51 protein-coding genes and 1 pseudogene are annotated in these 56,100 nt (G+C 69.8%); 21 read left to right on the top strand and 31 right to left on the bottom strand.

All coding sequences use genetic code 11. The features are described from left to right. The first annotated feature begins 102 nt into the window (after positions 1 to 102). The gene (locus ACZ45E_RS26415; RefSeq protein WP_468224814.1) at positions 103 to 1,155 is read left to right on the top strand and encodes an Acg family FMN-binding oxidoreductase; all 1,053 of its coding nucleotides are present in this window, start codon (positions 103 to 105) and stop codon (positions 1,153 to 1,155) included. Here ACZ45E_RS26415 and ACZ45E_RS26410 read toward each other — a convergent pair. Next, positions 1,131 to 2,792, bottom strand: coding sequence for a sensor histidine kinase (locus tag ACZ45E_RS26410; RefSeq protein WP_468225107.1), 1,662 nt, complete (start codon positions 2,790 to 2,792; stop codon positions 1,131 to 1,133). The two genes, ACZ45E_RS26415 and ACZ45E_RS26410, sit on opposite strands and share 25 nt — an antisense overlap. A 586-nt stretch (positions 2,793 to 3,378) precedes the next feature. Here ACZ45E_RS26410 and ACZ45E_RS26405 point away from each other — a divergent pair. Next, positions 3,379 to 5,796: a glycoside hydrolase family 65 protein gene (locus tag ACZ45E_RS26405; RefSeq protein WP_468224813.1), complete on the top strand. Its 2,418-nt coding sequence runs from the start codon at positions 3,379 to 3,381 to the stop codon at positions 5,794 to 5,796. Between the two features lie 25 nt (positions 5,797 to 5,821). Here the strand turns inward: ACZ45E_RS26405 and ACZ45E_RS26400 are convergent, their stop codons facing one another. Next, positions 5,822 to 6,418: an NADPH-dependent F420 reductase gene (locus ACZ45E_RS26400; protein WP_468225105.1), complete on the bottom strand. Its 597-nt coding sequence runs from the start codon at positions 6,416 to 6,418 to the stop codon at positions 5,822 to 5,824. A 132-nt stretch (positions 6,419 to 6,550) separates the two neighbouring features. Next, positions 6,551 to 7,369 carry an inositol monophosphatase family protein gene (locus ACZ45E_RS26395; protein WP_468224812.1) on the bottom strand — a complete coding sequence of 273 codons (819 nt, stop codon included), beginning with the start codon at positions 7,367 to 7,369 and terminating at the stop codon, positions 6,551 to 6,553. A 147-nt stretch (positions 7,370 to 7,516) separates the two neighbouring features. Here ACZ45E_RS26395 and ACZ45E_RS26390 point away from each other — a divergent pair, with 147 nt between their 5' ends. Next, on the top strand, positions 7,517 to 8,416 hold the full coding sequence (locus ACZ45E_RS26390) for a LysR family transcriptional regulator (RefSeq protein WP_468224810.1): 900 nt from the start codon (positions 7,517 to 7,519) through the stop codon (positions 8,414 to 8,416). Positions 8,417 to 8,656: 240 nt separating this feature from the next. Here ACZ45E_RS26390 and ACZ45E_RS26385 read toward each other — a convergent pair whose 3' ends face one another. From ACZ45E_RS26385 to ACZ45E_RS26370, 4 genes are all read right to left on the bottom strand, one after another. Beyond that, entirely contained in the window at positions 8,657 to 8,947 is a 291-nt protein-coding gene (locus tag ACZ45E_RS26385; protein ID WP_468225102.1) for a DUF805 domain-containing protein, read from the bottom strand. Between the two features lie 413 nt (positions 8,948 to 9,360). Then, entirely contained in the window at positions 9,361 to 10,230 is an 870-nt protein-coding gene (locus ACZ45E_RS26380; protein ID WP_468224807.1) for a SigB/SigF/SigG family RNA polymerase sigma factor, read from the bottom strand. A gap of 121 nt (positions 10,231 to 10,351) precedes the next feature. Then, entirely contained in the window at positions 10,352 to 10,720 is a 369-nt protein-coding gene (locus ACZ45E_RS26375) for an ATP-binding protein (protein ID WP_468224804.1), read from the bottom strand. A gap of 436 nt (positions 10,721 to 11,156) precedes the next feature. Next, complete coding sequence (locus ACZ45E_RS26370; protein WP_468224802.1) at positions 11,157 to 11,297, bottom strand: hypothetical protein; 141 nt, start codon at positions 11,295 to 11,297, stop codon at positions 11,157 to 11,159. Positions 11,298 to 11,410: 113 nt separating this feature from the next. Here ACZ45E_RS26370 and ACZ45E_RS26365 point away from each other — a divergent pair, with 113 nt between their 5' ends. Continuing rightward, the gene (locus tag ACZ45E_RS26365; RefSeq protein WP_468224799.1) at positions 11,411 to 11,584 is read left to right on the top strand and encodes a CsbD family protein; all 174 of its coding nucleotides are present in this window, start codon (positions 11,411 to 11,413) and stop codon (positions 11,582 to 11,584) included. A gap of 310 nt (positions 11,585 to 11,894) precedes the next feature. Beyond that, the gene (locus ACZ45E_RS26360) at positions 11,895 to 12,581 is read left to right on the top strand and encodes a GAF and ANTAR domain-containing protein (RefSeq protein ID WP_468224796.1); all 687 of its coding nucleotides are present in this window, start codon (positions 11,895 to 11,897) and stop codon (positions 12,579 to 12,581) included. Between the two features lie 209 nt (positions 12,582 to 12,790). On the opposite strand, the gene ACZ45E_RS26355 is transcribed toward ACZ45E_RS26360, so the two are convergent. From ACZ45E_RS26355 to ACZ45E_RS26345, 3 genes are all read right to left on the bottom strand, one after another. Beyond that, complete coding sequence (locus tag ACZ45E_RS26355; protein WP_468224793.1) at positions 12,791 to 14,029, bottom strand: ricin-type beta-trefoil lectin domain protein; 1,239 nt, start codon at positions 14,027 to 14,029, stop codon at positions 12,791 to 12,793. A gap of 315 nt (positions 14,030 to 14,344) precedes the next feature. Then, the gene (locus ACZ45E_RS26350) at positions 14,345 to 14,893 is read right to left on the bottom strand and encodes a phosphatase PAP2 family protein (RefSeq protein ID WP_468224791.1); all 549 of its coding nucleotides are present in this window, start codon (positions 14,891 to 14,893) and stop codon (positions 14,345 to 14,347) included. Positions 14,894 to 15,031: 138 nt separating this feature from the next. After that, positions 15,032 to 16,147, bottom strand: coding sequence for a serine hydrolase domain-containing protein (locus tag ACZ45E_RS26345; protein WP_468224788.1), 1,116 nt, complete (start codon positions 16,145 to 16,147; stop codon positions 15,032 to 15,034). Between the two features lie 302 nt (positions 16,148 to 16,449). Between ACZ45E_RS26345 and ACZ45E_RS26340 the strand changes: the two genes are divergently transcribed. After that, a complete protein-coding gene (locus tag ACZ45E_RS26340; RefSeq protein WP_468224785.1) occupies positions 16,450 to 17,394 on the top strand; it encodes an AraC family transcriptional regulator in 945 nt (314 codons plus the stop codon). Positions 17,395 to 17,457: 63 nt separating this feature from the next. Then, entirely contained in the window at positions 17,458 to 19,533 is a 2,076-nt protein-coding gene (gene ligA / locus ACZ45E_RS26335) for an NAD-dependent DNA ligase LigA (RefSeq protein WP_468224783.1), read from the top strand. 47 nt (positions 19,534 to 19,580) lie between these two features. On the opposite strand, the gene ACZ45E_RS26330 is transcribed toward ligA, so the two are convergent. The 6 genes from ACZ45E_RS26330 to ACZ45E_RS26305 form a co-directional block, all read right to left on the bottom strand. Continuing rightward, the gene (locus tag ACZ45E_RS26330) at positions 19,581 to 20,612 is read right to left on the bottom strand and encodes a hypothetical protein (protein WP_468224781.1); all 1,032 of its coding nucleotides are present in this window, start codon (positions 20,610 to 20,612) and stop codon (positions 19,581 to 19,583) included. 11 nt (positions 20,613 to 20,623) lie between these two features. Next, the gene (locus ACZ45E_RS26325; RefSeq protein WP_468224778.1) at positions 20,624 to 21,490 is read right to left on the bottom strand and encodes a helix-turn-helix transcriptional regulator; all 867 of its coding nucleotides are present in this window, start codon (positions 21,488 to 21,490) and stop codon (positions 20,624 to 20,626) included. A 36-nt stretch (positions 21,491 to 21,526) separates the two neighbouring features. Further along, complete coding sequence (locus ACZ45E_RS26320) at positions 21,527 to 22,333, bottom strand: SDR family oxidoreductase (protein WP_468224776.1); 807 nt, start codon at positions 22,331 to 22,333, stop codon at positions 21,527 to 21,529. Positions 22,334 to 22,591: 258 nt separating this feature from the next. Continuing rightward, positions 22,592 to 24,142, bottom strand: a complete 1,551-nt coding sequence (locus ACZ45E_RS26315) for a COG1361 family protein (RefSeq protein WP_468224774.1) — start codon at positions 24,140 to 24,142, stop codon at positions 22,592 to 22,594. Positions 24,143 to 24,300: 158 nt separating this feature from the next. Then, positions 24,301 to 25,662, bottom strand: a complete 1,362-nt coding sequence (locus ACZ45E_RS26310) for a carbohydrate-binding protein (protein ID WP_468224771.1) — start codon at positions 25,660 to 25,662, stop codon at positions 24,301 to 24,303. 90 nt (positions 25,663 to 25,752) lie between these two features. Further along, positions 25,753 to 26,781, bottom strand: coding sequence for a LysR family transcriptional regulator (locus tag ACZ45E_RS26305; protein ID WP_468224769.1), 1,029 nt, complete (start codon positions 26,779 to 26,781; stop codon positions 25,753 to 25,755). A 107-nt stretch (positions 26,782 to 26,888) separates the two neighbouring features. Between ACZ45E_RS26305 and ACZ45E_RS26300 the strand changes: the two genes are divergently transcribed. Together ACZ45E_RS26300 and ACZ45E_RS26295 are read left to right on the top strand one after the other, a co-directional pair. Then, positions 26,889 to 27,827 (top strand): helix-turn-helix domain-containing protein, encoded by a 939-nt coding sequence (locus tag ACZ45E_RS26300; RefSeq protein ID WP_468224767.1) that lies wholly within the window; start codon positions 26,889 to 26,891, stop codon positions 27,825 to 27,827. 32 nt (positions 27,828 to 27,859) lie between these two features. After that, positions 27,860 to 28,723: a dioxygenase family protein gene (locus ACZ45E_RS26295; RefSeq protein ID WP_468224766.1), complete on the top strand. Its 864-nt coding sequence runs from the start codon at positions 27,860 to 27,862 to the stop codon at positions 28,721 to 28,723. A gap of 161 nt (positions 28,724 to 28,884) precedes the next feature. Here ACZ45E_RS26295 and ACZ45E_RS26290 read toward each other — a convergent pair whose 3' ends face one another. Together ACZ45E_RS26290 and ACZ45E_RS26285 are read right to left on the bottom strand one after the other, a co-directional pair. Then, positions 28,885 to 29,985 (bottom strand): adenylate/guanylate cyclase domain-containing protein, encoded by a 1,101-nt coding sequence (locus tag ACZ45E_RS26290; RefSeq protein ID WP_468224764.1) that lies wholly within the window; start codon positions 29,983 to 29,985, stop codon positions 28,885 to 28,887. Next, entirely contained in the window at positions 29,982 to 30,431 is a 450-nt protein-coding gene (locus ACZ45E_RS26285; protein WP_468225100.1) for a universal stress protein, read from the bottom strand. Before ACZ45E_RS26285 ends, ACZ45E_RS26290 begins: the two co-directional genes overlap by 4 nt. Positions 30,432 to 30,743: 312 nt before the next feature. Between ACZ45E_RS26285 and ACZ45E_RS26280 the strand changes: the two genes are divergently transcribed. Then, positions 30,744 to 31,859 carry an AI-2E family transporter gene (locus ACZ45E_RS26280; RefSeq protein ID WP_468224763.1) on the top strand — a complete coding sequence of 372 codons (1,116 nt, stop codon included), beginning with the start codon at positions 30,744 to 30,746 and terminating at the stop codon, positions 31,857 to 31,859. 111 nt (positions 31,860 to 31,970) lie between these two features. Continuing rightward, the gene (locus ACZ45E_RS26275) at positions 31,971 to 32,162 is read left to right on the top strand and encodes a hypothetical protein (RefSeq protein ID WP_468224761.1); all 192 of its coding nucleotides are present in this window, start codon (positions 31,971 to 31,973) and stop codon (positions 32,160 to 32,162) included. A gap of 352 nt (positions 32,163 to 32,514) precedes the next feature. Here ACZ45E_RS26275 and ACZ45E_RS26270 read toward each other — a convergent pair whose 3' ends face one another. Further along, positions 32,515 to 33,198 carry a formylglycine-generating enzyme family protein gene (locus tag ACZ45E_RS26270; RefSeq protein WP_468224759.1) on the bottom strand — a complete coding sequence of 228 codons (684 nt, stop codon included), beginning with the start codon at positions 33,196 to 33,198 and terminating at the stop codon, positions 32,515 to 32,517. A gap of 223 nt (positions 33,199 to 33,421) precedes the next feature. Further along, positions 33,422 to 34,303 carry a LysR family transcriptional regulator gene (locus ACZ45E_RS26265; RefSeq protein ID WP_468224756.1) on the bottom strand — a complete coding sequence of 294 codons (882 nt, stop codon included), beginning with the start codon at positions 34,301 to 34,303 and terminating at the stop codon, positions 33,422 to 33,424. 60 nt (positions 34,304 to 34,363) lie between these two features. On the opposite strand from ACZ45E_RS26265, the gene ACZ45E_RS26260 reads away from it, so the two are divergent. The 3 genes from ACZ45E_RS26260 (at position 34,364) to ACZ45E_RS26250 (ending at position 37,750) form a co-directional block, all read left to right on the top strand. Beyond that, positions 34,364 to 34,729 (top strand): DoxX family protein, encoded by a 366-nt coding sequence (locus ACZ45E_RS26260; RefSeq protein ID WP_468224753.1) that lies wholly within the window; start codon positions 34,364 to 34,366, stop codon positions 34,727 to 34,729. 197 nt (positions 34,730 to 34,926) lie between these two features. Then, complete coding sequence (locus ACZ45E_RS26255; protein ID WP_468224751.1) at positions 34,927 to 35,532, top strand: dihydrofolate reductase family protein; 606 nt, start codon at positions 34,927 to 34,929, stop codon at positions 35,530 to 35,532. Positions 35,533 to 35,935: 403 nt separating this feature from the next. Further along, entirely contained in the window at positions 35,936 to 37,750 is a 1,815-nt protein-coding gene (locus tag ACZ45E_RS26250) for a cellulase family glycosylhydrolase (protein ID WP_468224748.1), read from the top strand. Positions 37,751 to 38,002: 252 nt separating this feature from the next. Here the strand turns inward: ACZ45E_RS26250 and ACZ45E_RS26245 are convergent, their stop codons facing one another. Further along, the gene (locus tag ACZ45E_RS26245) at positions 38,003 to 38,731 is read right to left on the bottom strand and encodes an SDR family oxidoreductase (RefSeq protein WP_468224745.1); all 729 of its coding nucleotides are present in this window, start codon (positions 38,729 to 38,731) and stop codon (positions 38,003 to 38,005) included. A gap of 75 nt (positions 38,732 to 38,806) precedes the next feature. Between ACZ45E_RS26245 and ACZ45E_RS26240 the strand changes: the two genes are divergently transcribed. Further along, positions 38,807 to 39,184 (top strand): MerR family transcriptional regulator, encoded by a 378-nt coding sequence (locus ACZ45E_RS26240; protein WP_468224743.1) that lies wholly within the window; start codon positions 38,807 to 38,809, stop codon positions 39,182 to 39,184. Between the two features lie 374 nt (positions 39,185 to 39,558). Here ACZ45E_RS26240 and ACZ45E_RS26235 read toward each other — a convergent pair whose 3' ends face one another. Further along, on the bottom strand, positions 39,559 to 41,298 hold the full coding sequence (locus tag ACZ45E_RS26235; protein ID WP_468224741.1) for a pentapeptide repeat-containing protein: 1,740 nt from the start codon (positions 41,296 to 41,298) through the stop codon (positions 39,559 to 39,561). A 363-nt stretch (positions 41,299 to 41,661) separates the two neighbouring features. Between ACZ45E_RS26235 and ACZ45E_RS26230 the strand changes: the two genes are divergently transcribed. From ACZ45E_RS26230 to ACZ45E_RS26215, 4 genes are all read left to right on the top strand, one after another. Continuing rightward, entirely contained in the window at positions 41,662 to 41,907 is a 246-nt protein-coding gene (locus ACZ45E_RS26230; RefSeq protein ID WP_468224738.1) for a hypothetical protein, read from the top strand. Positions 41,908 to 42,316: 409 nt separating this feature from the next. Then, a complete protein-coding gene (locus tag ACZ45E_RS26225) occupies positions 42,317 to 43,582 on the top strand; it encodes an MFS transporter (RefSeq protein WP_468225098.1) in 1,266 nt (421 codons plus the stop codon). A gap of 897 nt (positions 43,583 to 44,479) precedes the next feature. Further along, complete coding sequence (locus tag ACZ45E_RS26220; RefSeq protein ID WP_468225096.1) at positions 44,480 to 45,397, top strand: DUF5829 family protein; 918 nt, start codon at positions 44,480 to 44,482, stop codon at positions 45,395 to 45,397. Positions 45,398 to 45,827: 430 nt separating this feature from the next. Further along, entirely contained in the window at positions 45,828 to 47,822 is a 1,995-nt protein-coding gene (locus ACZ45E_RS26215; RefSeq protein ID WP_468224736.1) for a serine/threonine-protein kinase, read from the top strand. 169 nt (positions 47,823 to 47,991) lie between these two features. On the opposite strand, the gene ACZ45E_RS26210 is transcribed toward ACZ45E_RS26215, so the two are convergent. The 3 genes from ACZ45E_RS26210 to ACZ45E_RS26200 all read right to left on the bottom strand — a co-directional run bounded on the left by ACZ45E_RS26210 (position 47,992) and on the right by ACZ45E_RS26200 (position 50,007). Next, positions 47,992 to 48,687: a maleylpyruvate isomerase N-terminal domain-containing protein gene (locus ACZ45E_RS26210; RefSeq protein ID WP_468224734.1), complete on the bottom strand. Its 696-nt coding sequence runs from the start codon at positions 48,685 to 48,687 to the stop codon at positions 47,992 to 47,994. A 229-nt stretch (positions 48,688 to 48,916) separates the two neighbouring features. Beyond that, the gene (locus ACZ45E_RS26205) at positions 48,917 to 49,039 is read right to left on the bottom strand and encodes a hypothetical protein (RefSeq protein ID WP_468224731.1); all 123 of its coding nucleotides are present in this window, start codon (positions 49,037 to 49,039) and stop codon (positions 48,917 to 48,919) included. 128 nt (positions 49,040 to 49,167) lie between these two features. Then, positions 49,168 to 50,007 (bottom strand): SDR family oxidoreductase, encoded by an 840-nt coding sequence (locus tag ACZ45E_RS26200; protein ID WP_468224730.1) that lies wholly within the window; start codon positions 50,005 to 50,007, stop codon positions 49,168 to 49,170. Between the two features lie 92 nt (positions 50,008 to 50,099). Here ACZ45E_RS26200 and ACZ45E_RS26195 point away from each other — a divergent pair, with 92 nt between their 5' ends. Both ACZ45E_RS26195 and ACZ45E_RS26190 read left to right on the top strand, forming a co-directional pair. Then, complete coding sequence (locus ACZ45E_RS26195) at positions 50,100 to 50,534, top strand: winged helix-turn-helix transcriptional regulator (RefSeq protein ID WP_468224727.1); 435 nt, start codon at positions 50,100 to 50,102, stop codon at positions 50,532 to 50,534. Positions 50,535 to 50,669: 135 nt separating this feature from the next. After that, the gene (locus ACZ45E_RS26190; protein ID WP_468224726.1) at positions 50,670 to 51,233 is read left to right on the top strand and encodes a dihydrofolate reductase family protein; all 564 of its coding nucleotides are present in this window, start codon (positions 50,670 to 50,672) and stop codon (positions 51,231 to 51,233) included. Between the two features lie 326 nt (positions 51,234 to 51,559). Here ACZ45E_RS26190 and ACZ45E_RS26185 read toward each other — a convergent pair whose 3' ends face one another. The 6 genes and pseudogenes from ACZ45E_RS26185 to ACZ45E_RS26160 form a co-directional block, all read right to left on the bottom strand. After that, positions 51,560 to 51,970, bottom strand: coding sequence for an FKBP-type peptidyl-prolyl cis-trans isomerase (locus tag ACZ45E_RS26185; RefSeq protein ID WP_468224724.1), 411 nt, complete (start codon positions 51,968 to 51,970; stop codon positions 51,560 to 51,562). Between the two features lie 227 nt (positions 51,971 to 52,197). Continuing rightward, positions 52,198 to 52,389, bottom strand: coding sequence for an SDR family oxidoreductase (locus tag ACZ45E_RS26180; protein ID WP_468225094.1), 192 nt, complete (start codon positions 52,387 to 52,389; stop codon positions 52,198 to 52,200). A 17-nt stretch (positions 52,390 to 52,406) separates the two neighbouring features. Next, positions 52,407 to 52,952, bottom strand: a pseudogene (locus ACZ45E_RS26175) (SDR family NAD(P)-dependent oxidoreductase); the annotation flags it as partial. Positions 52,953 to 52,999: 47 nt separating this feature from the next. Then, a complete protein-coding gene (locus tag ACZ45E_RS26170; RefSeq protein WP_468224722.1) occupies positions 53,000 to 54,250 on the bottom strand; it encodes an MFS transporter in 1,251 nt (416 codons plus the stop codon). A gap of 40 nt (positions 54,251 to 54,290) precedes the next feature. Next, positions 54,291 to 54,638 (bottom strand): cyclophilin-like fold protein, encoded by a 348-nt coding sequence (locus ACZ45E_RS26165; protein WP_468224720.1) that lies wholly within the window; start codon positions 54,636 to 54,638, stop codon positions 54,291 to 54,293. A 194-nt stretch (positions 54,639 to 54,832) separates the two neighbouring features. Continuing rightward, positions 54,833 to 55,516 (bottom strand): SDR family NAD(P)-dependent oxidoreductase, encoded by a 684-nt coding sequence (locus tag ACZ45E_RS26160; RefSeq protein ID WP_468224717.1) that lies wholly within the window; start codon positions 55,514 to 55,516, stop codon positions 54,833 to 54,835. Positions 55,517 to 56,100 lie beyond the last annotated feature (584 nt).

The raw sequence follows: 56,100 nt of genomic DNA, 5'->3' as shown, positions 1-56,100 counted from the left end.
CGCGATGCCCGCTCGGCCCCGAGCGCGGGCCCAACGGCCCCTGGGGGCAGGGCTCGCCGCGGCGCAGGCTGGACCTGTTCGATCCAGTCCAGGAAGGAGGCGATGGCGATGGTCTCCGCGCACATGGACGCGGCAGCACTGGAGAAGCTGCTCTCGGCCGCCGTTGCGGCGCCGTCGATGCACAACACCCAGCCCTGGCGGTTCCGCTTCGTGCCGAGCACGTTGTCGGTGGAGATCCATGCCGTCCCCGAGCGCGGCTTGCCCGAGGAGGACCCACAGGGGCGTGGTCTGCACCTCGCGGCGGGCGCGGCGCTGTTCAATTTGCGCCTCGCGGTGACCCACTTCGGTTGGACACCCGTACACCGAGTCCTTCCGGACCCGGAATCTCCGGGCCTTCTCGCCGCGGTACGGATCACAGCGGGCAGCCCTCGCCATGTCGGCGACAACCCCCGCTTGTACGACGCCATCTGGCGCAGGCACAGCAGCCGTTTCCCCTTCTCCGGGAAGCATCCGCCCGGCCCGGTGCTCCGCGAGCTCGCCGATGCCGCACACAGCGAAGGGGCCGCGCTCGACCTTCCCGCCCCCGACGCCACCGCCCGCCTCCTGCGCATCACCGCTGAAGCGGAGCGACGCGGCCACCTCGACGCCGCGCGTGCCACGGAGAGCCGCCGATGGGCCATCCTCCTCGGCGCGAACGACACCGGTCAGGGGATACCTCCCACGTCTCTCGGCCCCCAGGACTCCTTCGAGCGCCTGCCGATGAGGGAGTTCAGCGCCCGACGCCAGGAGGAATCACTCTCCACACAGCCGTTCGAGCGTACGCCCATGATTGCCGTGCTCCACTCGGGTCATGACCGTCGCGCCGACTGGATCCGTTCCGGCCAGGCCCTGCAGCACGTTCTCCTTGTCGCCACAGCACATGGGCTGCGCACCTCCGTACTGCATCAGGCCCTGGAATGGCCCGATCTCCGCGCCCTTCTGCACACAGCGAACCGTGATCTCGGCTATCCACACATGCTCATCCGCGTCGGGTACGGGCCCGACGGTGCCGTCACACCCCGACTACCGACGCGGGGGTTCCTTCACGTCGAGAACGAGCACGACTCCTCCGGGCCGGTAGCTCCAGGAACTCAGCGGTCCTCACGCCTCTCGTGATCGGTCACCGGTACCTGCCAGATCAGTCTCGTTCCGCCCATCGGCGGCTGCTCCACCACGAACCGTCCGTGCAGGCCGAGCGCTCTCTCCCGCAAGTTCGACAACCCGCTGTGGCGAGCCCCGTCGGGGATCCCCCGGCCGTTGTCGACCACCGTCAACGTCAACTGCCCCGCCTTGACAGCGATGTGGACGTCGACGGCCGTCGCTGCGGCGTGGCGGGTGACGTTGCTCAGCGCTTCGCCCAGGACGGCCATCGCGTGCGTACCCACGTCCGCGGGCACGTCCGTGTCCACCAGTCCCTCCAGCCGCAGCGCGGGCAGGAAACCGAGCGTCGACGCGGCCGACTCCACAGCGGCCGACGCCTTGGCCCGCAGCCCCGATCGGCCGAGTCCTTGCTCGTGGTCCCGCAGCCCGAAAATGGTCGTCCTGATGACCTTTATGGTGGTGTCGAGGTCGTCGACCGCGCGCGAGAGGCGTTCGGCGACCGCCGGCTCCTTGGCCAGACGTTCCGCGCTCTGCAACGTCATGCCGGTGGCGAACAAACGCTGTATGGCGAGGTCATGCAGGTCTCTGGCGATCCGGTCCCGGTCCTCGAGCAGGGCGATCTGTTCGGCGTCCTTGCGTCGGTCCGCAAGTTCCATCGCGAGAGCCGCCTGGTCGGCGAAGCCGATCAACGGCCCGACTTCGGTTTCGACGAACTCCGGCCCCCCGGAACGCCTCGCGAGCAGCAACACTCCGCGAACCGATCCCTGCTCTCCCACCGGCACGGCAACCGCAGGGCCGAGACCGGCCCACAGACGCCCCGCTTCGTCGCCTCGCGCCTCGTGCCCCAGCTCGCCGCAGACGCCGGTCCGCGCCTGCGTGTACGCGTCACCCACCAACCCGTTCTCGGACGACAGCCACCGCTCCTGATAGATCTCGGCCTCTTGTCCTGTTGCGAACGCCACGCGCAATCCGGGCTGCCCCTCTTCGGGCAGGGCCACCACCCCCAGATCTCCGGAGACGAGCCGCTGGGCCCGCTCCACGATCAGCCGGAGCACGTCGATATGGGGAAGCCCCTTCAACAGCCCGCTGGTCACTTCTCCGCTGGCGGACAGCCACTGCTCACGCATGCGCGTCTCCGCGTACAACCGAGCGTTCTCGATGGCCACGCCCGCCGCGACCGCCAGGGTCGACAGGACGGATTCGTCCTCGGCGTCGAACTCCTTCGCGCCTCGCTTCTCGGTGAGATACAGATTCCCGAACACCTCGTCGCGCACCCGTATGGGCACGCCGAGGAACGAGTGCATCGGCGGATGGTGCTCAGGAAAGCCGTAGGACGCGGGGTGGGAGGAGATCTCCCCGAGCCGGAGCGGTTCGGGGTGCTGGATCAGCTCCCCCAGAATCCCGTGGCCTTCGGGCAAATCGCCTATCCGCGCCCGCCGTTCGTCGTCTATCCCGACGGTGATGAATTCCGCCAGTCTCTGTTGAGCACCTATCACGCCGAGAGCACCGTACTCGGCGTCGACCAGGACGATCGCCGCCTCGACGATTCTTCTGAGGACCTGGGGCAGATCCAGTCCCCTGCCGACGGAGAGCACGACCTCCAGGAGGGTGTGCACCCGGTCCCGGGTGCCACGCATGCTGTTGACCCGCATCTGCAGCTCGTCCAGAAGCTCATCCAGACGCAGCTTCGGAACCGCCCCGCCTTGCGACACGCTCTCGCCCACGCCACTCCCCTCAGGTGCGGTCCGGCCACGATTTCGCGTCTGCTGTCCCTGTTCCCTACGGTAGAACCCGTCTCATCGTCCGAGCCACTCCCCGGCCGCATCCCGTCTCGGCCCCGACCCGGCCCGGGCCACAGCATGGCAGGACGGCACCGCCCTCCCCTGTTTCACCTTCACCGGACGCGACAGCCACACTGTCACCCCATGACCGGGCTCGGCCAGGGGGCGCAGGACAGAGTGCGGGTGGGCCGGAAGGTTCGCAGCTGGGTACGCACTCGCCGACGGTGACGTGATCGCGCGCGTCGACCTGCTGGGCGGCGCACCGCACTCCGCGCATCGAGCGGTCGCAATAGGGCTTCCCGGGTCTCGAAGAGGCCGTTCGGTCCCTCCTGCGACCGTGCGGGACGCGACACGCTGCACGGACTGCCGGACGCGAGCGCACCGGCGAACTCCCGTTCCACGGCGCCGATCTGATGGCGCCGGGCCCCCGCGAACTGCTCGTGAAAGGAGCCCTCCGGTGACGGACTGGACGTGGCCGTACGAGGGGTACGCACCCGCAGATGAACGGTTGCGGGAGTCTCTGTGCACCCTGGGCAACGGATACTTCGCGACGCGTGGCGCCTGGCCCGAGTGCGCTGCGGACGAACTCCACTATCCAGGTACGTACGTCGCCGGGTGTTACGACCGCCTCACCTCCACTGTGGTCGACCGCCGCATCGGGAACGAGGACCTGGTCAACCTTCCCAACTGGTTGCCGTTGCGCTTCCGTTACCGCGACGAGAACGGAGCCGGGCCCTGGTTGCACCCGGACACCGCCCGGGTCCTGGAGCATCATCAGACCCTCCTCGTCAACAGCGGTCTGCTGGAGCGCCGGACGACGTACGAGGACAACGTCGGTCGCCATGTGAGCCTGCGACAAGTGCGCCTCGTACACATGGCGGACCCCCACCTGGCGGCGTTGCGCACGGAGTTCAGCACCGACAACTGCACAGGTGAGCTGGAGGTGGAGGCCGCGCTGGACGGGGCGGTGCAGAACGCGGGCGTGCCCCGCTACCGTGACCTGGCCGGCCGACATCTCGTCCACGGCCACAGTGGTACGGCCGGGTCCGACCTCACATGGCTACGTTGCCGGACGCGCACCTCCGATGTCAGCGTGGCGCTCGCGGCCCACACCACGTCCGCAGACGCCACGCGCACCTACGGTCACCACGCCGGCGTACACGCGGCGCAGTTGCTGTACCTCCCGATGCGACCCGGCCGGACCACGACCGTGGACAAGATCGTCGCCCTTCATACCTCCCGCGACCCCGCGATCAGCGACCCACTGCAAGCTGCCGTCGACCGGGTACGACAGGCACCTTCCTTCGACGACCTGCTCGAATCCCACCTCACCGCGTGGGACCAGCTTCGGCGCCGGGCCGAACTGGATGTGCCGGGCGAGGCGGGCCGCATTCTGCGGCTGCACCTCTTCCACGTCCTGCAGACGCTCTCCCCGCACACCGCCGAGCTGGACGTGGGCGTGCCCGCACGCGGTCTGCACGGGGAGGCGTACCGAGGTCACGTCTTCTGGGACGAACTGTTCGTGCTGCCCTACCTGAACCTGCACTTTCCCGAGGTCTCGCGCGCGCTGCTCACGTACCGGCACCGCCGCCTGGAGCGCGCCTGCCGCTCCGCTCAGGACGCCGGCCACCTGGGCGCCATGTACCCGTGGCAGAGCGGCAGCGACGGCCGGGAGGAGACCCAGCGTCTGCACCTCAACCCGAACTCAGGGCGCTGGCTGCCCGACCACACCCATCTCCAGCACCATGTCGGCTCGGCGGTCGCCTACAACGTCTGGCGTTACTGGGAGGCCACCGGCGACGCCGACTTCCTGCACACCAAGGGCGCCGAGATGCTGCTGCAGATCGCCCGGTTCTGGGCGGACAGGGCCGCGTACGACGAGGAGCTCGGCCGCTACCGGATCCGTGGCGTGGTAGGCCCGGACGAGTACCACGACGCGTACCCGGACTCGGACCGGCCGGGCATCGACGACAACGCGTACACCAACGTCACCGCCGCCTGGGTACTTACCCGCGCACTCGACCTGCTCGACCTTCTCCCCGAACCCCGTCGACGAGAGCTCACGGAACGGATCGGATTCGACAGCGGGGAGGCGGAGCTGTGGCGGGACGTGTCGCACTCGCTCCACGTCCCGTTCCACTCCGGGGTGATCAGCCAGTTCGCCGGCTACGAGCACCTCGCCGAGCTGGACTGGGAGGCGTACACGCGCAAGTACGAGGACATCCGCCGCCTGGACCGGCTCCTGGAGGCCGAGGGCGACAGCGTCAACCGTTACCAGGCATCCAAGCAGGCCGACGTCCTGATGCTGGGCTACCTCTTCCCCCCTGCCGAACTCAGCGCGCTTTTCCGCCAGTTGGGGTACCACCTGGACGAAACGGTATGGCAGCGTACGGTCGACCATTACCTGCGCCGCACCAGTCACGGCTCCACCTTGAGCGGGCTCGTGCACGGCTGGGTGCTCGCACGGGCCCGCCGCGCCGACGCCTGGAGATACGCCCACGAGGCACTGGTCGGAGACGTCGCGGATATTCAGGGGGGCACCACCGCGGAGGGCATTCACCTCGGAGCCATGGCCGGGACCGTGGATCTGGTCCAGCGCGGGCTGACCGGACTGCAGACGCGGGGCGAGGCCCTGTGGCTGGACCCGGCTCCGCTTCCGGAACTGACCGGATCCACCTTCGGATTCACGCTCCGGTACCAAGGCCACTGGGGCGTACGGCTGCGGATGCTTCCGGACCGTGTGCACATCAGCGTCCCCGCCTCGGACCGCTCCCCTCTCACCATCGAACTGCCGGACCGCACCGTCACCGTCCGGCCCGGGGAGACCCGTGACTTGCTCCTCCCCGTTGCCGCGCCCGCGGCACCGAGGGACTGATGGGCAGACTCAGGGGCTGCCCCCGTCAGACGGCGACCGAGATCGCGAAGGGCAAGAAGCCCCTGGACCGGATCACGTGCGGAACGAACAGGACCGCTGCCTCGGTGGCACGCGCGGTCCGGATCCCGCCGAGATCGATGATCCACTCCGTGCGCCAGCTGAGGTCCACGAGCAGTTCACGGACGGCCTGCTTGGCTCCCGTGTCCTCGCCGGAGAGAAAGACACTGGGAGGCTGCGTGAGGTTGGCGGGCGCGGTCATCACGGGAAAGAGCATGGTGTTGAGCGTCTTCACCACACGCGTTTCGGGCAGTGCTTCCTGGAGTTTCTCGGCGAGGCTGGAACCGGGGTAAAGCAGGTCGGCGGGCAGACCGTCCGGTCCGTCGGTGGTGGCGTTGGCGACATCGACGAGGATTTTTTCCCGCAGTTCGTCGCGCAGGGCGGCGAGCCTCTCCAGGGAGTTCTCGCCCGGGGTGGCGTTGATGATGATCTGCGCGGACCGGGCAGCAGCGGCGGCGACCCCGTGTGCGCGGCCCACCGCCGTCACCTCGTGCCCTGCCCGGGTGAGGGCATCGGCGAGGTTGCCGCCGACACGGCCGTTTCCGAGGACTGCGATCGTGGTCATGGTGGTGTGGCCCTTCCAGTGCTTTGCAGGTCTGCAGGTCGTGATGCTGCTCGTATAGGTCGTGAAGCTGCTCGCACGGGTCATGCAGCTGTTCGTACGGGTCGTGACGCTGCGGTAGGTCGTGCTACCTGGTCAGCGGGACAGGGTGGTGACGGCTTCGCTGTGGACGCCGGGTGCGGCGGCCAGGAAGCTTTCGCTCGCGGGGCTCCAGGGGCGGCCTTCGGCGTCGGAGATCCGCCCGCCGGCCTCGGTGACGAGCAGCGCCCCGGGCAGCAGATCCGCGCGGGCACCGGCGAACTGCCAGAAGGCGTCCATGCGGCCGGCGGCCACGTGCAGCAGGTGCAGGGTCGCGGGCACGGCGGTGCGGACGACGAGCGCGTCGAAGAGCATCGCGGTGATCGAGGAGCCGACGCGGCGGACGACCTGCTCGTCCTCGTCGGGCCGGGCCTGGCTGGTGGCCACGAGGCTCAGGGACAGGCTGTCGGTACCGGAGACGTGCAGGGGCCGGTCGTCGAGGTGGGCTCCGCCGCCTGCGAGCGCGGTGTAGGTCTCGCCGGTCAGCGGCAGGTGGACCGCGGTGAGGACCGCCTGGTTGTCGCGCACGAGGGTGGCGGTCACCGCCCATTCCGGCAGCGCGTGCAGGTGGTTGATGTTGCCCTCGGCCGGGTCCACCACCCACCACTCGCCGGCCGGCAGAGCGCCCCCGTCGAGTTCCTCCTCCACCCAGCGGGCCTGCGGACGCAGGTCGGTCAGGCGGGGGCGCAGGATGCCGAGGGCCGTGTCGTCGTTGACGGCGAGCGCGTGCATGAGCTCTTCGCGGGTCCGGTGGCGGACCACGTCTCCGAAGAGTTCGCGCAGCGCCGAACCGGCCGCACGGACAGCGAGCACGGTCTGAGCGAGCAGGGCGGCGTCGGAAGCGGGAAGGTCAGCGGTCTGAGGCGTTTCGGACATGGGAGTGCTCCGGTGTGGAGGAGGAGGGATGAGGCCGGTCGGGCCGAGCTGTGCGGGTGCGGTGCCGTCGTGCGCTCTCTTGCCTCGACGATAGAGAGCCCAGGCATTAACTTCAAATGCATGCAAAGCAAGGCTAGATTGACTGTCATGCAACTGGATTTGAATCTGCTCGCCGCGCTCGACGCGCTGCTGGAAGAAGGAAGCGTGACCGGGGCGGCCGCACGCCTGAACGTCACGGCCCCCGCGATGAGCCGGAGTCTGGGCCGGATCCGGCGCACGACCGGGGACCAGATCCTGGTGCGCACCGGCCGCACGATGACGCCGACCCCCTACGCGATCGCCGTCCGGCAACAGGTGCACGAGCTGCTGCGCCAAGTCCAGGGAGTGCTGGCCCCGAGCCGTGAACTCGATCTGGCGACACTGGAGCGCACCTTCTCACTCCGCTGGCACGACTCCCTACTTGCTCTGAGCGGACCCGCGCTGCTCGCGGCCGTACGCGGACAGGCGCCGGGCGTGCGGTTGCGCTTCCTCGCGGAATCGAGCACCGACACACCCGAGTTGCGGCGCGGCGAGGTCGACCTGGAAGCCAACGCGAACCTCCCCAGCGCACCGGATGTCCGTTCCGAAAAGGTGGGCGAGACCCGCCACGTGATCGTCGCCGCGCAGGGGCACCCCCTCGCCCGCTCCAGGTCCTGTACCGCCGAGCAGTACGCCGCCGCCGAGCACATCACCGTCTCGCGCCGCGGAAGCCTCAGCAACACCCTCGACGACGCTCTCACGCGGCTCGGCCTCACCCGTCACGTAGTGGCGACCGCACCCACCGAGGCCGCCGCGTTCGAGTTCGCCCGCGGCTCCGATCTCCTGGTCACCGTCCCCGACGTCACCACACGCTCCGCCGTCGCGGACCTCGGCCTGGTGGTACTCCCCCTGCCACTCGAACTGCCACCGGCGCCGATCTACCTGTCATGGCATCAGCGCTACGACACCGACCCCGCCCACACCTGGCTGCGCGAACTGGCGCGGACCGCGCTGACCCCGGGTCAGTAAGTCCCGCACCACGTCCTACGGTTCACCGGCGGCCGGGCCGCCCCTGACGCCGGGGCGGCCGTTCAGCTGAGCCAGTCGGTGGGCTCCGCCGCCGGGGTGCTGGTCGCTGCCAGGCTGGCGAGGAATTTGAGGCGGACCTCGGAGAGGTTGTTGGAGACACCGGCCATAGACGTGCCACTGCGGCGTCGCAGGGGACGAGAGAAAGCACGCCGCGCGCGCCTGTTGGTTTCAGCGGCAGCTTCAGCTTCCCGCTGGGGGCGGTGTAGTCCATGTCGCATTGGGGCCAGGAGCGTAGGTGCTGATCTCCGGCTTGCTTTCCTTGGCAAGGAGGACGATGAGAGCGATCCCCGCCGGAGGCGCCAGGGTGAGCAGCATGAACCAGCCGCTGAGGCCGGCGTCATGAAGACGGCGGACGCCGACTGCAACCGTGGGAATCACGACTGCCAGGGCGTAGAGGAAGCAGTACGAGGGCTGATCAAGAGCAGTACCGAGACCCCACAACGCGTACAGGATCGCAAGGTTGATCAGCATGTACACCCAGTACTCCTTCAGTACTCCTTGCGGCTCGCTCGACCGCGGAATCCGAAGTAGTTTCTGAGCGCCTTGAAGTACCAGGTCATTGACTTCTATCCCCACCCCATGCCCGGTTCCGCACCATGCTGATCACCTGAGCGCAATGAGGCTAGAGACGGCAACGGTGCACGTCAAGAGGAGATCAGCAAGGCCGGCGGCATCCTCGTTGCTCCGGCGAAGGCCGCGCTGCTCGGTGAGCGCGTCGATGACCCGGTGCTGCCGAGCGGCGGTCAGATCGCGGTGCGACGCGGACAGGGCGGGTCAGGTCCGGAGCAGCAGGCGTCTGAACGGATCGCCCCTGTCGCCCCCAGGAAGGGACGACAGAGCGAACGCGGTGCAGGAGGGTGGCCGAGAAGGCAGGGCCCGGCCGGTTATTCGGTGGTGAGCAGTCCCGTACGGAGCTTGCCGATGACGCGGGTGATCAGGCGGGAGACGTGCATCTGCGAGCAGCCGAGCTCCTCACCGATCTGCTGCTGGGTGCGCTCCTCGACGAAGCGGAGGTGGATCAGGCGGCGGTCACGCTCGTCGAGGTCGGCGATGAGCGGCGCGAGGGAGTGGAAGTTCTCCACGAGTTCGAAGCGGTCCTCGTCGATGCCGATGAAGTCGGCGAGCATCGTGTCGGACTCGTCGTCCTTGCCGTTGACGGCCGCGTCCAGGGAGACGCTGTTGTAGCCGTTGGAGGCCCGCTGCGCCTCGGCGACCTCGGCCGGCTCCAGCTGCATCAGCTCCGCCAGCTCGGCGGTGGAGGGGGAACGGCCCAGGCGGGTACGCAGCTCCTCGGTGGCCTTGGACAGCTCGATCCGCGCCTCCTGAAGGCGGCGCGGCACATGCACGGCCCAGGACGTGTCACGGAAGAACCGCTTGATCTCCCCCGTGATGTACGGCACCGCGAAGGAGGTGAACTCGACCTCGCGGGTCAGCTCGAACCGGTCGATCGCCTTGATCAGGCCGATCGTGCCCACCTGGACGATGTCCTCCATCTCCTGCGGGCCACGGTGCTTGAACCGGGAAGCGGCGTACTGCACCAGGGAGAGGTTCATCTCGATCAGCACGTTGCGCACGTAGCTGTACTCGCGCGTGCCCTCTTCGAGCTGGGTGAGCCGGTCGAAGAAGTGCCGACCGACCTCACGGGCATCCTTCGGCGCGATCGATGCCGGATCCGTGTAAGCACGCTCGATCAAAGACTCCCGGACCGTCCCGGTCGTCAGATGCCTCTGGTCGTGGAGTGCCACGGTGTTCATACGTCCCGCCCCTGTTCCGCCGGTTCCTGTCTGGCCCCACCGCTACCCCGACGTGCGGTGGGCACACCTGATGACCGGCAGATTCTCATAGGCGAACGGGGACCGCGTGAGGCGGGGCCGGTCAGGGCAGTGCCAACGTCGCGGTGATCGTCTTGCCTTCCGGTCCCACGTCGACGTGCACGCTGGAGCACAGGCGCTGGACCACCTTCCAGCCGTAGCCACCGGGCAGGCCGCGGATCGTCGGCAGGCACTGTGGCTCGGCGCGGCTGGCGTCGCTGACCCGCAGCCGGAGCTCACCCCCTGTCACGCGGGCGGTGAAGCGAGTGACGCCGCCCGCGTGCAGGAGGGCGTTGGCCGTCAGCTCGCTGACCACGAGCAGTGCGTCGTCACGCAGGCGCTGCGCCTGGGCCGGGGGCAGCGCGCGGCACACCTCCGCCAGCACCGAGCGGACCTTGGACCGCGCCTCTGCGCAGCTGACGTCGTGGTCCAAGGCTTCAGACGTCCCCAATGCTTCAGCAACACTCATGGCCACGTGGATCCTCTCTCCCTGCACACGCAGACACGGCTCGCGTGTCTTTCGTTCTCCTCCGCCTGCCCGACACTTCCAGCCCCACTCCCCCGCTCGCCCGGCCGAGCGCGCGGAGCCTTGCCGTGACGGTATGCGCCGACTTGCCTGCTGCGGTGGGAAACGAACGGTGGCCGCGGAGTACCTAGCGGAGTACCTACTGGTCATGGCGTCGGAAGCGGCTAAAAGGGACTGCGGATGGGTCCCCGACAGACAAAGCCTCGACACGACCCAGCAGGAGCGGGTGGCCGTCGTCTCCTTCGGGGGCGGCCTCGACTTCACCGACGAGACCGAGGTCATGCCGGCGTTGTCCAGCGCTCGCCGACCCTCATACTACGGGCACTCGCGGCGGCGGGCCTGATCACGAGGTCGAGCAGCCGGACCACCAGGCAGCCGGACCACCAGGCAGCCGGACCACCAGCACGATGACCGCAATCCACCACAGTGCCTTCAGCGCGTAACCCGCGCCGAAGAGGGCCCCGCCGCACTGCGAAATGCCCACGTCCACCCTGGATCAGAAAGTGATCTGCGGGTGGGGGCCATGTTTGCCTCACCGCTGACAGGCCAAGCGGAGAGTGCACGCACGTTGTCGATGCCAGAGGAGCGTGAGCGGACATGACTGCCAACGAGAAGGCCAAGGCCAAGACCGACCAGGCTGCCGGCGCCGCCAAGGAGACCGCCGGACGCGCTGTGGGCAACGAACGCCTCACCACCGAAGGCCGCGCCCAGCAGATGAAGGGCGACGCCCGCCAGGCCAAGGAAAAGGCGAAGGACATCGGCAAGCACTGACGCGCACCGCGCGACGCGAAGGGGCAGCCCCCAGATGCTGGGGGCTGCCCCTTCGCGTCGCGCGGCAACCATTCGCATCCGCGGGCGTCCGCCCGGCGAAGGGCGCGCCGCCTCGCCCGGCCGCGGGACTGCGCGCGGGCGCCGATCGGTGCAGACGCAGACGGCTGGAACCGGGGGCTGCGGATGCTGTCAAAGGATCCTGCGGTTCTGCGTGGCCGGTTCCCCTCTCTTCTGGGAGACTGCGCTCGTTCCTGAGCCTCGTGAAACCCTGGAAGTGTGTCGGCCTGCGGCACCGAGAGAGAGACACACCATGGACTGGCGGGACTTCGCAGTGCAGCTGGCAGTGATGGCCCGCGAGCTGGAGGACAAAGAGAACAGCGACGCGACCCTGGCCGCGATCACCTCGGCCGCCGTCAAGCTCATCCCTGGCTGCGAATCGGCAGGCGTTCTCTGGCTCAAGAACGGCAAGGGCCTCTCACTGGCCCCCACCGACCGGCTCGTCTCCGAGAGCGATCATCTGCAGGAGCGCTTGGGCGAAGGGCCCTGCTTCGATGCCGCTCGGCTCGGCCATCCCGTCTTCCGCGTGCGCGACATGACCACCGAAAGCACCCGCTGGCCGCAGTACGCCCCTGAGGCCAGGGAACTGGGCATCGGCAGCATGATGGGCTTCCTCCTCTACACCCATGACGAGGACTTGGGCGCCCTCAACCTGTATTCCACAGTGCCCGGGGTGTTCACCGAGGACTGCGAGACCGCCGGGTGGCTGCTCGGCTCCCATGCGGCCGTCGCCTTCGCCGCCGCCCGCGAACAGGACCAGCTGGGACAAGCCGTGGAGACCCGGGGCCTCATCGGCGAAGCAATGGGCCTGATCATGGCCGGCCACGATCTGAACGAACAACAGGCCTTCGACGTCCTGCGCCGGTACTCACAGGAGAAGAACCTCAAGCTGCGCGACGTGGCGCGGCGCACCGTAGATCGCGGAGGTCTCACCCCTTGAGAGAGGGGCGCCTCCCTCATCCCTCGCCCGAGCGGATCCGCCAGATCCTGGGCGACAGCGACGGGGCCGAACCCCTCACCCCGTCGGCCGGTCATGCAAAGCCACCTGCCCCAGGAGGCCCGTCACGCCCGCGCGCCTACTTAGCCGTGCGGGTCAGCGGGTCAGCGGGTCAGCGGGTCAGCGGGTCAGCGGGTCAGCGGGTCAGCGGGTCAGCCGACGGTCCACTTCTGGTTGGCGCCGCCCGAGCAGGTCCAGATCTGGAGCCGAGTGCCGTTGGCCGAACTGTTTCCGGTCACGTCCAGGCACTTGTCGGCTTGCGGGTTGACGATGTCGTTCGCCGAGCTGACCGCCCATTTCTGCGCGGCCGTCCCGTTGCAGTCGTAGAGCTGGACCGTGGTGCCGTCCGCGGTGCCGCCGGCGGTCACGTCCAGGCACTTGCCGAGCGCGCGGATCGTGCCGTCGGAGCCCACGGTCCATTTCTGCGCCGAGGAGCCGTTGCAGTCGTAGAGCTGTACTGGGGTGCCGTTGGCGGAGTTCGCACCGGCGACGTCGACGCACTTGCCCGCAAGGCCCCTGATCGCGCCGCCGGCGGGTGCGTCGCTCGTGGTCACCGACACCGAGTCCACCACCAGTTGGGCGGGGAAGACCGTGGAGCTGTTGGGGTCACCCGGCCAGTAGCCGCCGACTGCCAGGTTGAGGATCAGGAAGAACGGCTTGTTGAAGGCCCAGGTCTTGCCACTCACGTCCGCGGGCGTGCGCGTCTGGTAGACGACGCCGTCGACCGACCACTTGATCGAGTTGGGCGCCCAGTCGACAGCGAAGGTGTGGAACGCATCCGCGAAGACCTGGCCGCCGGGCAGGGTGTAGGCGGCGCCTACACCCGCCGATCCGGAGTAGCCGGGGCCGTGGAGGGTGCCGTGGACGGCCGAGGGCTCGAAGCCGACGTTCTCCATCACGTCGATCTCACCCGAGTTGGGCCAGCCGACCGACCCGATGTCCGTGCCAAGCATCCAGAAGGCAGGCCACATGCCCTGCCCCCGCGGGATCTTCATGCGCGCCTCGACGTGCCCGTACTGGGCGCTGAACTTCCCCGAGGTGTTCAGCCGGGCCGACGTGTACTGGCACGTGCCGTACCAGCACTGGTAGTTGGACGGGTTCTCCTTCTTGGCCGTGATCACCAGGTGTCCCTGGCCGTCCAGGGCGGCGTTGTTGGTGCCGGACGTGTAGTACTGGCGCTCGTGGTTGTTGACGTTGTCACCGGTCTCCAGCGTCCATTTCGACGAGTTGACCGCACTCCCGGCGGCGCCGTCGAAGGTGTCGGAGAACGTCACCGCGGCGGCGGCGACATCCGATGGTTCCGCGTGGGCCACGCCGGTCGCGGCGGATGCGACCAGCGTGGCGGACAAGGCGGCGAACAGGCATCTGCGAAGCAGGCGATGGGAGGTCACGTCTCAGTCCTTCCGGGGCAGTGAGGGACCGGCCCGAGGTGGGGGAGGTGAAAACGTTTCGCCTGTTGATTTAAGGAGTGAACTAAGGGGGCGTCAAGATGCTGGTACGGACCAGATGTTGCCCATTGCTTCGATAAGTGAGCTGTCCGGCACGCGAAGGGCCCGCGGCCAGAGTGAACTCGGGGGCGAAACCGCAGCTGGGTGATGCGGTCATGCCCCGGCGGCCAGAGCCGCGCGCGCCGCCACCGCGTCCGCCGGGTCCCAGAGGCCGCCCTTGCCACGCCGGACGAACATCGCCTGACGTGCGGGCGGCCTTCAGAGCCAGTGGCGCAGGATCACGCGCGGAGCCAGGCGAGTGAGCCAAGCGGCGGCCACACCGATGGCGCCGCCGGCAGCAACGTCGCTCGGGTAGTGGGCCCCGCTTTGCACCCGCTCAAGGGCCACCAAGGCGGCCGGCACCGCGCACACGGCGCCGGCCGTCGGCCACATGGGCGTGACCGCCGCGGTGAAGGCCACCGCGGCGGCGGTGTGCCCGGAGGGGAAGGACGAGGAGTCGGGCCGGTCGTCGGCCTCGTCGTGCGGGAACCACTCCTTGGGCGGCCGGGGCCGGTCGGTCAGCTGCTTGCCCACTCCGTTGGCAAGCAGCTGCGCCACGGAGAGGGCGGCGATCCCGCTGACCGCCGCCTTACGGCCGCGCCGCCCGCCCACACATGCCATCACGGCGGCCGCTCCCCACCACAGTTTCGTACTCTCGGCCGCCTCCTCCACCGCCGACAGCACCTTGCCGAAGCCCGGCGGGATGCCGCAGCCCACCCGCTGTGTCAGGGACCGGTCAGCATCGCGCAGCACTGCCAGAATTTCCATGAGGAGCAGGTATCCCGCAGGTCACCGACCTACACCCAAGGTCATCGAGTGACTGGTCCCGCTTCACCCGGCAGACACGGGGGCGCATCGGGGGCCGCACGGCACGGCTCTTCGAAGCTGCCCCCTTCCCCCGGGTTGTCACCGCAGTCCGTCGTATGCGGCCATGATGATCCCCATGCCGCGGTGGTCCTCCTGCCGGTCCCGGTCCAGCATCTGGTTCATGACGTAGGCCACTGTCAGGCGAGATTCGGGGTCGCTCGCGACCAGGGAGCCGCCCCAACCGCCCCAACCGAAGGTGCTGCCGAACTTGCCGAAGCCCACGGTCCAGGACATCGGAGACCGCAGGACGCGGTCCTCGCCGCGGAACACCTCCTGCCACGCGGGCTCACAGCCCTGGGGGGACAACAGGCGTACCCCGCCGGCCGCACCCCGGTTGGCCAGTACTGACTGGACGAGCGCGACGGACCGCGCGTTGCCGTAGCCGTTCACCGCGGGGAGCTGCGCACGACGCCAGGCCACGGAGTTGACGTCCCTGACCCGGACCGCGGCACCGGTGTGCTCCCGGCGCGCGCCGTCCGGTCCGGGCGGTGCGCCGGAGGCGTAGGCGTCGGTCAGTGACGGTGGCGGGATGAGCGGTGCGACGCGGTGGTCGTGCTCGGCGGAGAGACCGATGTGGAAGTCCGCGCCCAGCGGCTCGGCCACTTCCTCGGCGAAGAACTCGCCGATGCTGCGGCCGGTGACGCGGCGGACGATCTCACCGACCAGGAATCCGAAGGTGAGCGCGTGATATCCGGCGGCCGTTCCGGGTTCCCACTCGGGGGCCTGCGCGGCCAGCCGTGTCGTCACGCCCTGCCAGTCGTAGAGCTCCTCGACCGTGGTCAGTCCGGGCAGGTCCGGCAACCCGGCGGTATGGGACAGCACGTGCCGCACGAGCACGTTCTGCTTGCCGGCCGCGCCGAACTCGGGCCAGTAGGCGGTGACCGGCGCGGACAGATCGAGTCGGCCCCGGTCGGCCAGGGCGAGCGCGCACAAGGCCGTCATGTTCTTGGTCGTCGAGTTCACGCAGGTGAGGATGGAACGCCCCCAGCTGACCGAGCGGTCCGCGTCGGCGTACCCGCCCCAGATGTCGACCACCGGCTCACCGTCGAGGTAGACGGCGACCGAGGCGCCCACGTCGTCCTTCCTCAGCGAAGCCGACAGGGCCGCGCCTACCGCCGCGAACCGTGGCTCACACACTCCCTCGATATCGGTCATGGCATCAGCCTCAGGGAGCGCCCGGGCTTCCCACCCGACCATTCCCGCGCCGGTTTCGTCGGGCGGGGAAGCTCGGGGCCTGTCTCACTCGGGCAGTGGCGACCTGACGGTCGTGAAGTCCGCCGCACGTAACGGTAGTTGCTCCCCCGGATGACGCCCTGGGGCGGCTCGTCGAGCATGTGCGTCATGACCGTCCGGCCGGCGCCCGGGACCGCGGAGCCGGTGACGGCCGCGGCTGCGTAGCGCGTGGCTACCGCAGAGGCAGGCACAAGAGAGGCACGAGCCGGAAAGGACGGGTGCGCGTGCTGGAGCGGGTGAATCAGGCGCTGGACCACCTGGAGGCATGCCTCGACCGGGGCAGCCGTGAGGTCGACATCGCCGAGGTGGCGCGGATCGCCGCGGTGTCCGAGTACCACTTCCGGCGGCTGTTTCTCACCCTCGCCGGAATGCCGCTCCCGGTCTACGTGCGGCGCCGACGGATGACGCTCGCCGCGGCCGACGTCCTGGCCGGGGAGCGGACGTTGCTCGATGTCGCGGTGCGGTACGGATACGGCTCGGGCGAGGCCTTCGCCCGGGCGTTCCGGTCGGTGCACGGCATCGGACCGGGAGAGGCCCGCTGCACGGGCGCGGTCCTGACGGCACAACCCCGCATGTCCTTCCGTGTCGTCATCGAGGGACGTACGACGATCCGGTACCGGATCGTCGAGAAGGGGCCGTTCCGCTTCGTCGGCAGGAAGGCCCGGGTCCCGCTCGTGCACGACGGGGCCAACGAGACCGCCGCGGCGCACCTGGAAACCCTGGACGAACGGACGATCGCCCGCATGAAGGATCTGGCCGGGCAGGAGCCGGAAGGCATCCTGTCGGCGGCGGTGTACCTGACCGAAAACCGGGCGGAGGGCGCCGACGCGGACTACTGGATCGGCGTGGTGACCGGGCCCGAGGCGACCGCCGAGGCGTTCGACGCCCTCGACGTGCCGGCCGGGACCTGGGCGGTCTTCGACAACCACGGGCCCTATCCGAGCGCCCTCCAGGGGCTGTGGCGGGACGTGTTCACGCAGTGGTTCCCCTCGAACCCGTACGGGAGCCGACCCGGTCCTGAGCTTCTGCGGACGCAGCCCGTGGAGGTCGGCGCGGAGACCGTCTCCCAGTTGTGGATACCGGTCGAGCGGAGCAGATCGCGGCAATGCCCTCCCGGGGACCCGGTTCGACCGGCCGGGTGCGTGTCGAGCCGCAGTTCACGCAGGTAGGGCCGTCCGTCGAGAGGGGCTGCGCCCACCTGCTTTGTCAGACCCTTGAGGAAGGATGTCTGCATGACCGCATCTGGCGCCGATGAGGCGCTGACCAGCCCTGCCCAGTACCAGGACGCCATCGCCCGCGTCAGCCAGGCCGCCCGCGCCTACTACGGTGGGGACGGCGACTTCACCACCGAGAGCGTCCTCGACGACGCGACCTACGACCAGTTGCTGCGCCGCATCGCCGCATGGGAGCAGGCACACCCCGACGAGGTCTCACCGGACTCCCCCACCGACAAGGTCGCCGCGGGCGCCGCGCCGGTCGGCGACGTCGCCCACACCGCACCTCTGCTGTCCTTGGACAATGTCTTCACCCCTGCCGAGCTCGCCGACTGGGGCGCGGGGTTGGAGCGCCGACTGGGCCGGCCGGTCGCCGGCGGTTACACCGTGGAGTACAAGCTGGACGGCGCCGCGATCGCCGCCCGCTACGTCAACGGCCGCCTCACCCAGATCGTCACCCGAGGCGACGGCCGCTTCGGTGAGGACATCAGCCATGTGATCGGTTCCCTCGTCGGCCTGCCCGCGCGGCTGCCCCAGCCGCACACCTTCGAGGTCCGCGGTGAAGTGCTCTTCACCCAGGACCAGTTCGAGCGCGCGAACGAGATCCGCACCGCGCACCACGAGAAGGTCTTCTCCAACCCGCGCAACGGAACCTCCGGCACGCTGCGCGCGCAGAACCGGCCCTACACCCTGGAGCTCACGTTCTGGGCGTACGGAGCCGTCAACCTGCCCGGCGAGACGTTCCTGCCCGACGGCGCGGCCCACGCCGAGCTGCTCGGCCTCGTCTCCGCCGCGGGGGTACAGACCACCGGCGACGCGCCCGACGGCCTGAGCGTCGTGGCCACACTGGCCGAGGCGCAGCAGCGCGTGGAGGCGGTCCAGGCGCTGCGTCCCGGCCTGCCGTTCGGTATCGACGGTGTGGTCATCAAGGCCGACTCGGCCGCCGAGCAGGCCCGGGCGGGGTTCGGTTCGCGTTACCCGCACTGGGCGATCGCCTACAAGCTGCCTGCCGTCGAGCGGACCACGACGCTGCTGGGCGTCGAGTGGAACGTGGGCCGCACCGGTGTGATCGCCCCGCGGGCCCGTCTGGCGCCGGTCGAGGTGGACGGCTCGACGGTGGAGTTCGCGACCTTGCACAACCCGGCCGACATCCGGCGCCGGGACCTGCACATCGGCGACACGGTGACCGTGTTCAAGGCCGGTGACATCATCCCCCGCGTCCAGGCGCCGGTCGTCGCCCTGCGCCCGGCCGACGCCGTCGAGATCCCCTTCCCCGAGGTCTGTCCCCACTGCGGCAGCGCCATCGACAAGCGCCAGGAGCGGTGGCGGTGCGAGAAGGGGGCGGCCTGCCGCCTGCCTGCCCTGATCGCCTACGCCGCACAGCGCGACTGCCTCGACATCGACGGCCTGGGCCAGACCTACGTGGACGCGCTCGTCGCCTCCGGCGCGGTCACGGACGTCGCCGACCTGTACACCCTGGATCTGGAGACGCTGATCCAGGCCTCCGGCAGTGAGAAGCGCGGCGCCAAACTCGTCGAGCAGATCCGGGCCGCCAAGTCCAAGCCGTTGAACCGGCAGCTGTGCGCACTGGGTGTCCGCAACACCGGCCGCCGCCTGTCGCAGCGGATCGCCGCCCACTTCACCACGATGGACGCCATCCGGGCGGCGGACGCCGAGGCCATGCGGGAGGTCGACGGCATCGGCACCGAGAAGGCGCCGGGCATCGTCGAAGCGCTGGCCGAACTCGCCCCGGTGATCGACAAAATGGTCGCGGCCGGTGCCACGATGACCGAGCCCGTCGACGAGAGCGCCGGGCAGGGCCCGCTGGTCGGTGAGGACGGCAAGCCGCTGAAGGTCTGCGTCACCGGGAAGATGACCGGCCCGCTCGCCGAGCTCGGCCGCAGCGCCATGAACGACCTCATCAAGCGTGCGGGCGGCAAGGACGCCAGCAGCGTCACCGCGCAGACCGCCTACCTCGTCTGCACCCCCGCCGCGGGCGGCAAGTTGTCCAGCAAGGCCGCCAAGGCCAATGACCTGGGCGTCAAGGTGATCACGCCTGAGGAGTTCGCCGACCTCGTCGCCGACTACCTGTAGATCAACGCCTTCAGACCCCGTAGGAGAGTCTCGCCCACGCGGTGGTGCTACTGGATGCTCCAGCGGTGCGGATGGTCGGGATCGGTGGGGCAGGCGAAGAGGTTCAGCTCGCCGGATCGGCCCACGACGACTTCGGTGGGCGTGGCAGAGCGGTGGGCGGGCAGGTCTCGATCCTCCAGCGGTTTCCAGCTACCGCTGCCGCCGTCCCACTCCGAGCTGTCGATGGTCAGCAGTAGGTGCATCGGCGTGCGGCAGGTCTGGCAGTCCATGGGGTAGGGGTCGGTGGCGTGCCAGGAGGCGAAGCCGCCGACGCGCCAGCCGGGCGGGATGGACAGGTCGTACTGGTAGTAGACCGGATCGGCCGCGTTCGTGTGGGGCTGCCGCTCGGCCTCCTCTTCCTGGGCTTCCTCCCAAGCGTCGAGCCGGGCGCACAGCTCAGGGGGCAGGAGGCCGGCGAACGGGTAGGTGGTCACCCGCTCCGGTCGCAGGACGCAGGGCTCGGGTACGAACCCGGCGGACCCGACGACCAACGGCTGCGGGAGAACGGCCAACACGTCCCCGACCTCCCACGACCGCCGCCAGTGCAGAGACAGATTCAGGTCGTACCGGCTCGGGCCGTGCGCGTCGAAGGGGCACCAGAACACCTGGAGCAGGTCGCAGTCGTCCGGCCCCTGCGGCAGGTCCGGGACATCCCGCCGATACAGCTGGGCCAGGCCGATCAGTGGCAGCGGATCCGTCTTCGGTGCCTCGGGAAGCCGGTGCTCCAGGTAGAGCTCGGCCAGGAGCTCCCGTTCCTCCTCCGTAGGGCCCGGGCTCTGTTCGCGAGCCCACGCGACATCCAGGATCCGCCGGTAGCGGTGGATGTCGGCCGGGCGCCGCCCTCGCCCCCTGCCGTGGGCCTCATCGCATACCGGCCACGGCTCGTTCGCCGGCCACAGCATCGGACCACCCACCGAGCTGTCAGAAGTCTGCGGGCTGCCCGGTCGCGGGTGGAGCCGCGTCGTCGTACCCCGGTGAGCAGCCAGTTCCGGGAAGAGCGCCTCGACATCAAGCGGGCGTGGTGGAGTGATCCTCGTCATGGAACGCGACCCTAGACGCTGTCCAGCGTCTGTTGGGTGGCCGCCCATGACGCCAGGAGCGCTGAATTGTCAGCGGTCGGGGTGCCCGCGGGTGCGGTGTAGATGTTGAGGTGCAGGCCGGGCTCGGCAGGCAGTTCCAGGGACTCGACGTCCAAGTCGAGCCGGCCCACGATCGGATGGCGCACACGCTTACGGCCGGATCGGTGCAGCCGCACGTCCTGAGACGCCCAGCGCTGCCGAAACAGCTCACTGCACGTGGACAATTCACCGACCAGGGCGATCAGCTCCTCGTCGTGCGGATTGCGGCCGGCTTCCATGCGTAGCTTCGCGGCCACGCCGGCGGCGACTTGGTCGTAGTCGACAAAGAAGTCGCTGGCCGCCTCGGGATCCAGATAGACGAACCGCGCTGTGTTCGCGGGCCGTCGCGGGTCGGCCAGCACGGGCGAATACAGCGCGCGGGCGAGTTGGTTCATGGCGAGCACGTCATAACGGCCGTTACCGATCCAGGCCGGCGCACCGGAGATCGCGTCGAGCACCTGCTGCAGCGTCGAGCGCACCGTCACGGCAGACCTACGCCGGCGCGGGCCGCCGGGCGTCCTGGATCGGCGCGCGAGGTGGAACAGGTGGTCGCGCTCGGCCTCGTCGAGTTGCAAGGCAGAGGCCAACGCGTCGAGCACGCCATCGGAGGCACCGGCGAGGCTGCCGCGCTCCATGCGCACGTAGTAGTCGACCGACACCCCCGCGAGCAGCGCTACCTCCTCGCGGCGCAGACCTTTGACCCGGCGGTTGCCGCCGTAAGCGGGCAGACCCGCCTGCTCGGGTGCGATGCGGGCGCGACGCGAGGTGAGAAACTCCCGGATCTCGGTGCGTATGTCCATCGGGGCCATTCCCTCACCATAAGTCCGTCCCGCAGCCTAGGGGGTTCCCGATGCGGTCGTCGCAATGCCACCGTCCACCGGGATGACGGCGCCCGTGAGGTAGGACCCCGCGCGGCCGGCGAGAAACACGGCGATTCCCGCCATGTCGTCGTCCCGGCCGAGCCGGCGCAATGGGGCCGCCGCCGCGATCGTGTCACCGATGACATCGAGCGTGGACGCCATCATCTGCGACGGGAACACACCCGGTGCTACCGCGTTCACCGTGATGTGCTGGGGGCCCAGCTCGCCGGCAAGCACTCTGGTGAGTTGATGAAGTGCCGCTTTGCTGCTGGCGTACGAGTAGTTGGGCGACTGGGCTACGTGGATGGCGGCGATGCTGCCGATGTTGATGATCCGCGCGGGATCATCGGCGGTGCCCGCCTTGCGCAGTGCGGGGAGCAGCGCCTGCACCAGCCAGAACGGCGACTTGAGATTGAGGTCGATCACTGTGTCCCAGGCCTCGTCCGGGAACGTCTCCAGCGGCTCGCGCCACATCGCTCCCGCGTTGTTGACAAGGATGTCCAGGCGTTCCGAGTCGGCCTCGACGAGATCAGCGAGGCGCCGGCACTCGTCGTGCCTGGACAGGTCGGCGGGTATTGCTCGAACGTCGCCGAATTCGGACAGTTGACGCTGTGCCTCCGCGCACGCGTCCGCCTTGCGTGAGCTGATGACGACGCGGGCGCCCGCCTGGAGAAGGCCGCGGGCTATCATCATCCCGATGCCCCTGGTGCCGCCGGTGACAAGCGCGCACTTCCCACTCAGATCGAAAAGCTGTGTGTGCGTGGTGAATTGGCTCTCCGCCATTGGTCGCCGTCCCTATCTGTTGTGAAGAATGCGCCGACACGGTCGCGCATTCGGGTCGCCGGATTGAACTGGTGCGGGTGGAGCTGCGGTGCGTGTTCATGTTGGCAGGCGTTTCGGACGTTCTGGAGACCCTGCTGATACAGGGACTGCGAGAGCCCCCTTGCCTGGTGCGCTGATGCGGGCCGTTGCGGGCGGCCGTCACGGACGCCCTTGTTCTGTGCTGGAGCCGTGGTGATCGACGGTTTCGCGGGACCTCGGTTACGCCGTGGCGCCCTGACGGCAGGAGCGCCTGCGGTGCCACATGCCCAGAGCCGCGGCGAGGACGAGAACCGCGAGGGTGATCGCTGCCGCCACGGAGCGGCCGGGTGTGGCCCAGGAGGGTCCCGGCCAGACCGCCACGGTGACGTGGGCGGTGTCGTTGGCGGTGGTGACGTCACGGCTGACGCGCCCGCCCTCGCCGTCGGAGACGCTGACCTGGCCGGCCCGGTGAGCGACATCCTTGTCTATGCGCAGAGCGAAGGGGAAGGTGGTCGTGGCCCCCTCCGCCCCGACCTGCGTCGTACACACGTACCGACGTGCTGGGGGCTGCCTCTCGGACGCAGGGGCCAGCGGCGTGCCGTTCGGGCCGAGCGCGCGGCAGTCCTGGTCGATCAGTTCCTCGTCGCGTTCGAATGCGTACGGGGAGGACACGACGGTGGTCCCCGGTGGCACCGTGAACGTGATCCGCGCCGGGGCGGGCAGCGCACCTGGGCCGTCGTTGCGGACGCCGACGCGCACCGTGGCACGGCTGCCGATCGGTCCCCGGACGGTGCCCGCGACGGCGGCCAGATCGCTCTCGTTGTCCACCGACACCTTCAGCTCCGCCGAACCGGTGCCGTGCGTCTGCTCGCCCTGGGTTCTGCCGGGCACCAGGCGGAGCGCGGCTTTGTCGCCCGGCCGGTACTGGGACGCCACTTCACCGGGAGGCACGTAGTCGGTCCCGAGGGCGGCTGCCTCGAACGAGACGCGCGGATGCGTGGCGTCACGGGCGGCCCGGAAGACCTCTCGGGCGCCGAGTCGGTAGGACGCGCCGGGAGGAATGACGACATCGGCGGCCGGCAGGCGGCACCACACCGATGTGCTGCCCCGGTAGCGGCAGTTGCGGTGCTGGACGGTCGGGGTGAGGCCGTCCCGGGTGCTGATGAAGAGCGCGACTCCGCGGGCGGGCACATCCCCGGTGTTGCGCAGGGTCAGCGTGACGCCGAGGCTGCCGCCCGGGTCGACGTCGAGCCGATCGGCCTGTGCGGCGACCGCCAGCTCCGGCTTGCCGATCACGATGCGGGTGCTTCCTCCGACAGTGGGCCTGCCGGGCGCTGTCACCCGGTAGCGCAGCACCGCCGAGTCGCCCGCCGCGGAGCCGGCCGCGGGGCTCAGGCGAAAGGACTGGTGGTGGCCGCCCTGGGAGGGGGCCTTGTGCTCTCCTGTGCAGCGGAAGACCGGCAGGCGGACGGGGCAACTGTCCGTCGCCGTCTCGATGACCGCGATGTCCTTCAGGGCGTTGGCGTCGAAGGTGACCGTGACGTCGGCCGCCTGGTTCTCCTCAACACGCAGCACGGTGCTGCTGTCGGCGTCGCGCGGAACGTAGAAGACCGACGGTGCGAGGAGTGTGGGCCCGGAGGACGGCGCGCAGCCGACGAGTCCCGCCAGCATCGCGGCCAGGAGGAAGGCCACCCCAACGGCCGCACGGACCGACTTCATTGGGGCGGCAGACTTCTTCTGTCCTGGCCTGACCAGGCCGTCGGCTTCCTCGAACATGTCCACCGTGATCACCCTGCCAGCAGGACGTCACGTCCGTGCATCACTCCTGTCACAGGGCTCCGCCGTGCGGCCTCCACGACGGGCGCGCGGTGCGTACATCTGTACATGACAGGCCCCTACAGGCGCGGCGCGCCCCGCGGGGCCGTCGCCGTAGACGCCTGGCCCTTGGCTCACACCCGTTGCCACAGCGCCGGTGTGTTCGGCGGCTCCCAGCCCGGCTGGGACTGGTGGCCCTGCAGGCAGCGGTAGGTGGCACCGCCGTATGTCACTGTGGCGCCCGCCTGATAGACGGTGCCCGCAGACCAGGTGCCGCCCGGGTCGCCGGGGTCTCCCGGGTCGCCGGGGCCGGACGTGGTGGTCTTCAGGGTGAGGCCGTAGTTCTGGAGGATGGGGTTGATCGGCTGGAAGTAGGTCGTGCCGCCGCTCGTGCAGTTGCCTGAACCGCCCGAGGTGACGCCCTGGGCCTGGCTGCCGGAGATGAACGAGCCGCCCGAGTCACCCGGTTCGGCACACACCGAGGTGCGGGTGACTCCGCCGATGGTGCCCTCCGGGTACGTCACGCTGGTGTTGAGCTGCTGCACCGTGCCGCAGTGCCAGCCCGTCGTGGAGCCGGAGCGGCACACGGAGGAGCCCACCATGGCCTGTGTGGACCCGGCGACCTGCGCGCTGGAACCGTTGACGTTCGGCGTAGCCGTCCAGTTGGCGTTCGTGGCGACCCAGGCCATGTCGTTGCCGGGAAAGACGGACGCCTGGAAGGTGCCCTGCGCGACCCGGTTGGAGCCGGTGGTGGTGCTGCCGGCGCGACCACAATGTCCTGCTGTGGCGAACCCCTGCTGGGTGCCGCGGGTCACCGGGAATCCGATGGAGCAGCGGCTGCTGTTGCCTATGTAGTAGGCGTCACCGCCTCGCAGGTCGTAGAGCGGGCGGGGGCGTTCGGTGATGCGCTCGATCCGGGCGAGGGAGGCGTCGACGTCGGCCGCGGCGAGCAGGGCGCGGGCGACGTCCGCCCGTGTCGCCTCCACGACGAGTGTGTTGGTGGGGACGTCGACGTACCGGACCGGTGTGTCGGTGCCGGGGTGGAGCGTGGCGGCCCGGTCCACGCGTGCCTTGGCCGCGTCGAGTGCGGCCAGGGAGTGGTCCACGACGACGGCGTCAGCGCCCCGCGCCCGGATGGCGCGTACGTCGGTCGGGTCGGTCGTGGCCACGGTCAGGGTGTCCGACAGTCTCCCGCTCACCCAGGCGCCCGCGAAGTGCGCGCCCACGGTGGCGCGGAGCCGGCCCGCGGTGGCGCCCGCCCCGGCTTCGTTGGCCAGGCGGCGGTCGGCCTGCCGTCGGTTCAGGCCGAGGTCCCGCTGGAGTGCGGCGAGGAGGCCGGGCGGGGCCGCGGCCGTGCGCGGGTGCTCGGCAGCCGTCGGGGCGGCGGGGTCGGAGGGGGCCGGCTGGGCGCTCGCGGAGCCGGTCAGCCCGGCGGCGAGCAGGGCACCGGCCGCCGCGACGGCCACGCAGGTGGCCTTGAGGGGTCTTGGGGGCATGGGAGGTCTCCTCGGAGTCGGTGGGAGTGCCGACACCGTAAGGGGGTCCGTCGCGGCCCGTAAGACATCAATCGACCCCCTGCCCGCACGTTATGGAACCCGCCGCGGAGGGTGGGCGGGGTGCGGCAGGGCGTTCTGTACCGGGCTCCGCACGGCGGACCGGTCCGGAGCGCGCTGGGCGAGCCAGCGCGCGTAACTGCCGCTGCGCGCCGCCGCTCCCGCGTGCGCCTCACGTGCCTGGGCCAGCACGGTGCCCGCGGTGTCCGGCTGCTGCCCTGCGGAGTGCCGGCCCAGGAGGTGCCGCCAGGACAGGGGCGTACCGGCGAGCGGACGGGTGATGAGTCCGGGAGTCGGCGGGAAGGTGGCCCGGCACAGGCCCACCGCCCGGCCCACCTGGACCAGGTGCACACAGGACGCGGTGTCCGTCTCGTACATGCGCCGGGGGAAGAAACCGGCCCGGGCGCAGGCCGTGGTGAAGCAGTCCGCGAAGCAGCCGTCGCCCGGCACGCACGCCCATTCCTCGTCGGCGAGTGCCGCCAGGTCGATCTCCCGTACGCGGGCCAGCCGGTGACCGTCGGCGAGCATCACGAAGACCGGGTCGACGGCGACCTCCTCCCACAGGACGTCCGGGGACTCCGGTGGCGGTGCCAGGCCGCAGGCGCCGGTGAGCACGAAGTCCAGGCGGCCCTCGGTCAGCAGCGCGGCGAGTTCCCGTTCCGACCAGGAGGCACAGGTGGAGACGGTGGTGCCGGGTGCGGCGTCGGCCAGCAGGTCCACCAGCGCGCCCAGCAGCGGTCCGTGCGTCCCGCCGAGCCGCAACCGCAGCCGCTGCCGGTCCCCGCCCGGCCGGGCCCGGGCGAAGCGGGCGGCTTCGAGCCGGAGGTCGCTCACCGCGGGCAGCACGATCCGGGTGCGCTCCAGGACCAGCTCGCCGAGGGCGGTGGTCCGCACCCCGTGCCGGCCGCGTTCGAACAGCGCGCCGCCCAGGGCCCGTTCGATGCGTCTCAGCTGTGCGCTGAGGGCGGGCTGGGCGAGCCCGAGCGCCGTCGCCGCGCGCGTCAGACTGCCGGCGTCCGCGATGGCCCGGATGGTCCTCAGATGCCGCAACTCCAGCTCCATGAGGGGAGCTTGCGGCGCTCCCGGGCATCGGACAAGGGGTTGGTACAGACCAGAGCGGGAACGCATCTGCCCGACCCGGCCGGTGTTCCGCGAGAGGAGCCGCACCGATGCGCAGCACCACCGTCCCCCCGGGAGTTCCGAGCCTGCCCCACGGCGCGGGAGATGTGCCGTTGCACCGGCTGGAGGTGGCACGGTCCGGCGCCCCGCCCTTCGCCGCCGGCTCCTTCGAGGAGGTGGGACCGCTGTCCCGGTGGGACCGGCCGCACCGGCACACCTTCTACGAGATCGTCCACGTCCGCGCGGGCTCGGGCGACCACGTCGTCGATCTCGCCCGGTGGCCGGTGCGACCTCCGCAGCTGGCCGTGGTCCTGCCCGGTCAGGTGCACCACTGGGCGGGCGGCCAGGGGCCGGAGGGGTCGGTCGTGCTGTTCACCGACGACCTCCTGATGGACCACCCGGGCGACCGGGAGGTGTTGCGAGAGCTCGGGGCACACTGCTGGTTCGACCTCGATCCCGAGCAGGACCGGTCGATCCGGTGGCTGATCGCCGAACTGGTCGCGGAGCACCGGCAACGTCGCGCCGGGCACGAGAGCGTCCTGCGCTCCCTGCTCCACGTGCTCGTCGTGCGCGCCGCCCGGCTCCCGGACCCCGACGGGCGGCGCCGGGAGCCGGGAGCGGAGGGCCGCACGGCCGCCGTTGCCGAGGGTTTCGCGCGGCTCGTCGCCCGCCCCGAGACGGTGGGGCAGACCGTGCGGGAGTGCGCCGACCGGCTGGGAGTCACCCCCGGGTATCTCACTCAGGCCGTACGTGCGGCCACCGGCCGGCCGCCCGGGCGGCTGCTCATCGAGGCACGCGTCTACCTGGCGCAACAGCTGCTCGCCCACACCCAGTTGTCCGTCCGGCAGGTCGCCGCCCGCACCGGATTCGGCGACCCCGCCTACTTCGGCCGGTTCTTCCGGCGCGAGACCGGCAGCAGCCCCGGAGCCTTCCGAAAACACCACAGCCACCGTCACCAGTCCCTCGCGGCGCCGCCCGCGCCCGCCTAACTTCGGTGCCCACCGCCCCACGAGGAGGAGACATGCACGAAGCAGGCACACACGGCACGGACCCGGACGACCTCGGCGCCGGCCGCGGAGCGGACTCCCCCGGGCTCATCCGCCGCAAGACGCTGCTGCGGGCGGCGCTCGCGGCCACCGCCGCGATCCCCGTCGCCCTGACCGCCGGCCCCGCTCTCGCCCGCACCGTGGCGACGAGCGGCACGGCACCGGAACTCACCCCGCCGTGCGACGACGGCGACGATCCCACCCCGGAGCAGATAGAAGGCCCCTACTTCAAACCGAACTCACCGCAGCGCACCAACCTCCGGGAGACCGGCCTGCCCGGTACCCCGCTCACCGTGACCGGTTATGCCTTCGGCCGCGCCTGCCTCCCCCTGTCCGGGGTCCTGCTGGACTTCTGGCAGGCCGACGCGGGCGGCGCCTACGACAACACGGGCTTCAGACTGCGCGGGCACCAATTCACCGACTCCCGCGGCTCCTTCACGCTCACCACCATCGTGCCGGGCCTGTACCCGGGACGTACCCGTCATCTCCACGTCAAGCTGCAGGCGCCCGGCCGTCCGGTCCTCACCACGCAGCTGTACTTCCCGAACGAGCCGCGCAACAACACCGACACCCTCTTCGACGCCCGGCTGCTGATGAACGTACGTGACGGAGGTGGCGGCCGGGAGGCGGCCTTCGACTTCGTCCTCGACATCCCGCAGGACCCGGGCCCCGGCACCCCCACCCCCACCCCGCCGGGCGGGACCTGGTCCGTGGGCACCGCGTACCGGGCGGGCGACCGGGTCACGTACGCCGGCCGCGCCTACGTCTGTCTTCAGGCGCATACCGCCCAGAAGGGCTGGGAGCCGCCGGGGGTTCCTGCGCTGTGGCGGGCGGCGTGAGCTGACGGCGCGCCCGGGGCGGGACCACTCGCCCGCGCGGGCCCGCGCGAGCACATAGCCGGGCGCCGGGGTGCGGGTCCCGGTGCCCGGTGCGGACCGCACGTCCAGGGTGTGCGGGCACCCCGGCGCCCGGTGCGGACCACACGTCCGGGGCACTGTCCTCACACCTCCTTCCTCTCGCGCCGAAGGTCGGGCACGGGCCGCAGCAACACCGGGCGCAGCCTCTTGTACCCGCGTACGGACACCGGACGGAGCACCTTGAGTGCGTACGCCGGCATGCCCGCGAGTTCGCCGGCGAACTCCGTGTTGGCCAGCACGGTGCCGGGGCGGGCCACCGCGGTGAGCCGGGCGGCCACGTTCACCGTCGCCCCGTAGACATCACCGAAGCGGCTCAGGACGGAGCCGTGCGCCAGCCCGGTCCGCACCTGCGGCAGCCGCTGATCCGCCTCGGCGCGGGCCGTGAGCTCCAGGGCGATGTCGGCGGCCGCGACCGCCGACTCGCAGAGGAAGAGCACCTCGTCGCCGATGGTCTTCACCACCCGGCCGCCTCCGTCGGCGACCACATCCCCGGTCAGGCTCTCGAACCGGTCGAGTACGCGGCCGAGTTCGGCGTTGTCCAGTCCCCGGGTCATGCGGGTGTAACCGACCATGTCGGTGAAGCCCACCGCCAGGGCGCGGACATCGGCGCCGTCACCGGGCGGCACCGGCTCGTCTTCCCCGTGGTCCGGCTGTCCGCGCCGGCCCAGGTCGTGTTCCCGCGTCTCGGCGAGCACTCGCCCGGCATGCGCGGCGAGGTGCCTGCGCCACACGTGTCGCTGAAGCAGTTCCATCTCCGGCAGCAGGGCCGCGGCATGCTCCGCCAGCCGCACCGCGCTCAAGGGTGCGTTCGCGTCCCGGTTGATCCAGGTCCAGAGGGTGTGTACCTGCCACTCGGCGAGCCGGGACAGGTGATGGCCCAGGGCACGGGCCATCAGCGTCTCGCTCTCCTCGGTGGTGAGCCCGGCCGCGATGAGCCGTTCGCCCGCGCGCAGCGCCTCGATGTCGGCGTCGGTGAACACCCGCGCGTCGTCGTCGACTGTCGCGAACCCGAGTGCGCGCCAGATCTCAGCGGTGCGTTCGGGTCCCACCCCGGATCGCTCGGCGACCTCCTGCCTCGTCCAGGTGCGGCTCCCCTGGAGCAGCGCCTCTTCGACGGCGCGTCGCAGGTCGTCGACGCCGGGAGGAGGGGCGGCCGCGTCGTCCGCCGCTCTCGGAGCGGTCATGTGGTGTGCACGACCAGCACGTCGAGGTCTGCCTTCCTGGCGATGTCCGCGGGTACGGAGCCGAGGATGCGCCCGGCGAGCGAGCGCAGGCCGCGGTTGCCGATGACGAGGAGATCGGCGGGGCACTCCCGGGCGATCCGCAACAGCGCGGGGACCGGTTCGTCCTGCGCCGCGACCGTCCGTACGTTCGCCGCTCCTTGCGCGCGGGCCCGGTCCGCGGCCGTACGCAGAGTGTCCTCGGCGGGCGCCGAGCCCACGACCTGGTACGCCTCGGCCCCTAACTGGTCCTGCGCCACGTCGAGTTCGCGTCCCCGCAACGGCAGATAAGCGCAGGCGATCACGAGTTCGGCTCCACAGACCGCGGCGAGCCGGGCCGCTGCCTCGACCGCCGCGAACGAGGACTCCGAGCCGTCCGTGCCGACCACGACAATCCGGTAGGCGTCCAAGGCCAACCCCCTTACTGTAGAGTCAACTTACTTGGCAGTAAGGTATGGGCGGTCCGGCCGCGAGGCAAGGGGAAGAGCGCCGGATCGGCGTATTCGCAGAAGCGGCGGTGGCATGGTGTCCGCCTTGGCCGGCATCCAGGCCGAGGAAGACGTCGATGCCGTTCCGGCTCGGGGGAAGCCGGTGCGGGGGGAGTTCACCCTGCACGGCCAACCCCGCCCCGTGCGCGAGATCGTGGTGGTACGTGCCCCGGCAACCGCCCCCAGCTGACTCCGGTCCCGGCGTGTGACTGAAGCATCAATAGGGTGTGCCCCATGTCTGCCACTCTGAGTTCCACGAAAACCGCCGCCGCGCTCCGCAGATCGGCACGAGTCTCCGTCGAGTTGTTGGTGGTTCTTGTGGCCGCCGCGGTGGCCCTATGGGTGTTGGGCCGGATGTGGTCGGTCGTCTGGCCGCTCATAGTGGGCCTCTTGCTCACCACACTGACCTGGCCCCTGACCCGCCTCCTGCGTCGGCGCGGGTGGCCGCCCGCCCTGGCCGCCTCGGTGGTGACCGTGTTGTTCCTGGTGGTCGCAGCGGGCCTCGTGGCGCTGATCGCCGTGCCGGTGGCATCCCAGTCCGGCGACCTGTCCGACGGCGTGGCCGACGGCATCGAGAAACTGCGCCACTGGGCCGCGGGGCCGCCCTTCAACATCGACGACGCCCAGATATCGGACGGAGTCGACTCGGCGACCGCCCGCATCAAGGACAGCGTCGGCAGCATGGTCACCGCTCTCTTCACAGGAGTGAGCACCGTGATGAACGGTGTGGTCACCGCGGTGCTGTCGCTCTTCCTGATGTTCTTCTTCCTCAAGGACGGCCCGCGGTTCATTCCGTGGCTCGCCCGTCAGCTCCCCGGCCGACTCGCCGACGACGTACCGATCGTGGCAGCGCGCGGTTGGGACACTCTGGGCGCGTTCGTACGGTCCCAGGCCCTGGTCGGCCTGCTCGACGCGGTCTTCATCGGCCTGGGCCTGTGGATCCTGGGCATCCCCCTCGTACTCCCCCTGGCGGTACTGACCTTCATCTCGGCGTTCGTGCCGATCGTGGGTGCCCTGTTCGCCGGTTTCGTGGCGGTGCTCATCGCGTTGGTGTCCAACGGCCTGACGGACGCCCTGATCGTGCTGGCGATCATCGTCGCGGTGCAGCAACTCGAAGGCAACGTGTTCCAACCGATCATCCAGAGTCGCGGGCTCGGTCTGCACGCGGCGGTGGTCCTGCTGGCGGTCACCCTGGGCGCGAACCTGGCCGGCGTCGTGGGCAGCCTGCTCGCGGTACCGGCCGCCGCCCTGATCGCGGTGGTCTGGAACTATGTGCGCGAGCAGCTCAGCGACCCGCCGCAGGATCCGGAGGCAGGCGACGGTCACGCGAGCGCGGCGCCCTCGGCGTAACCCCTGCTTCCTGTGGCGGCGAGGTATGTCACCCGGGTGGCCAGCCCTCTCTGTACCGGGGAAATGGCCTGGCGGAAGTGTGGCTGCCGGACCTTCGTGCACCCCGGTTCTGTGAGCGGTGACGGCAAGACCGCCAACAAGAACGACATCGCGCTGATACGCCTGGACCGCCCGGTCGCCCAGAAGCCCATCGAGATCGCCGAGCAGGCCGGGCGGCCGGGCACACCGACCCGGCTCCTGGGCTTTGGCACCACCTCCGACACCGAGTTCAAGGAAAGGGCCGAGGCGGCCGGTGGGAACTGATCGGCGTCACCTCAGGACCCGGAGCGCCGATGGTGCCGTGCTCACAACAGCGCCCCGTCGACCGCGGCCCATGGCTCCCACCTCGCCGAGACCGGCGCAATCGACAACCCCGTGCCGAACGCCGGCGTGGCCGCCCTCCTGATCGCCGCGGGTGGTGGCACCGCCCTCGCCGTACGCCGCCGCAAGAACCGCCACGCCGCTTGAGCGAAACTGCCACAACCCATGGGCGGCCGGCGCCGGGGTGCGGGCCTGCGTGACGAAGGCACTGCAACAAGATCCCGTTACGAGCTCTACGGCCGCGGCAGTGGTGTGTTACGAGCTCTACGGCCGCGGCAGTGGTGTGTTACGAGCTTTACGGCCGCGGCAGCAGTGTGGAGCGCACGACGCGAAATCCGACGTCGTCGATCCGGAAGGTCGGGTGGCTGCGCCGCCGCACCGACGCCCGGCAGCTCCAGTGCTCGTCGGCCCAACCACCGCCCCGGAGCACTCGGTAGGCCCCGTACACCTCGGCGTCGTAGACGTCCCAGCACCAGTCCCACACATTTCCCAGCATGTCGTACAGACCCCACGCGTTGGGCTGCTTGCCGCCGACGGAGTGGACCCGGCCATCGGCGTTCCCCTGGTACCAGGCAACCTCGTCGAGCCGGCCGTAGTGCGGGCCAGTAGTGCCCGCACGGCAGGCGTGCTCCCATTCGGCCTCGGTCGGCAACCGGTATCCGTCTGCGGAGGCGTCCCACTCGGCCGTCTCGGCGCCGACGCTCAGGTGATACGCGGGCGTCAGCCCCTCATCCCGGGACAAGGCGTTACAGAACCGGACCGCGTCACACCATGAAACGCCTTCGACCGGCAGCCGTTCGCCCTGGGCGCTACTCGGCCGCCGGCCCGTGACTCGTGCGTACCAGCGCTGCGTGACGGAGAACGCCGACATCTCGAACGGCGCGACCTCGACCGGCCAACTGCTCTGCGTCCGCCGGTCCGACAGCGTCACCTGTCCAGACGGGACCGCAACCATCTCGTTTTCTGCCCCCGCGTCCATAACGGGGCACCCTACCGGTGTCTGCCCACCGCTCGACCGAGTGTCCTCATCAGACAGCGAGCGCAATCGAAGCGGCGCGGTCGGCGTTCATGGCTTACCAGGCACACCCGACCGAGGCGGTCGCCGTGGGGGGCCTCGTGCTCGGCGAGCCCGTTCCCCACGGCTGTCGCCGGGAGTGGCGCCGATCCGGCCGGGCAGCGTGCCAGCGGTCCGTCGGTCGTCGTCAGCTCCGGCTCAGCCGCGTCGCGATGGCCTCCAGCAGCCCATCCAGCGCCGCCTCGCGTGTCCGGCCCTTCGGTCGGGCCAGCGCTACCCGGCTCGGTGAGACCCCTCGGACCGGACGGAACACCACGTCCGGGTGGGAGTGGAAACGGGCCGCCGACGCCGGGGCCAACGCTACGCAGCCGGCAGCCACCGCTCCGAGCCACTCGTCGGGCCGGCTGGTGACGGCGCCGATCCGGACCGGGTGCCCTCCCCGCTCCCCCGCCGCCAGCCAGTGCTCCCTCCAGGCTCCGGTCTCGGCCCCGACCGCGACGAAGGGGTCGTCCCAGAGGTCCCGGAACTCCACCGCCCCGCCGTTCGCCAACGGATGTCGAGCCGGCAGCAGCACCCCACGCTCCTCAACGAACAACTCCCGCACGTTCAGCGCCTCCTGGCCCGGAAACGGCAGACGCACCACTGCCGCATCCACTTCGCCCCGGGCCAGGCCGGCACTCGGATCCGACCAGTCGAACTGACGCAGTTCCGCCCGCCACTCCGACTGCGTCCGGTGGAACTCGGCCATGACCTCGTGGACGGCGCCCACGGCACCCGCGTCCAGAAAGCCCAGGCGCAGCACCCGCGCCGCCCGGCCGGTTGCCCGTACCGCCTCGTCCCAGCCGTCCAGCAGTACGGGCACCCGCGCGGCGAGCTCTCGACCGGCCTCGGTCAGCGCCATCCCGGACCGTGATCGCGCGAAGAGCGGTACCCGGAGAGCATCCTCCAAGCGCCGGATCTGCCTGGTCAGCGCGGGCTGCGAGACGAAGAGTCTTTGCGCGGCCCCGGTCAGGCTGCCCTCCTCCGCCACTGCGACGAAGTACCGGAGCAGGCGCGTGTCCACGTCCATACCATCACGTTATACAAGCGGGTATTGGACGGTGCCGAAACGCCCGCGGACCCTGATGGCATGACCGATTCCCACCTCGCATTCCTCGTCGTCACCGTGTTCACCGCCGCTGTCAACATCGGTATCGCCGCGGCCGACCTCGCCGGGGCGCGCTTCGTGCTGGTCAACTCGGCGCAGGTGGGTGTGCCCCGAGCCTGGCTGCCTCGGTTGGCCGCCCTGAAACTGGCGGGTGCGGCGGGCCTCCTCCTCGGCCTCTTCGACGCGGCACTGCGCCCCCTCGGTGCCGCCGCGGCCTGCGGTCTCGTCCTGCTCTACATGGGCGCCCTCACCTTCCATCTGCGCGCCCACGTGCTCTACAACCTTGCGTTTCCCGGTTTCTACTGCGCCACGGCCGTCGCTTCGTTGGTCTTGATGGTGTCCTCCTGACGGTGGCACTGCTCGACGTTCAATGAGAACACTCACCCTTCGCCGCTGCGGGAGGTCGCCCTCCGTTCCGTCTCGTCGCTGTCAGTCCCGGCCGCGCGGGCGGCACCGTCTTTTTCTCGTTACTTCACCGCGCCGCCGATGAGTTCGTGACTCCCGACCGGTCCAAGGTGGTGTCACCCCAAGGAAAGGACACCGCCATGTCGGAGCTTCTCGTCGACTTCATCACCTCCCTCGACGGTTACGCGTCGGGAGAGGGATGGCCCGGGTTCTGGGGCCTGGAAGGCCCGGAGTATCTCGCATGGCTCGGCGAGCAGCCCCAGGCGACCTACCTGATGGGAGCCAACACCTACCGTCTGATGTCAGGCTTCGCCGCAGGCGAGGTCCCGAAGGGCCAGGACGAGTTCAGGCCCGAGGAAGAGGCGTCCGTCGACGAGCTCACACAGGCGTCCAAGGTGGTCTTCTCCTCCTCACTCAAGGAGCCACTGACGTGGGCCAACTCCACGCTCGTCCGCGACGACGCCGTCGAGGCGGTCCGCGTCATGAAGGCGAACGGCTCGGGGCTCCTGAGCACGATCGGCAGTCTCAGCCTGTGCCGGTCCCTGCTGCAAGCCGGACTCGTCGACCGCTTCCGGGTCGTGATGTTCCCGGTGATCACCGGAGCCACGGGCGAAGAACGCATCTATGACGGTTATCCGGATGTTGCCCTTGAGATGATCGAGCACCGCACCTTCGACGGCCGCATCCAACTGGTCGAATACAAGCCCCGCGTGCTCGAACACCCGCCGCTCGACGCTCCTGCGTGACGCCACCCCGTCCGCCGGCCTCCCGGTCGAGGTCGCGTCGGAGGAGGAACCCAGCAGAGCGACCTCACGGTCGCTCTGCTTCAGCTTCCGCTCCACCCCGGGGTGCGTGTTACCTCACGAGGGGTGCGCGCACCGCCGTACGGGTTTTAGCCTCGTGCGCCGATCGGTGCGCGGGGTATTGACGCGTACACGCTTAGTGGCTTCCATGGGCGCGACCCGGGTTTGACGGGCGGACGGTTCGGAACAGGACGTTCCGGGCCGCTCGCGCATACGCGTCATTCATACCGGGCGCCTCCACCTCCCTCCCAACCGCTATGCACCCTCCGCACCCCTTCGGTTCAGATGGGAGCGCTCCCAAAACCCTGGCCCCGTAGGCGTTCCCGTCCCGTTCGAGAGGACCCCCATGAGACATCCGCCCGCCCGCCGCTCCTGGAACTTCCTGTTCGCGTTCTTCGCCACCCTCGCGATCGCCCTCGTACCCTTGCTCACCACCCCCGCACAGGCGTCCCCCGCTCCCCCGTCGAGAGCGGCGCTCGCCTCCGCCGGCTCCGGGTACTGGCACACCAGCGGCCGCCTGCTCCTCGACGCACAGGACCGACCGGTGCGGATGGCGGGGATCAACTGGTTCGGGTTCGAGACCGCCAACTACGCCCCGCACGGCCTCTGGTCCCGCGACTACAAGTCGATGCTGGACCAGATGAATTCGCTCGGATACAACACGGTCCGCCTGCCCTACAGCGACGACATCTTCAAGGGCACGACGCCCACCGGGATCACGTACGCGAACGGTCTCAACACCGATCTGGAGGGGCTCGACTCCCTGCAGGTGATGGACAAGATCGTGAACTACGCGGGCTCCATCGGCCTCAAGGTCGTCCTCGACCGCCACCGCCCCGACTCCTCGGCCCAGTCGGCCCTCTGGTACACCGCCTCGGTCCCCGAGACCGCCTGGATCACCCACCTCAAGGCGCTCGCCACCCGGTACAAGGGCAACACCGCCGTGGTCGGCATCGACCTGCACAACGAGCCGCATGACCCGGCCTGTTGGGGATGCGGGGACACGTCCACCGACTGGCGGCTCGCCGCCGAGCGAGCGGGCAACGCCGTGCTGTCCGTCAACCCCGACCTCCTGATCTTCGTCGAGGGCGTGCAGACGGTGAACGGCCAGTCGACCTGGTGGGGCGGCAACCTCGCCGGTGTGGCCACGGCCCCCGTACGTCTCGCCGTCGCGAACCGGGTCGTCTACTCGGCCCACGACTACGCCACGAGCGTCGCACAGCAGCCCTGGTTCAACGACCCGTCCTTCCCCGCGAACATGCCCGGAGTCTGGGACAAGAACTGGGGATACATCTTCAAGCAGAACATCGCCCCCGTATGGCTGGGGGAATTCGGCACCACCCTGCAGTCGAGCATCGACCAGAAATGGCTGGCCGCCCTGGTCGACTACCTCCGCCCCACCAAGACCTACGGCGCGGACAGCGTCAGCTGGACCTTCTGGTCGTGGAACCCCAACTCGGGTGACACGGGCGGCATCCTCAAGGACGACTGGCAGAGCGTCGACACCGTCAAGGACGGTTACCTGGCCTCCATCAAGGCACCCGGATTCACCGGCGGCGAGGGAGGTGGGGACGACACCACGGCACCCTCGACGCCCACCGGACCGAAGGTCACCGGCACGACCGCCACAAGCGTCTCGCTGTCCTGGACGGCCTCCACCGACAACACCGCGGTCACCGCCTATGACGTCTACCGTGGCACCGGCAAGGTGGGATCCGCGACGGGTACGACCTTCACCGACACCGGGCTCACCCCATCGACCCGCTACGAGTACACGGTGCGGGCACGCGACGCCGCGGGGAACACGTCACCGGCCTCGGAGCCGGTCTCCGCGACGACCTCCGGTTCGGGCGGCGGTTCGGCCGGATGCACGGCCACCTACAAGGTGAGCAGTGACTGGGGAAGCGGTTTCAACGCCGACATCACCGTCACTGGTACCGGCACATCGGCCACCAAGTCCTGGCAGGTCACCTGGGACTGGCCCGGGAACCAGACCGTCACCAGCATGTGGAACGCCACCCACACCCAGACCGGCAGGACGGTGACCGCCCGCAACGCCGCGCACAACGGCGCACTCGCCGTCGGGTCGTCGACCTCGTTCGGCTTCGGCGCGGCACCGGGCGGCGCGGGCACACCGACACTCGTCTGCCAGGCGAGCTGACGCGAACTTCGGTGTCCACGGGTGCGGCAAGCGGGTTTTGCCGTCCGGTGGGCGTGTGGTGGGCGGGGCCCCTTTTCGAGGCGCCCCGCCCAGGCGCAGGCAAGCCTGTCTTGCCGTCGACGGTCAGCTCGGCAGGGGCTGCCACTCCGGGCGACGCGAGGCCACAACATGCAGATCCACAGCCGCGGATGAAGGGACAGTTGACCGACCTCAGAAAGCAACCGACCGAAGCCCGTGCGGCCCGAGTGCCGCTCAGGCCGCCGTGAGCCCCGCCAGGGCCTGGTCCATCGCGGCGTTGAACTCTTCCGGTGTCAGCGGCAGCCGGGACTTGACGTCCCGGCTCCACTGGTCGGCGAGGACCTCGGCGGAACCCGCTTCGACACCGTCGAGCGCCGCGTCGGCCAGGTCCGACGGCGCGATCTTGGCCACGGGCCAGCCCGCGGCCATGTCGGTGTCGGCCAGACCGAGGTGCACAGCTGTGACGAGCGTGCCCTGCTCGGCGAGTTCCAGGCGGACGCCGTTGGTCATGGCCCAGGCGGCGGCCTTGGTCAGGTGGTAGGCATTGGCGCCTTTGCCCCCGAACCACGACATGGCGGAGAGGACGTTGACGATCGCGCCTCCGCCGTTCCTGGCGAGCGTCGGCGCGAACTCCCGGACCATTCCCAGGTGGCCGAACACGTTGGTCTCCAGTTCGTGCCGTACCGCGTCCAGCGAACCGGTCACCAGGTCGGTCCCCGTCTGGATCCCCGCGTTGTTGATGAGCAGCGAGACGTCCGGGGCGGCGTCGGCCGCGGCCCTCACGGATGCGGGATCGGCGATGTCAAGGGGCATCACCTCGACCCCGGGCAGGTCCACGGTCTCCGGTCGGCGGGCTGTCGCGTAGACCTTGCGGGCGCCCCGTTCGAGCAGGCGCTGGGCGAAGGCGCGGCCCAGGCCGCGGTTGGCTCCGGTGATCAGGGCGACTGAGTTGTTGATGTCCATGCCCCGTACGCTAGAACCTGACGCTGACGTCAGAGGCAAGTGCTGGCAGCCAGGACTGGGGTGAGAGGAATCACCATGACCGTCACAGAGTCCGCAACCGAGCGGTTGATCCGCATCGGCGAGGTGGCACGGGGGGCCGGCGTCTCGGTACGTGCCGTGCGCTACTACGAGCAGCAGGGGCTGCTCATCGCGGAGCGCAGCCCGTCCGGGCAGCGCCTCTACCGGCAGGACGCCATCGCCCTGGTCCGTTTCTTCCAGCAGATGTTCGCCGCCGGCCTGACCAGTCGGCGGATCACGGAACTCCTTCCGTGCTGGGACTCCGGGCACACCGACACCGACCAGCGAGCCATGCTGCGCGCCGAGCGCGACCGCATCCAGGCCAAGGTCAACGACCTCCAGGCTGCCCTGGACCGCCTCGACGAGGTCATCGCGATCACGGACACGCACCCGTAGGTGTAGTCGGTGGGACGACGCGCCAACGATCTACGGCTGGAGTGCTCGGCGATCAGCCCGGGCTCCTTCACACTTCTCGGCCCCGAATGCCTGGGCGACGGCGAGGCTCCCCTCGGTCCGGGTTCAAGACCTGCACGAAGCTACGTCCTTCCTGGTAGTCGGCCGGGTCGGTGGGGACGCGGGCGGTGGAGGCAGTCGGTGGACGCGATGCCTGGTTGCGCCAAGTCACCGTGGGCGGTGAGGACGAGGCCGGACCGCTCCGGCAGCGCCGCCGTGGGAACGGGGTTTGTGACGGTTCTTGTGAGCCCTCGCTGTATGTCAGAGAGATTCCCTACAAGCAGCGGGCATTCCAGCACCTCGACTGCAGTACAACGTCAGTTGGACCAGCTAGGAGGCACACGGACGCCGACGAGAGGGAGTCCGCTCGGTAGCATCAGTCCGGGCGGGGCTGTGCCGGTTGCGTTGAGGAAGTCGGCTGTGCCGCCGGAGAAGTTCGCGCGATCGAAGGTGACTATGTCGTGGCAGAATCTAGCGCTGCCGAAGTTGACCGTGCCACCGGAGAAAGACGTTCCAATGAAGTTGACTGTGCCGGCGGAGAAGACCGCGCCCATGAAGTGCACGGCCCCGCCGGAGAAGACCGCCTCGCTGTAGTTGACCTGCGCTCCGCAGAAGACGGCGCCACTGAATCTGGTCATGGCACCGGAGTACCGCGCAGCTCGGAAGTCGACTGTGCCGCCGGAGAGTTCCGTGCTGCTGAAGGTGACGGTACCGCCGGAGAAGACCGCGGCGAAAAAGTCGACCGCGCCGCCGGTGACGGTCGAGCCGCTGTAGGTGACCTCGGTGCCGGAGAAGTTCGCGCCGGTGAAGTAGACATGGCTTCCGGAGAATTCTGCGCGGATGTAGGTGACTGTGCCGCTGGAGAAGTGCGCGCCGTCGAAGGTGACCGTGCTGCCCGAGAAGTGCGCGGAATCGAACGTGACCGTGCTGCCGGAGAAGTCCACGCCTCCGAACGTGACACTACTGGCGGAGAAGGCCGCACCGCTGAAGTCGACCGCTCCGCCGGAGAAGACCGCGCTGTTGAAGGTGACCCTGCTACCGGAGAAGGTTGCTTCCGTGAAACGGGCCGCACCGCCGGAAAAGGTCACGCTGTCGAAACTGACCGTGCCTGCGGCGAAGTCTGCGTGGTTGAAATCGACCACGCCCCCGGAGAAGACCGCTCTGTCGAACATGACCCCGCTGCCCAAGAAGACAGCTCTGCTGAAGTCGGCTGCGCCGCCGGAGAAGACGACACCGGAGAAGTCCCCGCCGTCGAAGACGACGTTGGTGAGATCAAAGTCGTGCCCTCGCCAGCAGCCCGGATGCCCGGCGGCCAGGCGCAGATGGTCCCGGATGACACGGATGACGGTGTGCCGGACTTCCCGCAGCCCCAGGTAGGCGTGTCGGGCATCCGTGTTGCTCGGGGGTAGTTCGGATTGCGCGGTATACGGCAGACGCAGGTAGGCGCAGAGTACGTCGATGGAGGTCTGGCGCAATTCCCGGGTGGGGGCATCGTCGGCGAGTCCGGCCAAAGCGTGCACGCCGCCAAGACGGACCGCGGCGGAATCGTCACCGAGCTGAGAGACGGCCGTGGTGAAACGCTCGGTGTGCAGGCGGGTTGATTCGCGCAACGCGCCGTCTTCGTCGACTCGCTGGCGGCGGTACGCGACGACCAGGGCGACCAGGGCTCCGACGCCGGCGACCACACCGAAGGAAAGCTTCACCAGGTCGAAAAGCGTGGAGGAGCCGATACGGTGCTCGGGCTTCAGTCCCCCGACACCGAGCAGCTCCCACCCGGTGTAGAAGACGGCGCCGGCCACCAGGACGGCTGCCGTGAAGGCCATGACCAGGACAATACCGACCGGCCACAGACGCAGTCCGCGCCGCTCGGTCCGGCGCCGGGGCGAAGACGATCCCATACTCCGTAAGGACCGCGGCAGGGTACCGACCGGTTGCACGTGACCGCAGGAAGCCGGAGAACGCGTCGGGTCAGCGGCCGGGATGCTCACCGAAGGTCGGTGCCAGGAACCGGACGACGCCACCCCCAGCTGGCGCCCGGCCTGGGCAACGACCAGCAACCAGCAATGCTGACCGCGGCTCCTACAGGCACGTTTGGCCTGAGGTGGGAGCCTGCCGACGTCGGCCGGTCAGCTGGTCGTCGTCCAGGGCGAAGGCCTCGGACCTGGGTCACCGCGCAACGGCACGGCTTCGAGCAACTGCAACCCGCACAGCAGTAGGCCCTCGGCCTCGCCGCCGCCGTCCAGTTCCAGCCCGCGAGGGACACGTCAATATCCTCCGCAACCACGTCGAACCTGTACCCGTGGCCGAGGCCGGTCCCGCCGCCACCGGCCGAGCCCCGCGCATAACGAATACCCGACTATTGTGCGGAGTTGACCGCGGAGCGGAGCGGACGACGGACGAACAGGGGCCAGGACCGGGGCATGGTGTTCATCGCGGGAGTAATTCTGATTGCCGTGCTGCTAGGCACGCTCGCGGTGGTGGGAATTCATGCGCTTGCGCTCGAGCGGGTACCCGGTTCATGGCTTCAGCGTGGTGTGCGCAGTCCCCGGCTCTGGGGCGCGGGCGCCCTTGTCGTGCTGACGAGCTGGTATTTACGCTCGCCAACCGTGCTGGTCCTGGGCCTTGGTCTACTAGCGTTGGGTTACGTGGTGAAGCCGTCACGCTGATCCCGCGACGCGCCCCCGACGCGATACCGGGCCGTCGGCCGCACGTTTCGTATCGGATGAACTGTGGGCGCGGGTCCGGCCGTTGCTGCCGGTTGTGCCGCGCCGCAGGCGTCACCCACGGCGTAAGTGGGCTGATCGATCGCAAGGCGCTGTGCACGACACATCATGCCATCGAGGACGGTGTCAGGCGGGAGCTCCATCGCGGCCGTGGCAATGTCGAGCCGCTTCACGGAGGCATCTCGCCCGAACGGGTCTGGATGTGGACGGTTTCACGGCGTCAGGTGGGCTGTTGCGGCCGATGCTCGCGTGGCAACTGCGGCCTGCCTCCTTCCTGGTGCTGCAGGCAGAATGCTGTGCGTACACCGGGCGGGGGCGCCTGGGTTTCCGTGGCGGTGAAGGGGACGAGCGGATGGGCTGGGGCGGGGGACGGGTCTTACGCGACCGCAATGTGATCATCTACCTGAGTGGTGTGCTCGTCTCGGTCTTCGGCAACTCTGCGATGAGCCTGGCAGCCGGGGTGTGGACCAAATCACTGACCGGGTCGGACAGTCTGGCCGCCTTGACGACCTTTTGTGTCTGGGCGCCCATCCTGCTCGGCCCGCTGATCGGCACTCTGGCCGACCGTGTGCACCGGCGGCCATTGCTGATCTGGAGCAACCTCGGCATGGCCGTGGTGCTGCTGCCGCTCCTCGCCGTGAACTCCCGGAGCCAGATCTGGATCTTGTTCGCTGTGCTGACGGTGTACGGCGTCAGCTCGGTGCTGATGGACGCGGCGGAGTCCGCCTTGGTGACCGCCGCTGTACCGAGGACGCTCCGCGGCGACTTCAACGGTCTGCGGCTGACGGTGAACGAGGGCATGAAACTGGCCGCACCACTCCTGGGAGCACTCCTGTTCGTGCGCCTGGGCGGCCGAGCAGTGGCCTTGCTGGACGCGGTCACCTTCGTCCTGGCCGCCCTGGCTTTCGCCCTCATACGCGTATCCGAGCCCGCGCCCCGCCCGGCCACGAACCAAAGATTCAGCGTCCAGACCGCCCAAGGCATGCGCTATCTGCGACGGCACCCGGTGCTGTGGCGCCTGGTACTGGCCGGAGCCGCGACCATGGGCGTGGCCGGGGTGAACGGGGCTTCGGTGTATGCCGTGGTCGACTCCGGCCTCCACCGCCCGCCGGCCTTCGCCGGGGTCCTCTACGCCGTGCAGGGTGCCGGCTCCGTAGTCATCGGCCTGTTCGCCGGAGCCCTGCTGCGGCGCATATCCGAACAGGTCTTCGCCGCAGCCGGAATCATGCTGTTCGCGCTCGGCGTCGCCCTGCGCATCGTCCCTTCGATGCCGGTTGTTCTGCTCGGCAGCGCAATGATCGGCGCAGGCTTGCCCTGCGTGTTGATCGCAGCCCTGACAGCCGTCCAACGCGAGTCCCCCGACCATCTGCTGGGCCGCGTGGCGGCCACCGCAAACACCCTCCTCTATGCCCCCAACGCGATCGCACTCGCTGCAGGAGCCGGCCTGCTCGCACTCGTGGACCACCGTCTCCTGCTCATCATCGCCGCAACCGCCGCGGCCATCGCAGCGATCAACTGCCTTCCGGGGAGCCGCGCCCGCACACAGGCGACAGTCCCCGTGCCAGCAGAAACTGCACGTACCGAGGGCCGAGGTGCGAAGGGGAAAGAGGCCCTCTGAGCCACGCCTAGCCGTGCCCTCGAATCGGCCAGGTCGCGCAGGGCTCTGCCAGCTTCTTCCGAGCCGCCAGGTTCGGGGCCCCGCATGCCACAAGGACCAGTGATCAGGGGACTGGGTCGACGCCGTGGAGGACGTCCCCGTCCCAGAGTCGAAGACCGTCCCTGCCTGTACCCGGCCCGGTGAGGACGAGTTGAGCGGCATGGGGTGGGTCCACTTCGGTGACCGTCACCGTGGGATAGCGTCGGATGGTCTCAGAGCCTTCGACAGGTGGTGAGGCGCCTTCGGGGGCCCGACGCGCTGAACCTTGACCGAATCTCAGGGTAGTTCGACCGACCCGGAGTCACGGGCGGTGAGAGGTCAGCGTTCGCATCGGGCTTACCACGTACTCCCCCCGCCCTTCGTTGACAACTTCGTCCCTGCCGAGGCCCTCCACGAACCGCTGGTCAGAGTCCTCCCGGCCCCTGGCGTACACCCGAACTGTGACGATGTGCGAGGCTGGCACATCCAGATGGACGGCTGGATCGGAGGGCCGGTGGTGCACCCCAGAGCTCCGTCCGTCCGCCGTACACCGGCCGCTACCCCCAATGTGTCCAGCCCGGGTCGGTCCAGATGACGCTCCAGGGACTCGGGCGGGTCTTCCCGGCACGTCCCCCACCCTGCGGGGATCGCCCACGCCACGCCACGCCATGCTCGTGCTTCCGGGTGCGTGGGGGCGCATGAACGAATGCTGCACTTGTGACGCCATCACGATCCGGACCGAATGAGTCGCCCCAAAGGCTCGCTGGCCGTGACCATTTCAGCCTGGTTCGAGAATCAGCCTGGTTCGGAAAAGGGTCAGCGTCTTTGCGCTGGCCCCCCCCTACGCTCTCTCGCATGCTGATTCGCCGGACAATACGGATGATCACCGTGCTCGCTTTGGCCCTGACCGGTGCGATCGGGGGTGGCGTGGGGACAGCGCAGGCCGAGGAAGGCCAGTCGTCGCAAGACCGGCAGTTGCTGTTCTACAACCATTCCTACGGTGTCCTGGACCGCGAGACCGCCGACGCCATCGAACACTCCGAGTACCTGCGCAGTTTCGCCGACTTCCAGGTCCGCACCACGACCGGTACCGACGGACAGACCTGGACCGGACGGTATCTGATGGGCCGTGAGACCTATCTCGAACTGTTCGGAGTAGGTGACATCGCCGGCCAGGACGGCACTCTCGGCTCTGCGGGGTTGGGTCTCTCGACCGAGCGTGCCGGAGACATCGCTACGGTCGCCGGGCGGCTGAAGGAGGAGGGCGTCGCCGACCCCATCGAGTTCCTCCAGACACGCGACTTTGGTGACGGCGTCCCGGTTCCGTGGTTCGACGCCCTCCTCACCACCGCCCAGTACGACGCCTTCGGAGCCTGGGCGATGGAGTACCGGCCGGAGTACTTCGCCGATCCGCGCGGCAACACCGAGCCGGCGAGTTTCCCGGGTGACGTCGGCCGGGAGCGCTACCTGTCCGATGGCTACCGCACCCATCTGATGCGGGACGTGACCGCCGTCCGCCTCGCGGTGACCGAGGGCGATCTCGCCGACACCGTGCCACTGCTACGGGCCGGCGGCTTCGCCGTCCGGAGTGTTCCCGGCGGCGTCGTCGCGGAAGGCGGAAACACCTCGATTCGGTTCGACGCCGTGGCACGCGACGACGCGGGTCTGCAGCGGGTCGAGCTGTCACTCAATCAGTCCGTGAAGGCCCGTCACGTGGAACGGATCGGCCACTCCAAGCTCGTCGTCGGTCCGGGCAAGCACGCCGTATGGACGTTCGAGGACAGCGGCACCGAGTAGATCTGCGGACCATCTTCGATGTGACACCGCGGGCGCGGAGGAGAAGGGAGGCTCGCGCCGCGCCTTTGACGGTCGACAGTCGTCGGCCCGGCGCTCAAGATGAACGCGGGCGCGACAGCGCGCAGGTGCCTACGAAACCCGGTCGGCGCCAGGGTCGACCGGGACGGCTGCCTCCGGCGCGGTCCACGTCGGGGCCCGCGGAAGTCCCTCGCAGTCGGCATTCGGCGCGGAGGACCGTGGACGTCCCGAGCGGCGGAGAAGGCGACGGCTGCGTGGGAGGCGAGCAGCCAGCTGACCGCAGCCCCGCTGTAGGGGTTGTGGGCAGGTTCGCACGAAGTCCGGTGGAAAATATCACCGACAAGCGCGGACTGGGTACACTCCGTCACTCGACAGAACGGTCGGCTGTGGGGCGAGAGATGGGGCGGCGCGGGTGACACCGGAGGCCGGGGACAAGATCGACGGCCGTTATCTTTTGCAGGAACCCATCGGCAGAGGCGGGATGGGTGTCGTCTGGCTGGCCTGGGACGAACGGCTCGAACGGCGAGTAGCCGTCAAATGCGCACGCCTGGACGACGCCCGGGCCGCACGACGGCTCATGGGCGAGGCGCGCAACGCCGGGCGGCTGCACCACCCGAACATCGTGGGCGTCTTCGACTTCGTCGACGAGGGCGCCACCTGTTGGATCATCATGGAGTACGTCCCTTCGCGCAGCCTCGCCCAGATCGTGACGGAAAGGGGCCTTCTCACGCCCGAGGAGGCCGGGTCGATCGGCTGCCAGATCGCGGCCGCGCTGGCGAAGTCCCACAGTGAGCGCGTGGTGCACGGCGATGTGACGCCGGAGAACATCCTCGTCACCGACGAAGGCATCGCGAGACTGACCGACTTCGGGATCTCACGGGCCCTGAGGAGCGACGTCACGCAGAGCACGACGGGCAGTGTGCGCGGCAAACCCCGGTACCTGGCCCCGGAAGTCGCCAGGGGGCTGTCCGTCGGCGAGAAGTCGGATGTGTTCTCCCTGGGGGCCTCCCTGTTCTCCGCGGTCGAGGGCCAGTCGCCGTACGGGGAGGCCGAACACCTCATGGCGTATCTGGCCCGGGCCATCGAAGGACACATCGAGCCCATGCGCCGAGCCGGTCCGTTGGACGGGCCGCTCACCGCACTGCTGGAGGTGGAGCCCCGGAACCGCCCTGACGCCGCCGGAGCGCAGAAACTGCTGGCACGCGCCGCGCCCCCGCCCGCGCACATCCAGGAGCAGTTGCACGACGGCCAGACGCGGGATCTCGCGTCCCGCACGCTGCGACTGTCACACCTCCCGCGCCGCCGACGGGAATTCACGTCGCTCCTGCTTCAGCCACCCGGGCCCGGGCGCCGCCGGCGTCGCCCGTTGGTGATCGCAGCGGTGGCGCTGGCCGTGACCGGCGCGATCACGGCCGGGCTCGTCCTCTTGGGCCCGTGGGGCGGAAAGCACGATGGCGGCGGGGACGACACGGGGGGCCACAATGGCGTGGCCGACGCGAAGCCGTCGGCCACGGCGCAGGCAGGCACCCTCGGCGACGAGCGCACGGCGGACCCCTGCGGGCTCATCAGCGCAGCCTCACTGAGCCGTTTCGGTGGCACCGCCCTGGACCCTGACTACGGGGAGGTCGACCGGTGCGACGTCCTGGTGCGCAACAACAGCGGTGACGACACCGCGGATGTCCAGGTCAACCTCGACTCGGACCAGGACGAATTCAGCGACGTCCTCGCCACCCGCCTGGTCGGCAACCTCACGGTCGTGACACTCCAGCGGGACGGGAGAGCCTGTGACCGGGCCGTCCTGACAGCCGACGGCAAACAGATCCGCGTCATGGGGAAGCAGCTCAACAAGGCGGCGCCCGACCCGTGCCAAATGGCCGACGCCGCCACCGACCACGTGGTCGGCGTCCTGACCGAGGGCCCGGCGCCCCGGCGTCCGGCGCCGGCCAGGAACTCCCTGGCCCGGCTCGACACCTGCACCCTGCTCGACGCCGCCGCGCTCAGGCTCCTGCCCGGCGTCAAGGCGGACAACCGGGACCGCGGCTTCGGTTCCTGGGACTGCGACTGGTCGAGCGACGACGGCAACCGGGCGGTGGAGATCCAGCTGAGCCGGGACAACTCGCTGGACGCCGACGACGGGACGCCGGTGAACGTCGCCGACACGAAGAGCTACTTCATCGCTGACGAGGCCGAGGACGACAGCTGCACCGTACGGACTCCGCACCGCACCTACACGGACTCGGTCGGCGACCGCACGACCGAACTCTTCCAACTGACCGTGTACGCCCCACAATCGGCCGGGCAACTGTGTGACACCGCCACGAGGATCGCGGCCGTCGTCGTACGGAACATCGCGGAACGCCTGTCGACGACTCTGCCGCCGAAGTCCCCACCGGGCGACGGTAGGTAGGAGGGGAGGCCGTGTTGAGGCCGGTCGAAACCCACGAGACAGCTCCTAGACGGCAAATTCCGCCTCGTCACTTGAAGTTGCCGCCTCCGCTGTACGACCGCCCCCGGCGAGAAGCCCCCTCAGGCTCGCGGCTGCGAAGACCGCCGGGGTTCTGGCGGGGGCGCCGCGATCATCCGAAGAGCGGGAACCGATCAGCGTCGGTGCCCAGTCGGTGTTTCTCGGCCGCGGTCAGCGGCAGCCGCCCGGTCGCGGCCAGCGCGTAGTGCTCATCGCTCCAGTTCACGGGCACCGGGCGGCCGAGCAGGCCGTCGAGAGTGCCCCGTACGCACCCCAGCCCGGCGGCTTCCGGGCGCGGAACAGATGCCGGAAGGTGAGCAACCATGTCGAGATGATGGATCGTGGCCTCCACGGCGAGGGTCTCCAGCAGGTCGCCGACGGCGAGTACATGCCCCTGCGTACTGACGAACTGCTGGGGATCGCTGCGCTCAGCCGCGGTGACGGCAGCTGCCGCAGTCGCCAGATACAGCTCTCGCAACTGCTCGAAGTCCAGGAACATGCTGGCGCCCACCCGGATGTTCGTCCGCTCGTGCGCCGCGTGTGCTGCGTCCGGCTGCCAGTCCGCCCAGTAGGTGACGCGATCTCGGTCCGCAGGCCCGTCAGCGGGCGTGTGCAGAGCCACCAATCCCCTTTGCGCGTCGGCCACGCAGTGGAAGACGAGATCTCGAACGGCCCATCCCGCACATCCACTTGGCAGCCAGGAGTCGTCCTCACTGAGTGAGGTCACCGCACCCGCAAAGGCCTTGTACGCGCCCTTCAGAGCACTGAGCGCCCCGTGCTCCCCGTGCTTCGTCTCTCCTGTGTCCATGTCTCTCCCCGCACCTGGCCGAACCTCGAGGCCGTCCGATGTTCCCGCAGTAGCTCATCATGATCGTAGGCGGCTCTGCTGTGGCGCATGACAGGGCGGAGTTCCTCTTCAGCGACGATCGGCGACGGTCAGGTCGTCGGGCTCGGGGCGGCCTCCCGGTGATGGCGGGGCATCAGAACGGGGGCCGGCTCACGCCATTCTCGTCGCGGCATTCTGGCCGGGTCGGCGGTCAGTACTTGGCCACCTCCCGCGCCCGGTCGAGACCGTGGTCGGGCACAACGGCCCGCTCCACCCCGAGAAACACCTCCGGCCCGATGAGTCGGCGTGCCCGTGCGGTGTGTTCGGTGGGCACGACATACGTGTGTGCCCCCCAGGTGCGTTCAGCGGCCAGCTTCAGCATCTTCGGGCCCCGGGGCAGCCAGCAGGCGGCGCGTCAGCGTGCGAGCACGAGGCTGCCCGGCGCTTCAGCTGCGTCGTGCCTCAGCGAAACGCAGCGATGTTGCGGGCGACCCAGTCGCTGAAGGGGCGCGGAGCGCGACCGAGGACTCGTCCCACGTCCGGGCTGACCCGCAGTTCGTCGGGGTTCGGGGCGGAGATGATGTCCAGAGTGTCGTCGGCGAGTTCCGGCGGCACGAACTGGGTCATCGCGACTTTGGCCTCCTCGCGGGTGAGTTCATGGAACCGCACCGGTGAGCCGAGCGCGACGGCGATGGCCTCCGACTGCCGGCGGGGCGTGATCACCTCGGGTCCCGTCAGCTCGAAGGTGGCGCCGGTGTGCCGGTCGTCCAGCAGGGAGGCCGCCGCGACCTCGGCGATGTCAGCCGGGTCGACGATCGGAACCCCGACATCGCCGAAGGGGGCGTCGACCGTCCTTTGCGTGCGGACGGTCTCCGCCCACGCCAAGGCGTTGGAGGCGAAGCCGCCCGGCCGCAGGACGGTCCAGTCCAGGCCGGACCCGCGCAACGCGTCCTCCACCGCGCGCATCGCGATCCGCGACGGGCCGAGCGGCCTGGTCGCCACTCCTTGCGAAGACAGCAGGACGACTCGGCGGACCCCGCAGGCAACGGCCAGGTCGACAAGGTCGGTCGGTCTGGCTTCGGGGGCGTGCAGGTCGCCGGAGAGCAGGAGGAACAGCGCCTTCGCCCCGTCCAGAGCGGGGGCGAGGCCCTGCGGCTCGGCCAGATCGGCCGCCACGTGCCGGACCCCGGCCGGCACGGCCACCGCGCGCCGTGACACCGCCGTCACCTGCTCGCCCGCCTTGGCAAGGGCCTGTGTCAAAGGCCGTCCCACATTCCCGGTAGCTCCGGTCACCACGATCATGTTCAGCTCCTAGTCCGTTGTGCACTGCGGTGATTGACGCTAGGAGGCAGGCTTACTTTTCGTAAGAACATACCCAGAGGTAAGCTCCGGACATGACAGAAGGTGCGCAGCTGAGGCAGGCCGAGGTCAGCCATCACTATGAGGTGTTTCACACCGACTGCCCCGCGCGCGACGTGGTCGACCACGTGACGAGCCGGTGGGGTATCTGGGTGCTGATCTCCTTGCGGAGCACCGACCTTCGCTTTTACGAGCTGCGCGACAGCATCCGGGGCATCAGCGAGAAGATGCTCGCCCAGACACTGCGGGCACTGGTCCAGGACGACCTGGTGTGGCGGAAGGTCGAGCCGACGACGCCACCTCAAGTCACGTACGGGCTGACCGAGTTCGGCCAGGATGTCGGTGCGCCGCTGACGGACTTGTTCGACCGGATCACAGAGCGGCTGGCAGCGGGCGGGGCGCATCGGCCCGCTGCGAGCCCCGGCCCGAGCCTCGAGACCTCGGCGCCGTCCGCGGCCTCCAGTCGGTGAGGACGCGGCAACCGGACGGTCCCTGGGGTTCCAGGAGCCACAGGTTCGACAGAGCCGCTCCGATCGCGCGCACCGATGAGTTGCCCGCGCCGCGCCGGTCTGTACAGGCGAGAGCCCCTACGGAAGGCTGGCGTCATGCGGAAACTGGTCTACGGCATGAACCTGACCCTGGACGGTTACATCGCCGCGCCCGGTGACGACATCGGCTGGAGTGTGCCGAGCGACGACCTGTTCCAGTTCTGGTCCGACCAGTTGCAGGCGACCGATCTGTCGTTGTACGGGCGCAGACTGTGGCAGACGATGAGCTCCTACTGGCCGACCGGCGACCAGCAACCCCATGCCACCCCGGCGGAGATCGAGTTCGCGCACCGCTGGCGGGACATGTCGAAGGTGGTGTTCTCCGCGACGATCGACAAGGTCGACTGGAACACCCGCCTGGTCACCGGCGATGCCGTCGCCGAGATCATCCGGCTCAAGGCCGAGGACGGCGGCCCGATGGAGATCGGCGGCGCCACGCTCGCCGGGGCGGCCGTGCGAGCCGGACTGGTCGACGAGTACGTGCTGGCCACCGCGCCCGTCCTGGTGGGCGGCGGGACACCGTTCTTCACCGCGCTGGACAACTGGGTGAACCTGAACCTGGTGGAGACGCGAACACTCCCCTGCGGCGTGATCCTGACCCGGTACGAGACGAGGCGCTGAACGCCCTCGTCGCTGCCGATGACGAGTGGCGGTGCCGTCGGCTCCGCAGACGACGAACCCGGCGTTGCCGTCACGGCGCCCACATGCAGCATGGCGCCCAGCGCGATGGTCTGCCCGGTTCCCCACATGACCAGCGTGCGATCGGCGCCGCTCCTGGCGAAGACTCCGAAGGTCACCCCTGACGCGACGCACCGAGCGCGACGAAGACCGTCACGCGGTTGGGGCATGCGGGATGTCGAGTGCGGCAGGACGGGGACCCACAGGGGCCTGTGCCGGTGGAGAGGTGAGACATCGAGCACCTCCGGCTACGGCACCGAGCGCAACGTTCAGACCGAGCCGAACCTCGCTCCGGCAGGCCCACCCACGACCGTGAGCAGGTCCACGACGAAGATCAGCGTCGAGCCCGCCGGGATCAACGGCGAGGGTGACTGCCTGCCGTAACCAAGACGCGGGGGAACGATGATCTCGCGCCGACCGCCGACCCTCATTCCCCTCACTCCCCTGTCCCAGCCCTTGATGACCTTCCCACCGCCCACGGCGAACTTGAACGGCCGATCCCGCTCCCAGGAGGAGTCGAACTCCCTTCCTGACGCGAACGTGACCCCTACATAGTGAACCTGGACGACCCTGCCCGGCAGCGCCTCGGGCCCGTCCCCGAGCACGAGGTCGCGGGCCGTCAACTCGGTGGGCGCGTCGCCCTCGGGAGCCTCGATCTCGGGCTTCACCAGTTCGCTCATCACGGTCCCATCGCTCGCCACCGGGGCCCCGCACGGGCCGGTCGGACACATGGACATTCCATGCGGCAGGCGATCACGTTACCGGCGGAGCTCGTCGCCGAAGGCCCTGTGCCGGAGAAGGCGCCGGTGACGAAGGCGACCTGGCCGGTGAAATCGTAGGCGGGGTTCATGGAGATGACTCCTCGCACGGGGGTTCGGCGGGTGGTTCCTCTGTGGGATCCCGCAGGTCAGACCGTCTGCCCGCCGTCCACGACGAGGGCGGTGCCGGTGGTGAAGGCGGCGTCGTCGGAGCACAGCCACAGGACGGCCGAGGCGATTTCCTCGGGCTTGCCGAGGCGGCCGACGGGTTCGTCGGCGATGAGTCCTTCGCGGCCGCCGGGGCGAGTGTCGCCGAAGCGGTGTCGATGATGCCGGGGCACAGGGCGTTGATACGGAGGCCCGCGGCGGCATGGTCGAGGGCCGCGGAGCGGGTGAAGCCGATGACGCCGTGTTTGGCGGCGGCGTAGGCGGCCTGCCCCTTGAAGCCCTTGACCCCGGCGCCGGAGGAGACGTTGACGATCGCCCCGCCGCCGTCCTGCCGGAGCATCTGGCGGATCTGCGCCCTGGTGCACAGGAACGTACCGGTGAGGCTGACGCCGAGGATGCGGTCCCAGTCGTCCTTGGCGGTGTCGGCGGCCGCCTGGACGGGCTGCTCGACGCCGGCGTTGTTGAACGCGGCGTCCAGGCTCCCGAAACGCTCGACTGTCCGGTCGACAGCGGCCTGGACGTCTTCTTCGCTGGTGACGTCGCAGGTCAGGGCGAGGGCGTGACCACCGTCGGCCTCGATGAGGCGGGCGGTCTCACGCAGGCCGTCGGCGGACCGGTCGACGAGGGCGACCTGCGCCCCGGCGCGGGCGAAGGCCAGGGCGGTGGTGCGGCCGATGCCGGAGGCGGCACCGGTGACGAACGCGCTCTTGCCGTGAAAGTCGTAGGTGACGGTCATGCGAATCTCTCCTTCGATGGCCGAGCCGTGGCCCGTTCGGGCGGATGTCAGTGGTGTGCCGGTGTGGAGGCGTCGTCCCGTACGGGGGTCGCGGTGGCGCGCTGGGTGACGATCCGCGTGCGGGCACGGGCGCCGCTGAGTGCGAGCGCGATGAGCGGGAGCAGGGTGAGCGCGGCGAAGACGGCGCCGACCAGGGCCGGCCCGGTCAGGCCGAGCGAGGAGTCCAGGGCCATGCCGCCGAGGGCGGATCCGGCGGCGATGCCGGTGTTGTAGCCGGAGGTGGTCAGCGCCGAGGTGAGGGTGGGGGCGTCGCCGGCGAAGCGGACGGCGAGGGAGGTGACGACCGGGTTGACGGTGAATCCGGTCAGCGCCATGCCGAAGATCAGGAGCACGGCGGCCACCGGACTGCCGGAGGCCGGGATCAGGGCCAGCAGGACGAGGGAGGTGGCGGCGGCCGCGATGATCGTCGTGACCATCGGGTGGCGGTCCCCGAGCCGCCCGCCGATGACGGTGCCGCCCAGCGCACCGATACCGAAGGCGATCAACACCAGCGGCACGGCACCGGCCGGGATGCCTGCCCGGTCGGTCAGCAGCGGCGTGATGTACGTGTACGTCGCCAGGACCCCGCCCATGATCAGTACAGCCGCGCCGAGCGCCAGCCACAGCCGCCCCTGGCGGAGGGCCCGGACCTCGGCCCGCACCGACACCTCGGCCCGCTGTCCGGTACGCGGGATGAACCGGCCGACCAGCACGGCGGCCAGGGCGGCGAGGACGGCCAGCGCCCAGAACGGGCCGCGCCAGCCGGTGAACCGGCCGACGAACGAGCCGATCGGGACGCCGACGACATTGGCCAGCGTGAGGCCGCCCATCATGACGCCGACCGCCCGCGTGGCGTTCGCGGGCCCGGCGGTGGTGGTGGCGATGACGAAGCCGACGGCCCAGAACGCGCCGGTGGCCAGGGCGGTCACCACCCGGGCGGCCAGCACGACGGTGAAGGAGGTGCTGAGTGCGGCGACGGCGTGTCCGAGAGCGAAGACGGCCAGTGCGCCGACCAAGGTGTGGCGCTGGGGCAGGCGCAGGGTGGCCATGGCCATCGTGGGCCCGCCGATGATCATGCCGATGGCGAACGCGGTGATCAGCAGACCGGCGTGCGACACGCTCACGTTCAGGTCGGCGGCCATCTCGGGGAGCAGCCCGGCGATGACGAACTCGGTGGTGCCCATCAGGAACGTGCCGGCGGCGAGCACCCAGACGACGAAGGGCAGTCGGCCGGGGGCGGGCCTGGGGGCGGAGGACATGCGAGAACTTCTTTCCGTACGAGGAGGGGGGTGGGCGCGGTCAGGAGGTGGCTTCGATGGTGATGCGGTCGGCCTCGGCGAGCTGGTCGGCGTCGGCGTCGATGTGGCCGAGGATCAGCAGGTCGGAGGAGGCCGAGGGGCAGCTTTTGCAGAAGAGGGCGAGGTTGCCCCACGGTGCGAAGTAGGCGATGTCCCCGGCTGTGGCCGCGGCCGGTTCGGGGGCGCCTTCGGTGGTCAGCTTCCTTGGCGGGTCGGCGATCCGCTCGGTCCCGTGGAAGTCCGCCAGGTCCAGGGTGAGCGGAAGCAGAGCGGCGAGATCACGGGCGGCGGGGCTGTCGTTCAGAGTGGCATCGACGGGACGCCCGTCGAGGGTGACGCGGATGTCCATCGGAGTGCTCCTTGATGCGGACGGACTCGCCGACGCCGAGGTCGGCGGCCGCTCGGAGGCGGCCCCCCGCGCGGGCGCGGAGGCGGGAGTGGGGGTCTGATCGGCGGCGGGTGGGTCGCCGGAACAGGCGGTTGCGGTCAGCAGCAGGACGCCGGTGGTGGCGAGGGCGGTCACGACCCGGCGGAGGGCGGAGGTCACGGGGTGTCGTCCTGCGGGCCGGGCATGGGCTCCGCGTAGTGGCGGAAGCCCTTGCGGGCGGTGTGCAGGGTGTACAGCCGCTCGGCGAGCGCCTCGGGGCTGGAGTGCTCGGAGTCGGGGCTGATCGCCCCGGGCACGATGAGCTGCGCGGCGTGGATGTTCTCCGGGGCGAGCGCGGAGTGGAGCATCGCCGCGTAGGCGCTCTCGGCGGCGAACGCGATCGAGGTGCCGGCCCGGTCGGGATGCGGGCGTACCGCGCTGCCGCCGTTGACGAACAGCAGTGTGCCCCTGCCGAGCTTCCGCATGCCGGGCAGGACGGCGTCTACGCAGGTGAGCGGCCCCTTGACGGAGAACGCCAGCGGATCGTCCAGGTCGGCCGCGGTGGTGTCCAGGACCGGCTTCATGAAGTCGCCGCGGGGCACCGGGCTGAACTGGAGGATCTCGACGGGCCCCAGCGTGTCCGCGGCTTCGCGCAGGGCCTCGATCAGGGAGACGGGGTCGAGGACGTCGGCGGTGAAGCCGCGGGCGTGCACGTTCTCTCTCGCCAGTTCGGCTGCCAGGGCGTCCTGGTGCTGGGCGCTGCGCGAGAGGAGGGCGACGCTGTGGCCGGCTGTGCCGAAGCGGCGGGCGGCCGCGAGCCCCAGGCCGGGGCCGGCGCCGACGAGGGCGAAGGTGGTCACGGTGGTTCTCCTCGATAGCGTGGGTGCGGGGTGGGCCGTATCGGATCGGCCCGGGCCAAGAGCGGTGTGGTTCACGGGGAGGGCGACAGGTGGCGCGGCCTTCGTCCGGGCTGGGTGCGGTCCCCGGAACACCGGCGGCGAACCGTCCGGGCCGGGTGCGGAACCCCCGCCTCCCGGCCGTCGTGACCGGCAGGAGAAGCACCACGCATTCCAGGTAACGCCCTCTGCGCGCGCCTAGCGAGTCACTGCCGAGGGGTGTACCGGCAGTACATCCCTATGGCGGCACATGCGGGATGCACTGTCGCGGGCGTGGACTACCGCGAGGGGGTCCGTCAGTTCCGCGGCTCCAGGCGCGCGAAGATCAGCCCCGCGCGGGCCGGACTGCCCTCCGGAACCCCGCGCCGGATGCCGGGCCCGCGTCACACGCGCCCAACTCCGGAATGTCAGGTGTCGCCCGCAATGCGTCTACGGGCGGGTCGTGGGGGGAGAGGGGGGGGGGGGGGGGGGGGGGGGGGGGGGGGAGGGGCGGGGGGGGGGGGGGGGGGGGAGGTGGGGGGTGTTGTGTGTGTAGAAGAGGGGAGTGT

Source organism: Streptomyces sp. NPDC030991 (assembly GCF_055571235.1).
This window is presented reverse-complemented; position numbering and strand designations above follow the sequence as displayed.

Bases quoted from the DNA above. Each gene is read 5' to 3' on its own strand.
- ACZ45E_RS26415 (WP_468224814.1), top strand. From the start codon at position 103: ATGGCGATGGTCTCCGCGCACATGGACGCGGCAGCACTGGAGAAGCTG.
- ACZ45E_RS26410 (WP_468225107.1), bottom strand. From the start codon at position 2,792: ATGCGGGTCAACAGCATGCGTGGCACCCGGGACCGGGTGCACACCCTC.
- ACZ45E_RS26400 (WP_468225105.1), bottom strand. From the start codon at position 6,418: ATGACCACGATCGCAGTCCTCGGAAACGGCCGTGTCGGCGGCAACCTC.
- ACZ45E_RS26395 (WP_468224812.1), bottom strand. From the start codon at position 7,369: ATGTCCGAAACGCCTCAGACCGCTGACCTTCCCGCTTCCGACGCCGCC.
- ACZ45E_RS26390 (WP_468224810.1), top strand. From the start codon at position 7,517: ATGCAACTGGATTTGAATCTGCTCGCCGCGCTCGACGCGCTGCTGGAA.
- ACZ45E_RS26385 (WP_468225102.1), bottom strand. From the start codon at position 8,947: ATGCTGATCAACCTTGCGATCCTGTACGCGTTGTGGGGTCTCGGTACT.
- ACZ45E_RS26380 (WP_468224807.1), bottom strand. From the start codon at position 10,230: ATGAACACCGTGGCACTCCACGACCAGAGGCATCTGACGACCGGGACG.
- ACZ45E_RS26365 (WP_468224799.1), top strand. From the start codon at position 11,411: ATGACTGCCAACGAGAAGGCCAAGGCCAAGACCGACCAGGCTGCCGGC.
- ACZ45E_RS26360 (WP_468224796.1), top strand. From the start codon at position 11,895: ATGGACTGGCGGGACTTCGCAGTGCAGCTGGCAGTGATGGCCCGCGAG.
- ACZ45E_RS26350 (WP_468224791.1), bottom strand. From the start codon at position 14,893: ATGGAAATTCTGGCAGTGCTGCGCGATGCTGACCGGTCCCTGACACAG.
- ACZ45E_RS26345 (WP_468224788.1), bottom strand. From the start codon at position 16,147: ATGACCGATATCGAGGGAGTGTGTGAGCCACGGTTCGCGGCGGTAGGC.
- ligA (WP_468224783.1), top strand. From the start codon at position 17,458: ATGACCGCATCTGGCGCCGATGAGGCGCTGACCAGCCCTGCCCAGTAC.
- ACZ45E_RS26330 (WP_468224781.1), bottom strand. From the start codon at position 20,612: ATGACGAGGATCACTCCACCACGCCCGCTTGATGTCGAGGCGCTCTTC.
- ACZ45E_RS26325 (WP_468224778.1), bottom strand. From the start codon at position 21,490: ATGGACATACGCACCGAGATCCGGGAGTTTCTCACCTCGCGTCGCGCC.
- ACZ45E_RS26320 (WP_468224776.1), bottom strand. From the start codon at position 22,333: ATGGCGGAGAGCCAATTCACCACGCACACACAGCTTTTCGATCTGAGT.
- ACZ45E_RS26310 (WP_468224771.1), bottom strand. From the start codon at position 25,662: ATGCCCCCAAGACCCCTCAAGGCCACCTGCGTGGCCGTCGCGGCGGCC.
- ACZ45E_RS26305 (WP_468224769.1), bottom strand. From the start codon at position 26,781: ATGGAGCTGGAGTTGCGGCATCTGAGGACCATCCGGGCCATCGCGGAC.
- ACZ45E_RS26300 (WP_468224767.1), top strand. From the start codon at position 26,889: ATGCGCAGCACCACCGTCCCCCCGGGAGTTCCGAGCCTGCCCCACGGC.
- ACZ45E_RS26295 (WP_468224766.1), top strand. From the start codon at position 27,860: ATGCACGAAGCAGGCACACACGGCACGGACCCGGACGACCTCGGCGCC.
- ACZ45E_RS26290 (WP_468224764.1), bottom strand. From the start codon at position 29,985: ATGACCGCTCCGAGAGCGGCGGACGACGCGGCCGCCCCTCCTCCCGGC.
- ACZ45E_RS26280 (WP_468224763.1), top strand. From the start codon at position 30,744: ATGTCTGCCACTCTGAGTTCCACGAAAACCGCCGCCGCGCTCCGCAGA.
- ACZ45E_RS26270 (WP_468224759.1), bottom strand. From the start codon at position 33,198: ATGGACGCGGGGGCAGAAAACGAGATGGTTGCGGTCCCGTCTGGACAG.
- ACZ45E_RS26265 (WP_468224756.1), bottom strand. From the start codon at position 34,303: ATGGACGTGGACACGCGCCTGCTCCGGTACTTCGTCGCAGTGGCGGAG.
- ACZ45E_RS26260 (WP_468224753.1), top strand. From the start codon at position 34,364: ATGACCGATTCCCACCTCGCATTCCTCGTCGTCACCGTGTTCACCGCC.
- ACZ45E_RS26255 (WP_468224751.1), top strand. From the start codon at position 34,927: ATGTCGGAGCTTCTCGTCGACTTCATCACCTCCCTCGACGGTTACGCG.
- ACZ45E_RS26250 (WP_468224748.1), top strand. From the start codon at position 35,936: ATGAGACATCCGCCCGCCCGCCGCTCCTGGAACTTCCTGTTCGCGTTC.
- ACZ45E_RS26245 (WP_468224745.1), bottom strand. From the start codon at position 38,731: ATGGACATCAACAACTCAGTCGCCCTGATCACCGGAGCCAACCGCGGC.
- ACZ45E_RS26240 (WP_468224743.1), top strand. From the start codon at position 38,807: ATGACCGTCACAGAGTCCGCAACCGAGCGGTTGATCCGCATCGGCGAG.
- ACZ45E_RS26230 (WP_468224738.1), top strand. From the start codon at position 41,662: ATGGTGTTCATCGCGGGAGTAATTCTGATTGCCGTGCTGCTAGGCACG.
- ACZ45E_RS26225 (WP_468225098.1), top strand. From the start codon at position 42,317: ATGGGCTGGGGCGGGGGACGGGTCTTACGCGACCGCAATGTGATCATC.
- ACZ45E_RS26220 (WP_468225096.1), top strand. From the start codon at position 44,480: ATGATCACCGTGCTCGCTTTGGCCCTGACCGGTGCGATCGGGGGTGGC.
- ACZ45E_RS26210 (WP_468224734.1), bottom strand. From the start codon at position 48,687: ATGGACACAGGAGAGACGAAGCACGGGGAGCACGGGGCGCTCAGTGCT.
- ACZ45E_RS26200 (WP_468224730.1), bottom strand. From the start codon at position 50,007: ATGATCGTGGTGACCGGAGCTACCGGGAATGTGGGACGGCCTTTGACA.
- ACZ45E_RS26195 (WP_468224727.1), top strand. From the start codon at position 50,100: ATGACAGAAGGTGCGCAGCTGAGGCAGGCCGAGGTCAGCCATCACTAT.
- ACZ45E_RS26190 (WP_468224726.1), top strand. From the start codon at position 50,670: ATGCGGAAACTGGTCTACGGCATGAACCTGACCCTGGACGGTTACATC.
- ACZ45E_RS26185 (WP_468224724.1), bottom strand. From the start codon at position 51,970: ATGAGCGAACTGGTGAAGCCCGAGATCGAGGCTCCCGAGGGCGACGCG.
- ACZ45E_RS26170 (WP_468224722.1), bottom strand. From the start codon at position 54,250: ATGTCCTCCGCCCCCAGGCCCGCCCCCGGCCGACTGCCCTTCGTCGTC.
- ACZ45E_RS26165 (WP_468224720.1), bottom strand. From the start codon at position 54,638: ATGGACATCCGCGTCACCCTCGACGGGCGTCCCGTCGATGCCACTCTG.